Here is a 57,671-nt window from a genome sequence, read left to right as displayed (position 1 = left end):
ATCCAGCAACATTACCTTGAATAATCCTGAGGAATTTCCCCGTTTTAGGATATTCCCGGCATTTCAAAATATATAAAACCAAAAGCAAATACTATGCCCATAATTAACCATATAAGTATTTGATTGTAAAGGCGTTAGGATTTGATTCAGCGCTGTAATGCACTTTTTTTTCCTCCCGGAGGGAACTCTTTTTCCAGAATAAGAAACAATGAAGAATGTAAACAAGACTTGTTCTTTTTGATGTTTATTCCGGTTTGTGATATTTTATGGATTAATTGTTTTTGAGGAGGGGTTATGAAAAATGTCCTTGGTATCATTGTCTGCGCAGTCTTCCTTTTTTCCTGTAATGCTCCCGGCACATATAAGAAAGTAACCGATGACAATGAATTCACCATCCTGTCATACAATGTCGCCGGATTGCCGCAGGGCATTTCTTCAAGCAATCCCATAGTCAACATGCCCCAGATAGGACAGAAGCTGAACCTTTTTGATATCGCCCTTGTTCAGGAGGATTTTTCGTATCACTGTAATCTCAGGTATGGAGACGGTCATCCGTACGAATCCGAGTTTGATTCTTTCCACGGAACAGTGGGCGATGGGTTGAATTCGTTCTCTTATTGCAGTTTCACCAACCTCCAGAGGGTTACTTGGGAGGCATGCCATGGAGTTTTCGGCTATGCCAATGACTGTCTGACGCCCAAAGGTTTCATGTTCGCCCGTTATGAAATATCCAGCGGCGTATTCGTGGATATTTACGACCTGCACATGGATGCCGGCGGAGCGGATGGTGACAATAAAGCCAGAATCGTTCAGGTTGAACAGCTTATCGATAAAATAAATACCTTCTCAGCAGGCCGGGCGGTAATAGTCTGCGGGGATTTCAACATGAGCTACTCAAATGTTAACGATAACATCAACCTGACAAGACTTATTTCAAGCACAGGGCTCAGCGATGCGCGAATAGAACTCGGTATTGCGGGTGATAGGATTGACAAGGTCCTCTATCGGAGCAACAGCACGGTTTTCCTGACACCACTCGCTTCTTCGGATGAATCCGACACATTCGTTGACAGCAAAGGAAACCAGCTGTCGGATCATCAAGCCTTGAGTGTGCTGTTCAGGTGGGAAAATATATAATAAACAAGCATCCGCGCGTATTGATCTGAATAACTCCGGATATGGGATCATATGTCGAGGACAGGTCAGAAGTTCATATCGATATACATGAAAACAGCAGTCACTCTCTTTGCGCGCAACGACCTGTCCGACAGCTCATACGGTAAGGAATTGAAAACTTCATTCAGGCAAGGATAAATACCCTGAACCAGGTTTTATCTATTGCAAATACGGTGACATTAAAATCTAATGCTTGATTTATTCGCCGTAAAACTTATAATTTTTTTGAAACCATTTTCTTTTTTATAATTCATGTTCAATGACTATTTTCAAAATATATCAAGTGTCTTTATCGGTGCTTCTCTCAGGTTTCTAAAAAATGAAAGAGGAGGCGGTCATGGCAAAATTCTTTAATCTTTTTCCAATCCTGGTTGCCAGCGTTATTTTATTGTTTCCAGATAGAGCTTCTGCCCTGAATATTTCCGATCTTCCGGGTCCGGGACAAACGCTGGTAATCGAAAATGACGATGGCCTTGTCATAAAAGAAGGTGAAACGGCCATTCTCGGCGGAACTCTTTCGGTAAAAGGAAGCGTTGATGTCAAGCCTGCATTTTCTATAGAAAACAGCGGCAAGCTTTTGATGGATGACGCAACAATAACTTGCGAATACGGCTCAGTTGAAATCAAAAATAAAAGCCAGGGTATAATCATGAACAGCCTTGACTTAAGCCAGACCTTCATTGCCGGTGAGGCAGGCAGAATAACGATTGATAATTACGGCGAGATAACCTTTGTTTTTCTTGCCGGAGGGGGAAAAACCTTCTTTGAAGCTGATTCGGAAAATTCCGAAATAAGCCTGAACAACTCGGGAACAATAGATATCCCGACCGGACAACTCAAGGTCAACTGCATCAAAGACGGGGCGTTTTCATTTTCACAGCGGGCAGGGAATTTTAACATATGTAATCTTTCCGCTTCTGTATCGGGAACGAATCCTGACAAGAATACCCTTGTTTTTTATCTTTCCGGCGGTACTTTCAATGCTGGTGATGTCTCGTATGAGCTTGTCAAATCTTCCCTTATATTCTCAAGCAGCGCAGAAACCATTATCGGCAATGCACACTTTGTTCAGACCGGAACTTTCAAGGGTTCCAAACTCATAAACAACGGTTCACTCATGATTTCAAATCTTAATGTTGAATCATATATTGCAGGATTTCTTCTTGAAAACGATTCGATTCTAGAAATTTCCAATAGTTATATAAAATCTCAAGTCGATGCTTCAGGAGTTTATCCATCCGCTACGATCGAAAATAGAAAAAAATCCAGTTTCAAGAATCTTTCAGCAATAGCCAATGGATTGTCGGGAATCGTCAGACTTATTAATCATGACAATATGTTCATCGGAAATTTCAACATCAATGCAAATTACGGCGGTATGGTTCAGACGTGTTTCTCCGGCGGCGAAGCATCTACCAACAACATGAGCATTAATTCCAGCGGATATTCTCATGGGTCCCCCAGCAAGGCGGAATTAACTATCTCAGAAGGTACATTTTACAGCAACAACGTTTCAATTAATGTAACCAATGCCTTTGTGACAGTTTTAAATATGGCTGACGTTTCGATAAATAATCTTTTCATTAAAGCTTTGGGAAAAGCCGTGGCGAGAATGGGCTCGCTTGAAGGCGAAATGGTGATAACGAATTTCGACGTCGAACTGAAGGGTGACACCGAGAATGTATCCGGGCTCAACATTTGGAGTAAGGCGGTTCTGAGTTTAGAGAACATCAATGCCAGATGTGGAGATGAGGTGCCCTTTGAAATACCGATTCTTGAAAACGGTACCATTTACTCCTTCAGGTCAGACTGTTCATCGTCGACATCTGCGCTTGCTGCCGGGCCGGCGAATCCCTCGCCTGTTTCAGGATCGGTCGGCATCGATCCGGCAATGATAAGACTTTCCTGGCAGGGTGCTGTCTCGCAAGGGGGCTCGGGGACATATGATCTGTATATCTTTTACGGCAAAGAACATTCGTGTGTCATATGTTCAAGTGCAACAGCAACAGGCCTGCGTGTGGAATCATTCGTACCGGCCGGCCTTGAATACGGGACAGTATACAACTGGCTGGTCGTGTATAATGACGCCGAAGCCGGATATATTGCATCTCCTATATGGTCTTTCACGACCATGAACGATCCCTCGACAAGTTCTGAAGATGATTCCGCATCGGCCGAAGAAAGTGACGGTGGCGGCGGCGGATGTTCGTGCTTTATTACTACGGCGGTGGTCTTTGATAGTTAAAGTCCAGTTCAAATTTTAAACGGCATAAAGCTTGATTGTTTTGCCGCCTCAGGGATGCCTGTTTGTTCCGCACAGTTGTAATGTGCGGCAAAAAACGGACCCAATATCCCTGCGGAAATTGCGTTAGTTAGTAAATGGGCTTTTAGTCGATATCGCCGTAGTTTTCCGTTATCTCTCTGATAACCCTGCACGGGTTGCCTGCTGCAAAGACGTTTGGCGGAATGTCCCTTGTAACGACGCTGCCTGCGCCGATCACGGCTTTCGAGCCTATCTTCACGCCCGGGCAGATTATCGCGCCGCCGCCCACCCAGACGTCGTCGCCTATCTCAATGCCCTTTCCGAACTCCAGGCCTTTCCTGCGAATGGCCGCGCTCATGGGGTGCGTTGCGGCATATATCTGCACAGCAGGGCCGAACATCACATTGGAGCCTATTATCACTGGCGGGCCGCTGTCCAGTATTACGCAGTTGAAATTAAAGAATACCGTCTCGCCCAGCCTGATGTTGTTTCCGTAGTCACAGAAAAAAGGCGGCTCAATGAAAACGCCCTTTCCGGATTCCGGTATGAGTTCCTTTATGATCCTTGCACGCTCTTCCCACTGTTCGTCCGACGTGGCGTTGAACTTATCGATCAGGAGCCTCGCCCGCCTGCGCCCTGCAATAAGTTCTGGATCGCTTGAAATATAAAGCTCTCCGCTCACCATCTTTTCCCGTTCTCTTTTCATATCCATATCAGTTCATAATCAATTTTCAGAATAAGTTGTTACCAGCTCAATTTTGGTTATCACCGTTCACAACCTTTTTTATTTCCAGAGCCAGTTTTTCACCTGCCGTTGAACCCTTTTTATAGAATACAGGAGGTTCGCCGATCGGTGACTCGACAAAACATTCCCCGCCCGACATAATCGAGCCATAGACCTTGCCTGTCCACAGATGAACCCAGAAGCCTTCCGGCAGATATACCTTTTTGAGCGTTATTCCTTTATCCATCACAGGGGCGATAAGAAAATCAGAACCCAGCATGAACTCGCTGTCTATATCAACTGCCTTCGGGTCATCAGGAAATTCCAGCATGAGGTGCCTCACAAGAGGTTTGCCGGTTTTACCGGCTTCATCCATGAGCGTTTCCCTGTACGGTGCAAGCGCCCTGTAAACTCTAGCAAATTTTGCAAAATGGGCCATTGTTTCACCGTCGCTGTAAAACTGGATATTGTTGTCAGGCTGATTTCCTTCATGGGTCCGGTACACAGCGGTGAAGGCGTTCATTTCCATCCATCTCAGAAGCAGCTCTTTTGACCGCTTGTAGAGCGGGCCCAATGTAGTGTAGCCGCCAATGTCGCTGTGGTTGAGGCTGTAGCCGGAGATTCCGCCCGAAAGCATGCCCTTGAGTGATGAATACATCCCGTCATCACCGTCAAAGCTTACTAGCTGGTCTCCCAGCCAGAACAGCGTGCTGTACATGGGACTCTTTGTGGCCCCGCTCCTGCTGAAGAAAACTGTATCTCCTTCAAGCCCAGCTTCCCTGATCACTTCCCTGTTCAGCCTGGCCCACTCTTCTGGGTACATATTGTGATAACTCATGGCAGACACACCTGAAAGCAGTTTTGCATCAAACGGCAGTGCCTCGCCGAAATCCGCCATCCATCCCGATGCACCCGCACCGATTACCTGATCCCTGATTATGCCCTTCAACCAGTTTCTTGCTTCGGGATTCGTGATATCAACAAGTCCGGCGTCGAAACTGGTATTTTTTATCATGTAAGCTCCGCCTGAGCTGTTTCTGACCAGATAGCCTTTAAGGGCCGCTTCCTTGAAGAGATTCCTTTTATACAATGCCATTCCGGAGGCATCCTTTTTTGCTTCGACATCGGCCAGAAAGGGATTGATGTATGTGAGCACCCTTATGCCCCTGCCGTCACCGCTCAGGTCTTTTTCAGCCATAAGGGCGGCACGCATTTTATCCCAATCGGGATATTGAACCGTATCAAGCTCCCAGTTCCACCAGAGTTGTGAGCCGAAAGATGTCTTCCTTTTGCCGACCCAGTCCTGCAGCCAGAATCCGCCCATCGGAGTACCGGATTTTTTAAGGGCCTCGAACTTTTCCAGTACAGCTTTAGTCCCGCCCTGCATCCCTATTATGGCGCCTCCATTCATCCAGTCTGGAAGCTTCGGCATGCGGCCTGCATATTCAGTGAATTCCTCTATTAGCTTATAATAAGAATCACCGTTTATTATCTGGCCTGAAAAGCAGGTGCCCCAGTTTTCGATTGTAACTTCATCGTTATCTGTGAGATCGAATATTGTGATTTCATGGTTTTCAAGAAAGAGGCCCCTTAATTTCGTAGTCAGGTAAAACGGAACAGCCGTATAGGTAGAAAACCATGAGCCGCCCGAACCCGGGGCTACATAGTTTACAATAGACGTCAAAGGAAAGGCTCCTCTGCCTATCCCCTGCTCCTGAGAAACGACAGGAAATTTTCTGCCCTTGAGATTAAGGTATGTGAACTGCTCCCCGAAACCATAGAACTTTTCATCAGAACTTGATGCATAATGCAGAAAGAGCCTGTTGCACTGGCTAGCTTCGTCGCTGATCTTAACTTCGAAACCCAGCCGGTTTTGAGAGACAGGCCTTAATGAAAACTCAAAGGGGGCTTCAATTCCGTCTCCTTTCAGATGCCCACTGATTGTAAGCACACTACCGTCATATGCCGCTTTTTCGTCTCCTGCAGGTTTGAGCCTTTTCAATATCTTTTCATCAAGCCTGACCGAGCCTCTTGATTCTGTAATCTTCTCGCTAGCAACAGCCGCGGAAATGAACCCGCCGGAAGCGCTTTCCCACAGAATTTTTTGCGGATTCGCGGCATGCATTATTTTAAGTGTGTTATTTTCACTCGGATAAACCGCAATAAAATTACCCAGGGTATAGCTTTCGGCTTCATTGTGCTGAACCTGACTTTTTTTTGCCTGGGCATCAGAGATAATGATCAGAAAAAATACTATCGTAAGAAAAATAATTGTCTTTCTCATATGATCTCCTTTAGATCAGAAAGTGATTTTGTTACACAATTCTGCAGGATTCTTTACAATAAGTTCCTCCGATAGTTTTTCCAATCGGTTGCTGCTACTCCAGAAAAGAATGTTCGTCATCCGGGAAGGTACCAGCCCGGACTTCCGCTGAATAGGTGTTTACGGCGTCCGCTATGGTATCGCAAAGTTCCATATATCTTTTTACGAACTTGGGTTTGAACTCCTTGTTCATGCCGAGCATGTCCTGTATCACCAGCACCTGGCCGTCGCAGGCAACGCCTGCCCCTATGCCGATTGTCGGGATGGAAAGCTTTTCCGTGACCTTTTTCGCAACAGGCGCAGGCACGCATTCGAGCACTATGGCAAATGCGCCTGCGTCCTCAAGCGCAAGGGCGTCGTCCATAAGCCTTTGTACGGCGGAAACCCCTCGGCCCTGAACCCTGTGGCCGCCGAATGCATAGACTGACTGCGGCGTCAGCCCCAGATGCCCCATGACCGGTATGTCGGCCCTGATGATTGCCTTGACCTGCTCGATCACACGGATGCCGCCCTCGAGCTTTATTGCGCCGGCGCCGCCTTCCTTAAGGAACCTCCCGGCGTTTCTGAGGGCCTCTTCGACGCTTACCTGATAAGACATGAAAGGCATGTCGCCCACAATGAGCGCCTTGGGTTTTGCAGCCGCAACGCACTTCGTATGATATATCATCTGATCCATGGTGACAGGGATTGTGTTGTCATAGCCCGCAATGACGCCCCCTGCCGAATCGCCCACAAGGATTATATCGACATCGGTCGAATTAAGAATGCGCGCCATAGTGAAGTCATAGCATGTCACCACGACAATGCGTTTTTTACCTTTGCTCTGGACAACATCGAGTACGCTGACTGTCTTTTTCATAAGACCCTCCTTTAGAGGCATTCTTCCAGATTATACTATCACAATAAGACAAAAGAGCACAGATGATAAGAATGGGAATCAGGCCTGAAAGCCCCGGCACACCGATGATGCGCCGGGAATTAAGGCCTTTGTATGACGAACTTTATGACGCAAAGCTTTCTTCAGGGATCTCCAGGTTGGACATGTCTTCTTTCTTGATGCCTTTCACAATGCCTTCGATTTCAGGCAGAACATTCCTGATGAAGAATTTGGCGGCGTTTATCTTGCCGATATAAAATGCCGCATCCTTGCTTATTTTGGCAAGCTGCGCCGTATCTGTAACGCCCTTCTCGGCGGCGATAGCAGAGAGCTTCTTCTCTGCAATGCCCGCCTGCCAGAATATGAACCATGCAGAGACAACCTTGCCCATGAGCATAAGGAACGGGTATGCATTATTGACGGGAATGAGGAATTTGCCTTCTTTGCCGCACTTTGCAAAGAACATCGCCATCTCGGCCAGAGTGTTTACACCCGCCTGAACGTCATCGGCCAGGTCCTTAAGGCCTTCCGTATCCTTGAATTTTGCAATTGTGGCGTTCATCTCGCCCAGAAGCCCCATGAAATACGTGCCTTTTTTCATGCCGAGCTTGCGGCCGATCAGGTCGAGCGCCTGTATGCCGTTTGCTCCTTCATAGATGGAGGCGATCTTTTCGTCTCTGAGGAACTGCTCCACAGGGTATTCGGCGCAGTATCCGTATCCGCCATAGACCTGCATGGCGGTCTCGGTGACCTTGAATGCCACATCCGAACAGTAGGCCTTGCAGATCGGCGTAAGGACCTCGGCCAGCCCAAGCCACTTATCCATTTCCTCGGCGTTTTCGGCCACAAGGCACCTGTCGAAACAGTATGCGATGAAATAGCCAAGTGCCCTCATGCTCTCGACATTCGATTTCATCCATAAGAGGTTGCGCCTGACATCGGCATGCTGGATGATCGGAACCCTGGGGGCTTCAGGATTTTTCATTTCCAGCAGGGAAGAGCCCTGGAGCCTGTCCTTGGCATACTGAAGCGCATGGAGATATGCGATGGACGCGCTTGCAATGCCCTGCATGCCGACAGCAAGGCGTGCCTCGTTCATCATCTGGAACATGATCTTCATGCCTTCCCTTTCTTCGCCCAGAAGTTCGGCATAGCATTCGTTGTTGTCGCCGAAATTTATTAGGCATGTGGCGCTGCCGTGGATACCCATTTTCTCTTCGATATTGGCGATCTGGTAGTCGTTGCGTTTGCCTGGGGTACCGTCTTCGTTCAGTATGTATTTCGGCACTATGAATATCGAGATGCCCTTTGTGCCCGCCGGGTCGCCTTCGATCCTTGCAAGCACAGGGTGGATGATGTTTTCCGTAAGGTTCTGATCGCCAGCGGTTATGAATATTTTCGTTCCCTGAATCCTGAAAGTCCCGTCAGGCTGGCGGATGGCCTTTGTGGTCATATTGCCGAGGTCGGTTCCCGCACCGGGCTCGGTCAGAACCATGGTACCGCCCCACTGGCCTGCAAGCATCTTGGGGATATATTTATGCTTCTGCTCCTCGGTTCCGTAGGTCATGATCAGATGGGCCGCACCTTCGCAGGCGAACGGATAGCAGATAAATGCAAAGTTGTGGAAAAACCATTCCGTTGCCGCAGTCCTTACCGTTACCGGTACGCCCTGTCCGCCTTCTTCCGGCGGAAAGCTCATTCCTATCCAGCCGCCTTCGCAGAAGAGCTTGAACACCCTTTCAAAGCATTTGGGGACATAAACCTGCCCGTTCTCAAGCCTGCATCCTTCCTTGTCGCTTTCCGCAAGCGTCGGAAAAATCTCCTCGACAGCCATCTTCTGGGCCTCTGCAAGCATCATGTCGAACATGTCCTTTGAAAAGTCGGCGAACCTGGGCTTTTCACAAAGCTTCTCCACATCGAGCATTTCATAGAGTATGAACTGCTGATCCCTTTCATCAAGAATCATTTGTGCCATAGAATACCTCCCTTATAAGTATATGAAGGTGCATTATTATAAATTCAGGCAGGCATCGTCAATCAGGATGTGCTAAATAAAATACATGCATCTGAAAAAACTGACATTGAGACCTCAAGATTATCCGGTAAAGGATATCTATCCCTTCAACCTGGATGTTTTCAAGATGTCGCCTGCGCTCGAATTCGATACGAAGATCACGTTTTTCTGCGGTGAAAACGGCTCGGGAAAGTCCACTTTATTGAAGGCCGTCACAAAAAGATGCGGTATCTATATATGGAAGGAATACGGCAAGACGCGGTTCGACTATAATCCATACGAAGATGAGCTTTACCGCTATATAGATATCGAATGGGCTGACGGTAAAAAACCTGGCGCCTATTTTTCGGCGGAATCCTATGAGCATCTTGCAACAATCATCGACGACTGGGCAAGCTGCGACCCAGACCTGCTTGATTATTTCGGCGGCAAATCTCTCATCACACAGTCTCACGGCGAATCCTTCATGTCGTTTTTCAAATCCCGCTACAGGATCGAAGGTGTTTATTTCCTCGATGAGCCGGAGACGGCTCTTTCGCCCAAAAGACAGATAGAATTCCTTAGGCTGCTTACCCTGATGAGCGCCGACGGCCATGCCCAGTTCGTAATAGCAACTCATTCTCCGATCCTTTTAAGCTGTCCCGGTGCTAAGATCATAAGCTTCGACGGCGAGAAACTTGAGCCCATTCATTACGAGGAAACCGATTATTACAGAATTTACAGGGACTTCCTTCTGGACAGGGAAAAATATCTTAAAGACCTTGACGGGTAGGGAAGGAAAATTATTTTTTGCAGTTCAGGCAGCTGTTGACTATTGAACAAAGCCTTTCTACCTGTTCGGCGGATACAGTATGGATGACTTTTGTCTTTTTTGAGAGTGTGACCGTGATATTATATGTCCTGAAAGCCTTCCAGCATGCTTCACATGATTCGATATGTCTTTTGAAATCCTCGTGAAGGTCTTCGGAAAGTTCGGAATCGACATATTCACAGAGTAGTTTCAAATAGTGTTCGCATTTCTTTATTCCGTCCTTCACGAATACCTCCTCAGATGCCTTGAAAGCTTATCCCTCAACATAAGCCTTCCCCTGTGGAGCCGCGATTTGACCGCAGGTAGTGAAAGTTTCATGGCCTCTGCGATCTCTTCGTTCTGAAGCCCTTCCACGTCCTTCATGATCACGATCGTGCGAAGCGTCTCGGGCAGCCTGTCTATTGCCTGCCTCACTATCTCCCTGCTCTCGTCGGATAAAAGTATGTCATCGGGCAGGTCTGCCAGATCCTGCAAAACACCTGAGCCGGCCTCGACATCGTCAACCGGCACAAGGTCCTTGTGTTTTTTTTCTTTTCTGAGATATCCGTATGCCGCGTTCGCCGTCACCCTGTAAAGCCAGGTCGAGAAATAACTCTCGTTCTCAAGGGTCGCTATCTTTGAGATCACGGTAATGAAGACCTCCTGCATGATCTCTTCCGCAGCGCTGCTGCTCCGTGTAAGCTGATAGGCAAGGCTGTATACCCTGGATGAGTATTGCCTGACAAAATCCTCCACTGCGGTATTGTCACCGCTCTTTATCCTCCTTACGAGTTCTGCTTCGTTTATCTTGTTTTTTGCCTTACCCATTTAGATAATTTTTATAAGGAATTGGATTTAATTTCATTCCATGAAAGTATCAGGCTGCGGGCGGCCTTCACCTCGTCAACCCTTGCAACAGGCGTCATAAGTGGTCTTGCATGGAACGATTCCGGATCGGTCTTTGCGAGTTCCGCTATTTCCTTCATGGCTTCCGCAAACCTGTCGAGTTCGGCAAGAGACTCGGTCTCGGTAGGCTCGATCATTATCGCCCCGGGAACGACGAGCGGGAAATATACGGTAGGCGGGTGGAACCCGTAATCCATAAGAGCCTTCGCCATATCCATTGTGCTTACATGTGCGTCCTTCTGATTCTTGTCGGAGAGTACGAATTCATGCAGCGTGGGCGTTTCGTAGGGCAGATCGAATATTTCTGAAAGCTTCTTTTTAAGATAATTCGCATTGAGCACCGCCGTTCTCGAAGCCTCGCATATGCCGCCGGGGCCTATGCTGACGATATAAACAAGCGCCTTTATCAGCACGCTTACATTTCCCAGAAACGAATGGACCCTGCCGATTGATTCGGGTGCGTCATAGCTCAGGACAAAAGGCTTATGCGGTTCATGCACGATTCTCGGCACAGGGAGAAATTTCTCCAGTTCCTCGTTTACAAGCACTGGCCCCGCTCCGGGACCTCCGCCTCCGTGCGGCGTTGAAAAGGTCTTGTGAAGGTTGACATGCATGCAGTCCACACCCATGTCTCCGGGTCTGGCCATACCCATTATGGCGTTCAGGTTCGCACCGTCCATATAAAGATATGAACCGTTGGCATGCAGGAGGTCTGCTATCTCTCTTATCTCCTGCTCGAATATTCCCAGCGTGTTAGGGTTGGTGATCATCAGCGCCGCGACTTCGGGAGTAAGGTGCTCTTTGAGCGTTTTCGCTTCAAGATAACCTTTTGGCCCGGAAGGAATGTTTTTTATCTGAAAACCTGCAATGGCGCATGATGCCGGGTTTGTTCCATGCGCCGTATCGGGGATGAGGACAAGAGATCTCTTTTCACCCTTTGACGAAATTGCCTTTTTTATAATGAGCATCCCGGTAAGCTCGCCGTGTGCGCCGGCCGCAGGCCAGAGGCTGCAGCCTTCCATCCCGCATATATCTGTAAGATAGCGCTTGAGCGCGGCAAGCGCCCTGAGCACATTGCTCATGGCAAACCTGTCGGCAGGGTGCTTTTCTGCAATGCTTTGTGCGATTGCCTCGGATATCTTGGGGTTGTATTTCATGGTGCAGGAGCCTAGAGGATACATGCCCTGGTCGACCCCGAAATTCCTGCGGGAGAGCCTTGTAAAATGCCTCACCGCCTCAACCTCGGAAACATCAGGTATTTCGGGCTGTTCCGGTGCAATGAGACCTGAAAGGTCATCCGGTACCCCCTGACCAAAAGGCTGCGGTGTGACACGTTTGTTTTTTCCACGGGCACTGATAAATTTCAGGACCGGTTCCGTTATTTCCGGAAAAGTGCTTACAGATTTTCTATCAGGCATCGCAATTCCTCTTTTGAATTTGCTTCGGTCACCGTTACAAGAACCGCTTCAGGCATTTCCGGATAACAGCTCTGTATTTGTATGCCGGGTGTTATCTCTGCATTTTCGAGCTCAATCACCTTTTCCTCGCTCATTTTTATAACAAACTCGTTGAAATACGGAGCGCTGAACAAAGCACCATAGCCTTTACTGGCAAAAATTTCCGCCAGGAGCCTTGCCCCCCTTGCGCTTTGAACTGCTACGGTCCTGAGTCCGGCAGGCCCCATGGCTGCCAGGTATATGGCTGAGCGCGTTGCACACAATGCCTGATTGCTGCATATGTTGGATGTGGCCTTTTCCCTCCGGATATGCTGCTCCCTGGTTGAAAGGGTGAGACAGAATGCTGGGTTTCCCGCAGCATCCTCAGTAAGCCCCACAATCCTTCCGGGCATTCGCCGGACATTGTCCTTTTTCACGCACATAAATCCCAGCATCGGCCCGCCGCCGCTTGTCGGATTGCCGAAGGATTGGGCATCTCCCGATACAACGTCGCAACCCCAGATGCCCGGTTTTTTCAAAAGTCCAAGGGAAACGGCATCTCCCGTCACAATGCCCCAGAATGCCGTATGTTTTGCAACTGATGAAACCTCATCCATCGGCTCTATTATTCCGAAATAATTCGGATTCTGAATGAAAAAAGCCGAGTCGTTACCCGACATATCCTTAAGGGCCTGAAGGTCAATCTGACCTGATCCGGCATCGTATGGGACTTCTTCAATAACGACCTCGAAGTTTGCCATGTATGTTTTCAGTACGGCCCGGTATGAAGGATTTACAGTCCTTGCAACAAGTATGCGTTTGACATCTTTTGCCCTGACAGCCATCATTACTGCCTCGGCAAGGGCGGTAGCACCGTCGTACATGGAGGCGTTCGCCACATCCATTCCCGTGAGGGAGGCCATCATGCTCTGGTATTCAAAGATTATCTGGAGCGTTCCCTGGCTTATCTCGGGCTGATAAGGCGTATATGCGGTATATATCTCCTGCCTGGAGGCGATCATATCGACGATTGCAGGAATATGATGCCGGTATATGCCCCCTCCGGCAAACAAGGCCTTTGAGAAATTTCCCTGCGGAATCCGTTTTATCGTTTCCTCATCCAGCGGCCCCGGTATTTTCAGCCTTTGCCTGAGACGCAATTCTTCAGGTATCATGGAGAAAAGCTCTTCCTCATCGCTGATTCCGATTGCTTTGAGCATCAGGGCTCTTTCTTCAATACTGTGCGGTATGAATGACATTATTTTGCCTCTGATTTGACATATTCTCCGTAAGCCGCTGCATCCATAAGCGTCCCCGCCTTCTCAGGTTCATCCATCAAGATTACGGCCATCCATGCTGACCCGTAGCAGTCCTGGTTAACAAGTTCGGGCGTATCGGACAGGGCTGTGTTTATTTCAACTATCTCGCCCGAAACCGGCGTGTATATGTCGGATACGGCCTTCACCGATTCTATGGTACCTATCGTATCGCCTGATTTAAGTTTCGTGCCAACGGCCTTGACCTCGACAAATACAATGTCCCCAAGTTCTTTCTGAGCATAATCCGTTATTCCGACCCTCAACCTGCCGTTTTCTATTTTCCCCCACTCATGGTCTTTTGTGTATTTGAGATTATCCGGAATATTCATATTGTTCCCCCTGCCGGTAATTATTTTGTCAGATTTGTTTTTACAAAAGGCGGCTTTTTGATTCTTGCTGCCAGTTTCTTGTCCCTGATAACAACATATGCGGCATCTCCGTAATTTACGGATGCATCCATATACGCAAGTGCAATGCCCGTATCCAGTACGGGTGAAATACTGCCCGAAGTAATGCTGCCGGTGACTCCTTCCGACCCGCATGAATAGCCCTGCCTCGGGATACCTTTTTCCTCCATGACTAGTCCCACAAGCCTTTTCTTTAAACCCGAGGCCAGCTGTTTTTCAAGGACCGGCCTGCCGATGAATTCCGGCTTGTTCATATCAACGGCAAATTTTAGACCAGCTTCCAGTGGCGTGGTAGTCTCATCAAGGTCGTTTCCGTGAAGGGGATAGCCCATTTCAAGCCTCAGCGTATCCCTTGCCCCCAGCCCGCATGGTGTTGCGCCTTTATCTATAAGGGCAGCCCAGAGCCCGGGTGAATATTCCGCATTCATGAATATCTCGACGCCGTCAGAACCGGTATATCCTGTACGGGAGATTATGAGATTGCCGAAGGAAGTATGTGCAGTCTGGAAATAAAACCTTTTCAGGCCGTCATAGTCAAAGCTGATGACCCTTTCCAGCACTTCTCCTGCAAGAGGTCCCTGAAGTGCTATCATAGCTGTGGCCGGGCTTTTGTCCACAATTTCCACACCCTCTTTCCTGTGCGCCTTAAGCCATGCGAAATCTTTCTCGATATTCGATGAGTTCACGCACAACATGTATTCCTCTTTTGGTCTGGTGCAGTACACTATTATGTCATCTATTATCCCGGCCTCTTCATTGAGGAAGAAGGTGTATTTGACCTTGCCTTCTTCCAGAACCGCAACATCAACCGTTAAGATCCTGTTGAGAAATCCGGCGCAGTCCGGACCGCTCACCCATATCTCCCCCATGTGGCTTGCATCGAAAATGCCTGCTCCGCCCCTGGTGGCCATGTGCTCTTCCTTAATGCCTGAATACCATACAGGCATATCCCATCCATGGAAGTCGATGACTCGCGCACCCATTTTTACATGACTGTCATAAAGGGGGGTCCGCATTATATGGCCCCCATATGCGCGTACGCCGCTGTCACAGTATTCTCCAGCAGCATAGCAACAGTCATGAGGCCTACCCCTCCTGGAACAGGGGTTATAAGGCTTGCCTTTTTTACTGCCTCTGCAAATTCAACATCACCCTTCAGTCCCGCTTCCGTCCTGTTCATCCCCACGTCAATTACCACGGCGCCCTCTTTAATCCATGAACCCCTGATCATTTCGGCTTTACCGATTGCTGCAACCAGCACATCGGCGGCACCCACTTTCTTGTCGAGGTCTCTGGTCCTTGAATGGCAGATGGTTACCGTCGCATGCTCGGCCATGAGCAAGAGCGCCTGCGGCTTTCCCACCATGTTGCTCCGGCCCACTACCACTGCATCCTTTCCCTTGAGCTCAACGCCGCACTCTTTGAGCATGTACATGACGCCTGCGGGCGTGCATGAAACCAGCGCCGGATCACCTGTCAGGAGCCTGCCCTGATTATACGGGTGGAGGCCGTCGACATCCTTTGCCGGATCGATGCTTAAAAGAATCTCCTGAGAATTGAACCCTTGCGGCAGGGGAAGCTGTACGAGAAGCCCGTCAACCTCCCTGTCCTCATTAAGTTTTTTGACTAGTTCCAGTATTTCCTGCTGTGAAGCGCTCTCATCAAGGGCATATGAAAATGACCGGATGCCGGCCTTTTCACAGGCAAGCTTCTTGTTCCTGACATAGATCGCCGATGCAGGATCGTTTCCTACAAGGACTACCGCCAGTCCGGGCTGCCTGTTAAATCTAGCGGTGAATCGAGCAGCCTTTAAGGCTACTTCTGCTCTTTTCTTCTCTGACAACTCCTTCCCGTTTATTATATTGGACAAAACAAAACCTCCCCTTAAAAATTATTTGTAGACCAGCTTTACATTGACAGGACGCGCGCTGAGCGCGTTGGAAAGAGGCAGTATCAGCTCCCTGTCAACACCTATCCAGCTGTAGTCGGGCTTGACCATTCTGAGCTTGCCGTCGGCTGGTGGCATACCCCACTCGGTGTGTTTGTACGTTACAAAAAGGATCACATCGTAAAATTTTTCGCTCTCGCCAAGGACATATGATTTTTTGAACGTTTCGGAATTGATGCGGTTAGCATCTTTGATCTGCGAGGCGTATTCCTTTTCGAGCTGTATGATTGCATATCTGGCAACTCCCTTTTCCGAATAGCGGGTAAGAGTGCGGGACTCCTCGCTTGCAACATATACAGTCGAAAGGCCCGGCAGCATCTTAAGGTATTGAGCGGCAATAAGCGCCGCAGTCCGCCTGCCGCCTACTGACTGATGGTGGCAGCCGTAATATTCAAAGAGCTTCTGCTGCAGCATCTCGGCATAGCGTTCGCCCTGCTCATAGAGGCTTTTAGAAACGAATCTCAGCTCCTTTGCAAGGCTCTCGGCTGCTTCGGCGATAGGCCAGTCGATCTTTACATGAAAATGCGTGAGTGCATAGCTGTTGTTTTTCCTGTAGCGCTCGTCCCTCTGGATAAGAAGACAATAATCGACATCAATGAGATTTTCCAGCAATTCGAAAAATTCCTCTTTTTCAAAAAATTTGATCCCGGATGTAAATGATTTTTTCAGGTTTACACTGGGCACCATTGAAATTGTGTCCTTAAGTACCCGGTTGTCGTCATTGAATCTTATATATTTCATGTGCTGGGAATCTATGGATTCTTCACAGAAGAGTATAATAAAGGGTCTTATCACCGTGGATTCGGCCATGAATTCCTTTTTCTTGGGTCTCATGTCCCCGGGGTCGACATAAGGATATGCAAGGCACATCTTGTCCCGGCAGGCCCTGTAGGGATTTTCAAGAGCTATCGCCCTCAGTTTTCTTTCCAGTTCATCGCGCAGAAAAACATATATGGAACGCCTGACCGTTTCAATGTGACTCAGCTCGAATCTGGATTTCTTCATTAACCCCCCTGACACCTGAGATGGAATCAAAAATGGGCCGAAGCAGTTCATAAGCCGGGTTCTGTTTCCGCCTGCGGTTACCCGACGGCGGATAGTGGCCATTCATCTAGGACGCCGGTTGCCCGGCGCCTCGAGCAACCTACCCAGGAACGGAACGGGCAGCCCCTTATGTCCCTCTATTGGTTTTGCTCCGGGTGGGGTTTACCTGGCTTCCCCGGTCACCCGGGGAACCGGTGAGCTCTTACCTCGCCGTTTCACCCTTACCCGCCATATAGACGGGCGGTTTGTTTTCTGTGGCACTTTCCCTGGGGTCACCCCCGGTCGCCGTTAACGACCACCCTTGCCCTGTGGAGCCCGGACTTTCCTCCCGCGCGTAAAGCGCCGGCGGCCACCTGTTCTGCTTCGACCCGGTAATATTTGCATACCGTAAGGGGCTCTTAGTTTCAAGAAGGATTATAGGCCGGCGTTTCAGCAAAGGTTTCAGACTAGGAATCCTTTTCTGACTTAATTTTGCCCAGCCTTTTAACAGTCGGGTGGTTTTGCGTGGACCATTCATGGCACAGATCGGCAAGCCAGCGCTCAATCTCAGATTCTTTTGCAGTTGGTGGAATCATTATGTCATCGGCTGGCAGTCTTTTCCCATCCATTCCAACATAAAAGACGGACCACTTATCATCCTTCCTCACTGCGAGAACCTCCCTGCCGAAAACATCAAATTTCAACTGACTCATGATTTTTCATGACGCCACGGTCAGTCATCCTGCTCAATATCTGTATTTTTGCCCTTGCTTTTACTTTTCTTCACCAGAACCGTTATTTCGAAGTCTTCAGGGACATCACCGTTTTTTTCCCAGGGTCGTTTGTATTCCATATTAAGGTCCGTCCGGCCTGTCCCAACAGCAGTAAAGGTAAATATTGCAGTCCCTCCGGCACCAACTCTATCGGTTTTTTCCGGCTTGTATTCACCTTTTCCTTCCTGTCTTATGATATCATCATCGTAACCCTTAATCACTTCCCACTGATAACCCGTCGTGTAATTGCCGGGCAGCTTTATCACAAGCTTATCGCCTATGTTCAGGGTCACCAGCTTTTCATCGTCTTTTGATGTTATTGTTTTCTGTGCTGCCTGAAGGGGCATTGAAACCATGAATATTGCCAGGACAACAACCATGCCTGAAAACACCTTCATCATATACCTCCCTTACCCCCGCCAAAGCATATAAAAGGCAAATGCCGCAACTACCAGTCCGTGAGTAATGTCACCTGTTTTAATCATTTCAAGAACTTTTTCGGAATTAATAAGTTCTAGCATAATTGATTCGGTCGGGTCAAAGTTCTGCGGACTCTTCAGATATGCATCTTTTGCCAGAAACGTATGGCAGCGGTTTGTCTGTATTGCCGGGTTCGGTTCGACGGTGCCGATATGAATCATATGCTCTGAAAAATACCCAGTTTCCTCTTCCATCTCCCTTAATGCAGCAACCGAAGGGTCACTGTCCGTTTTTTCAATAAGTCCGCCAGGGATTTCAAGCGTAACCGAATCCGTTCCGTGCCGGAACTGTTTTATCATCACTATATCGCCGCTTGCAGTAAGCGGTATTACATTGACCCAGTCGCTGAACTCGAAGACTGTAAAATCCTTTCTGATATCGTTCGGTATAAAATGATATGTGTCCTCTCTCAGACCGACTATCCTGTTCTGATATATCTTCCGGGAGCCTAGTTTAATCCATTCGGATTTCATTTTTCAGTTTCTTACGATAACAGTAACCTGGAATGCCATGACATCGCTGACACCCGCGCCGCTGGTATCATTGTATCTTAAAAGGAGATCGGTTGTTCCTGTCCCTGTAACCCTGAACCGTGTGACCGCGGTTCCATTGGAGGGGATTGCAGTGGGACCGCTTATTCTCTCAAGAATATCGTCATCATATCTGCCGACTGTCCAGTCATAGCCGTCATCAGGGTTGTCATTGAGAATGACGGTCAGGATATCCCCGACATTCATTTCTACGTCTATCCAGTCATCGCTGTCTGTAATGGTTCTGTCGGCCGCAAAAGACGCTTCCGCACAAAAAAGAAATGCGGCTGCTATAAGGATAATGCCAGTCTTTTTCATGGTAAGACTCCTTCAAGAAATATTGGCTGTTATTGGATATTTCGTCATTTTGGACAAAACGCTTTAGCCAAATAATATCTTCAGGTAATCGGGACGGACATGATGCCCGCCCCGGAATTATTTTAGATCCTTGCGGTGTTTATAAAGCAGAAGGTGGTGCCTGATGAATCACTGTCAGATACGGCATTCTCGGTGTTTGCCTTCTGGGTATCGTCAGAATCATCATTATCCGACTCGTCTCCTTGTTCAGGCCCCATCAAATAGGCATTTGCCGCCTGATTGGCGTTCCACCCGTCACTGTACTTTGCAAGATACTTGCTTTTAGAACCGATCCACTTCCAGGTTTTGCCTTCATTGTCTGATTTGACCACATCAAATTCAATATTTGCAGGGTGTGCTGCATCTATTACAAACGTATTGTCAGAGGGCCTGAGAACTGGCAGGAAATGGGGGAAATCGCTCCCTGAAATGCTTAACCGTATCCGGTGGCCTTTCTTGAAAACATTGCAGGTGGGCCACAGTTCGATGACATAGGGATAAAGAATGTTTTCTTCAATCATATCAGGATGCAGATCCGGATAACAGTAAAATGGATCAAAGGGCTTGTAAGACTTATCCAGTTTCTTCGTGTCGTCCGGGTCATAGGGTCTGTGAGATGCCGCAAGCCAGCCTGAAGTAATGTTCTTTGCGCGTCCGTCTTCAAAGACATCGTTAAGTTCCGTGACCCACTGGACGTCCTTTCGGTTCATCAGATTAAACAGGAGATTGGGTTCATCAATATTAAAATATTTCTTTATGAGTTCAAGAACATTATCCCATGCATCTGATCCTATCGTATCAAAAGTTGTGCTTGCCCAGAATGTAAGCTTGAGTGGCCCTGTAATCTCAACATCTTTTTCCAGAGGTTCTGTCGTGAATGTAAGCACGCCCTTTTCATCGTCACGCTCATCTTCCCAGGGTGCATTGTCTCCTGCCCCAGGTTTTCCGCTGATCGCTCGTGCAATGATGTTTGCTATGTCTGGCACGCCTATATAGAACCTTACCATTGACCTGGACAATGCCCCATGCAGTTTAGCCGGTCTGTGCTTGAGCACAGGTGTGCTGCTGTTAGTGGTATAATCAAGAGAATCCACTTGCCATGTGAGGCTGTAATTATTCCTTGCGTTTGAAAAAGCCCCTATCGTGAAAGAATCCCCGCTGATTCCGGAGGCCTTTTTGCCCGAAAGCCAGAGCCTCTTCCTTTCAACCCTCGAAGCAGGCAGCGGCCAGGTCTTTTCAGCCCTCCACCTGTCTTCTCCCATTACGTAAAGTAGCACCGGAAACTTGGTCATGAAGGAATCGACCTTGCCCTTTATCTTCCAGTCAAACCAGCGGGCGGCAATGGCCTGGGTTTTGTAAAGGTCCGGCAGGCCGAGGCCCATGCTCCCGTCCATATGATACCACGGGCCCATTAGAAGAGCCTTGTCGCCTGTATTATGCCGGGACAGCCCGTATTCATAATGATTCAGCGTCCCTTTTGTGAATATGCAGAACCATCCGCCAAGCACGAACACGGGCAGCTTGCTGGGGATAACTCGCTCTCCTTCCGGAATCGGCTGGCCTTTGAACTTCTCCGTTTCCACGGTATTGCCGAGATACATCCATCCGCCTTCAGGTTTAACCGGCCAGTACTGCATGCTCGAACGCTGGTTTATAAAATCGCCGTCATATTCCAGTGTTGGATCCTGAGCCAGATCGATATGCGTTTGTATGTTGGCCATGTGGTCTTTCCATGCGGATACCGCATCGTTAAGCTCATCCATTGTCGGGACAAATTCCTTTTCGCCCAGGATACTCAAGGGAGGCAATATCGCTAGGATATCGGTCATGGGCAGCCAGAGTCCCACCATGAACCATACGTCAAGATTTCCGTTCTGCATGAGCGTTTCCTTATAAGGATCGCTCTGGGGAACATATGTGAAAAGTGCCTTAAGGTGTTCAGGCTCTCCGTTTTTGTCCCGCCGGCAAAGGCCAGCCGTATTCAGCTGCGTAATGGCCATATATGAGGCCCCGATCATGCCGGAAGTACCGTCAGACCATGGCTGGCCGTTTTCGATGCCTCCTTCCTCCTTATCACCCGGCAGCCAGTGGTCGACTATATATGCTACGTCATACTGCTCTTCAAAGGTGAATATGTCCCACTTTCCTTCCGACGAAGCAGAACCCCTCAGGTCTATTCCCAGCACGTTGTAGCCGTGCTTTACCAGAGGAACTCCCCAGGGAATGATACAGAACTCACGGCGGTAGCATGTTGCAACGATGATTGTTGGCCTTTTCGTAATGCGGCCTGCAGCAACATCCGCAGGGTCGTCCTTAGGCCTTACCAGAGTGCCCCAAAGCGTGACCCCCTTGAGCTTGCCAATACTCTGATCGCCTATGTACTCAACCGGACTTTCATCGGCATGCCTCCGGTACTGATCAGGGATATCAATCCTGACATTCAAATCTATTACATAATCCGTCGCTCCTGTTGAATTGACTGCCGAAGCAAGACTGTTCTGGCTGGTACTGCCAAGTACACCGGCCGCATTGAGCTGAGATGAAAAGAAGGTTACTGCACAAATACAAATACACAAAGCAAATTTGTTAAACATTTTTTCCTCCAAAAATATTGCAACTGTTGAATATATTACTAAATGATTCATTAACATAATACTATAATGACTATAATAAAATACTATAACTAGCAGGCAAGTGCCATTTAAAAAATTATTTTAATCTCAGAAATCAAACTATTATGCCGATAAGTGGCCATATAAGGTATCTTTCGAGAGGGGGGGGGAATTGAATGGTCAAGGTCACATGTCTCGGAGCGGCAGGAACCGTAACAGGATCAAATTACCTGATAGAGACCGGTGCCGGCAGAAAATATATTGTTGACTGCGGGATGTTCCAGGGCGGTGTGGATATGGAGTTTAGAAACTGGCTGTCCTGGGATTTCGACCCGAGTGAAATTGACGCCCTCATCCTTACGCATGCCCATATAGACCACAGCGGCCGGATACCCAAACTTGTTAAAGACGGCTTCAGGGGCCGTATTATGGCAACGCCTGCAACAATAGATCTTTGTCAGGTAATGCTGCTGGATTCAGCCCATGTACAGGAAACGGATACCGAATGGCAGAACAGGAAGAACAACCGCAAAGGCAGAAAGACAGTCGAACCTCTTTATACGATCGAAAACGCGGAAAACTGCTTTAAATATTTCGAACCTGTTCAGAGAGAGATAATTACCAATCTTGATGATTCCATAAGGTTCAGGTTCAGGAATGCTGGCCATATCCTGGGATCGTGCATTATAGAAATGTGGATAAAAGATGACGGCAGAGAGTTAAAGATCGTATTTTCAGGCGATATCGGACAGAGAAATCAGCTCATCATGCGCGAACCGCAGGAGCTTTATAAAGCCGACTTTCTCTTTGTCGAATCCACTTACGGAAACCGGCTTCACCGTTCAATTGACGCAAGCAAGGATGAACTGCTGGATGCCGTCAGATATGCATACGGCAACGGTGAAAAAGTACTCATCCCGGCATTTGCGGTTGAGCGGACACAGGAGATTTTATATATTTTATCAGAGTTAAACCGCTCCGGTAAGCTACCGGACATCCCCGTATTCCTTGACAGCCCTCTGGCCATAAAAGCAACCAATATTTTCAGAAAATACAAAAAAGAATACGACGAAGAAGCACTCGCCATAGTCAATAGCGGTATTGACCCCCTTGACCTGCCTAATCTTAAGTTCACCAATGACATGAAGGAATCCATGGCGATCAACACAATGAAGGGCCCGGCCATAGTGATTGCCGGAAACGGCATGTGCACGGCAGGCCGCATAAAGCATCACCTGAAGCACAATCTATGGAGGCCCGGCGCCAGCATAGTAATTGTGGGCTTCCAGGCACAGGGCTCAACCGGCAGGATGCTTGTCGAAGGCAGGCGTTCGGTAAGGGTTTTGAGGGAAAACATCTCTGTCAGGGCGCGCATCTTCAGCATCAACGGCTTTTCAAGCCATGCCGACCAGAAGGGCCTCATGGAGTGGGTGGGACATTTCAAGTCTTCGGCACCGCAGGTCTTTGTCGTTCACGGTGAACCTGTTGCCAGTGATACGCTGGCAAGGCTTATCAGAGATGAACTGGGGCTCGATGCACAGGTGCCTGCCTGGAGGGAAAAGCTGATTCTTGCAGCAGGAGAACGGGCAGGTAAAATTACGGCTGTTCCGTCCTCTGAGCCCGCCGATATAACACCTGTAATGATGAAGGCTATAAGCAGTGTGGAAACAGAACTTTCAAGACTGAAGGCAGCCATTGTCGAGGGCGAGGCATCAGGCCGCATAACACCCGAAGATATAGACAGACTCAAGGCTATCCGCGAAGACATGGAGGCTATCCTGGCAGGATAAGAGTTTACAATATCTCTCTTGCAAGCGGCAGCCGCCTCAGGACTGCCGTGAAAGCAAACGTTACAACTGTTGCTATAACGGATACGCCGGCGAATTTGACAAGCGGCCCGGCATGCACACCGGCAAACATGTACTGGAAGATTACCAGAACAGGTACATGGAAAAGATAGACCCCGTATGTGCACAGCCCCATTTCAACACTAAGCCTGTTCGAACCGTTAATTTTTTCCCTGAAAAGGACCATAAACCCTATGCAGAAACCTGTGCATAGGAAAGTCTCCCACAATACGAATAACGGATAGGGAAACACCTTGAACCATGCCGTTACGCTGTAGAGAATGGAAAGGCCAATGCCCACGCAAAGCCATGCAAAACCGGACCTTGCCGGAAAACGTTCTATCCAGTTGTTCCTGTATGCCAGCACGCCAATGATGAACCAGCCGAGGTCGCGCGGGACATCGGCAAAGGCCACCTGAATGAATCCCAGGAAGCCAATCCATTTATCTATGGGGTAGGGGATCCTGACAACGGCGCATACGGCCATGACTATAAGCGAGAATGTAACTATCTGCCATGTTTTGGGAATTGGCGCATCCATCTTGCGGCCTGGCGAACTGTTTCTTATCATACGCCAGAGTGTATACACGCACGTAAATATAAGGAGGTGTTCAATGAACCAGAGCTGGGCAAAATTGAACTCGGGCCATGCGGGACCAGACCAGTCCGCAGGTTTTACACCGAGACCCAACCAGAAATTTCTGTAATACTCGAAAAACCCGATATAGCCGTAATGCCTGAAGTTGAGGAAATAGCAGTAGTGTAATACGGGAATTATCGCCAGGCAAAAGACAAGAAGTGGTATGCCAAGACGTTTGAACCTGTCCGCGAGGAATTTAGCAGGGCCTTTCCTGTCATAGGCACCGGGCATGAAATATCCCGAAATAAAGAAAAAAAGGCTCATGAAGAAAGAGCGGTTTACTGCGAAAAATATGTTCAGTATCCTAGTCCGTTCAGGCTCCTGGTATGCCCACCATCCTCCGGTGGGCCCGTACGCCTGGCCGACATGATGCATAAGGACAAGGATTATGAGGGCTATTCTGATATTATCGAAATAAGCAGTCCTGCCAAGATTAGTATTCATTCCAAAAGCATAAGTACTTTTGTGAAAACATTGCAAGACCGAATAAGAAAAAAGGGTCGGCTGCTCACCTGACCCTCTATATCGTTTTGGCGTCCCCAAGGGGATTCGAACCCCTGTTGCCGGCGTGAAAGGCCAACTATAACATCCTTTTTCACATTTACCTATAAATACCTCACCTCCCCATAGAAAGGCTAAATGCTGACATTGACCGGTTTCGCATTAAATTATGGAGGACTCACAAACCACAAAAGGTCAGGCATGTGCTTAACCTGATAAGAAGGATAACCAGTAAGAAAGGCCTGTGTGTGGGCCTTGGTCTTTCCGTACAGAAGCCCCGTGTTGATAATGTTGTTACAGAAGACCTTTCACCTGATGAATTGAGAAGGCTATTAATAGCGATAGAAGCAGACTCGAACAGGATTGTAGCAAACATGATGCTCATGGCATTGAACACAGGCATGAGGCGCGGCGAACTTCTTAAGTTGCAATGTGATGATGTAAATTTCAACACAGGCTTCATAAAGATTAAAGCCCCAGGGGCGGGCGTGCCGAAGAACCTTAGGCCCATGCATGGTTTAAGGCATGCCTATGCTTCAATGCTTGCTTCATCGGAACAAGTGGATGTTTATACCCTTCAGAAGCTTATGACGCATAAGGATTTCAGAATGACACAGCGTTATGCACATCTGCGAGATGAGGCGTTAAAGAAGGCTTCAGGTATAGTGGGGGAAATTATAGACAAGGCATTCTCATCAAAGAGCGCATGAAGAAGAACCTCCAAAAAAGACAGCCACAAAAATTTAACTTTCTTGTCAAATCTTAACAAATATGTTAATAACCTTCCTATGTCTTGGACGATAGAATATTATAGCGGGAAGGTACAGGAAGATATTTATTCCCTTCCTGCAAGCCTTCAGGCTCGCTATATTCATCTATCCGAAAGGATGCTCGTGTATGGCGCGAACCTGAAAGAGCCACATACAAAAGCACTGGAAGATGGTCTATTTGAGCTAAGGCTAAAAGGCAAAGAGGGGATTGCACGTGTTCTTTATTGTACGGTCATTGGAAACAAGATTGTCATGCTTCATTGTTTTATAAAGAAAACGGATAAAATTCCCAAGAAAGAACTGGAGACAGCAAAACGCCGCATGATGGAGGTGAAGCAGAATGCTAACTCATGATAAATTTGTTAAAAAGATGTTGAGCAATCCGGCTGTTAAGGCCGAATATGCAGCGCTTGAAGAGGAATTCATATTTCTTGATGAGTGCCTTAAAGCACGAACTAAAGCAGGGCTTACTCAAGCGGATGTTGCAGAACGCATGGGGACTAAAGCCCCGGCTGTAGCAAGGATAGAATCAGGCGGTGGAAGCAAGAAACATTCACCGTCCATAGCCACACTGAGAAAGTATGCAGAAGCCGTGGGATGTAAGTTGAAAATTGAATTAATACCGAAAAATAAAGCCGCATGACACGAGCATTCAGGGTATAGGTTCTGCAGACCGACAAGGCGGGATATTCTGGCCCGCTTTCGCCTGGACAAAATCAGTCATGACATGAAGTGCAGTGGAGAATAGTGTGGGGACAGCATGTCTTAAAATGTAAATGGGTTAGACCTTTTGATCTAACCCATTGTTATTACTTGGCGTCCCCAAGGGGATTCGAACCCCTGTTGCCGGCGTGAAAGGCCGGTGTCCTAGGCCGGGCTAGACGATAGGGACACAATGTCCAAGTGAGCCAGGAGGGATTCGAACCCTCGACCACCGGATTAAAAGTCAGGTGCTCTACCAACTGAGCTACTGGCTCGATGAAGACTCCCTATGTCATGGTTAATATAAAATTTCAAGTTTAAAATACCCTCAATTTTATAGGGGAAATACCTGCTTTCTCATAGTTGTTTTATGTGTTATCCTCATATCCATCATGTGGTGGATAATAATATTAATACCTCTGTGCGTATGGTTCAGCTACAGCACCCTGATGTATCTTAATATCCTTTCTCTTGTTTTCAGCCTGCTTATATTACTGGGCTATTTTATTTACGAGGCCATAATGATCAGGAAATCCAGGGAAAGATCCCGTCTTCCATTTTTAGTGATGATTGAATTGATTATAACCGTTTCAGCAAATATCGTCATCAGTCTTATAAATTGAAAAAGGGGCATCAAGCCCCTTACTGCCATGTTTGACCGGTTCGTAACCCGGATGCTTTATTCAGGGTGATCGTCCTGCATATAAAAATCATACACCTTGGAAACCTTGATGCCCTGAATCGAGAAAAAGAATTCTTCCCCTCGCTCCACACCTGTTATTTCAGCCATGCCAGATTCCTGAGCCTGGAATATCTTTGTTGTCCTGAAATCGAATATCGGGATGCTGACGGTTGTAAATGTCCAGATCGTTCCATCCTCCGATATAGTGGAAATGATGTATTCCCCCTTCTTGAGCCATTTGCGCATACCCTGGAACTCAACTTTCGGCCTTTCAGTCTGCATCATTTTCTTAGCAACCCCCCTTTTTATCCAGTTCTTTTAACAAACATATCGGACAAAACTCAGGAATGATTAGACTTTAGTTTTGGCAAATCAGCTTTTCATATCCTTGAACAGCTTATAATCCATGCTGTCCACCAGGGCCATCCATGACGCCTCAATGATATTGCTTGACACTCCAACAGTATTCCAGTTGCCGCTTTTATCACCGGATTCAATAAGCACTCGTACTACGGACTCCGTACCCTGCTTGGAAGAGACGACCCTGACCTTGTAATCGAGGAGTTTCACTTCCTTTATCTTCGGGTAGAAGTTCTTGAGCGCCTTTCTCAGCGCATTGTCGAGGGCGTTGACCGGACCGTTACCCAATGCAGCCGTATGTTCAATATTGCCATCGACATCAATCATTATTGTAGCCTCGGACAGCGGCTCGGTTCCTTCCATGCGCTTGTCGGTTATCACCCTGAACCCTTTGAGCTTGAAGTATCTCGTATGCATTCCCATAGCCCTTTTCATAAGCAGTTCAAGCGATGCATCCGCACCTTCAAACTGGAATCCGGAATCCTCGAGGTCTTTGATTATTTTCACTATCTCCTGTGCAGCGGTCTTGTCGCTGGACAAATCAAGATTAAACTCCCTGGCCTTAAACAGAATATTGCTTTTTCCGGAGAGCTCCGATACAAGAACCTTCCTCTGATTCCCGATAGAAAGAGGATCGATGTGCTCATAACTTTCCGGTTCATTAAGTATCGCGCTCACATGCATTCCGCCCTTGTGGGCAAATGCTGATTTCCCCACATAAGGCTGATGTTTGTTGTGGGAAAGGTTGGCAATATCTTCAAAGAAGCGTGATACTTCCGTTATCAGTACAAGGTTTTCCCCCGGAATTGTTTCATATCCCATTTTGAGAGAAAGTGCGGGTATAAGCGAGCAGAGATTTGCATTTCCACACCTTTCACCAATGCCGTTGATAGTGCCATGTACCTGTGACGCGCCTGCATTTATGGCTGCTATCGAGTTGGCTACTGCGAGGTCTCCATCATTATGGCAATGAATTCCAATACCGGCTGTCATATGCTTTTTTACTTCTCCAATCACATCGGAAACATAAAAAGGCAGAGATCCGCCATTGGTATCGCAAAGCACAATCCTGTCCGCCCCGCCATCGACTGCCGCCTTGAGCGTTGCAAGCGAAAACTCCCTGTTTGCTTTAAAACCGTCAAAGAAATGTTCCGCATCAAAAAATACAAGGGGACACTTACTCTTTAAATAAGCAATTGATTCTTTGATGATCCTGAGATTCTCCTTCAATGAGCACCTCAGGCCTTTCCTTACATGAAAATCCCATGATTTACCGAAAATGGTCACGCCGTCAGGGTGTGAATTGAGAAGGGCGTTGAGTATCGAATCATTTTCTGGGATACCGCCGGGCCTGCAGGTGCTGCCAAATGCCAGGACTCTGGCGTTTCGTATTCCAAGTTTTTTTACTGCCTTAAAAAGTCTTTCGTCTTTCGGATTCGCACCGGGCCATCCTGCCTCGATAAAATCTACACCCAGCTGGTCCAATTTTTGAAGGATAGCGCATTTATCGTCAAATGAAAACGCAATGTCTTCCGACTGGGCGCCATCCCTCAATGTCGTATCGTATATCTCGATCTTACTCAACTACTCCCCCCGGTTTATCAAGAGAGAATTCTTCGTGAAGCTGCCTTACACCAAGTTCGATGAATTTTTCATCAATAACACATGATACCTTTATTTCTGATGTGGATATCATCTGTATATTTATACCGACCTTTGAGAGCGCATTGAACATGCGTGCGGCGACACCTGCATGAGAACGCATCCCGACCCCTACGATCGAGATCTTGGCAATGGATGTGTCTCCTATGATATCTTTTGCCTTTAGTTTTTTGCTTTCATTCTTGACTATTTCCATGGCGGTCTGGAAATCACTCTTGGTCACCGTAAAACTCAAGTCCGCACTCTTGCCGTCAACCGAGATGTTCTGAATGATCATATCAACATTGATATTCTTCTCAGCAAGGGCCGTAAATATCTCGGCAGCAACACCAGGCCTGTCCGGAATTGCAAGAAGAGATATTTTGGCTTCGTTTCTGTCATAGGTTATTCCCGATACTACTTCCCTTTCCATTTCGCTGTCCTCCTTGGTTACAAGTGTGCCGCCTTCGTTTGTGAAGGTACTTTTTACAACTACAGGTACGTTATATTTTTTGGCAAATTCAACAGACCTGGTCTGCAGGACTTTCGCACCTAAAGATGCCATCTCAAGCATTTCGTCATAGGATACCCTATCCAGCCTTCTCGCTTTTTCACATATATTGGGATCGCTCGTATAAACACCGTCCACATCTGTATATATTTCGCAGATATCCGCCTTCAGTGCGGCAGCCAAGGCAACCGCAGAGGTGTCCGATCCTCCACGGCCAAGTGTCGTTATATCTCCTTCATCCGTTATTCCCTGGAACCCGGCCACTACCGCCACTTCGCCAGCATCGAAAATCTTCCTGAAATACTTGTCCGTTATGGATTCGATCCTTGCCTTCGTATAGGCATTGTCCGTGATGATGGGTATCTGAAAACCCAGCACCGAACGTGCAGGCACTCCTATATCCTTGAGCGCCATGGCCAGCAGGGCTATGCTTACCTGTTCGCCTGTCGAGACAATGACATCAAGTTCTCTCGGATCAGGCCTGGGTGAAAGCTCCCTGGCCAAGTTAATGAGTTTGTCCGTCTGCCCCGACATGGCCGAAACAACAACTGCTACGCTGTTTCCTTCACGATAAGACTTTGCAACCTTTGAGGCCACATTCTTTATCTTTTCAATGCTGCCGACCGATGTTCCGCCATACTTCTGTACTACCAGTGCCATATGTACCCTACCTCCAGTTCTCCTCTTTGATGATATCCCCGCTGAGGATTATCTTTCTTCTGTTTTCCTCAAGATATTCAATTTTAACCCTGAGAAGGTTCCCTTTGAAGTATCCCTCCGAAATATCAGCCCATTCTACCATGATGACATGAGAATTGTCCATGTACTCTTCAATCCCCAGATCTAAAATTCCTTCAGGTTCAAGTCTGTATAAATCGGCATGAACAATATCAATCCTTGCCTTATACATATTGATAAGCGTGAATGTCGGACTCACCACTGGTGTCGAAGGATCTATCCCGAGCCCCATTGCAACGCCTTTTGCAAACATGGTCTTGCCGGCGCCCAAATCACCTGTAAGAAGGATCGTCTCGCCGCCTTTTAAAGACACAGCCACTTTTTCCCCGACGTTGAATGTCTCCCGGGGGCTAGCGGTTATTATTTCCTTTGTCATCTTGAAGCCTTAAGGATTTGCGGAATCCTAACCAGCAGGTCCGATGCTATCTGGCCTCTGGCCATTGTCTCAGAGACCATATCGGACGCCATACCGTGAATATACACACCGAGACAAGCGGCATTAAACCCTGAGAGCCCCTGCGCAAGGAAAGCACCGATAATCCCGGACAGGATATCTCCCATCCCGCCCGATGCCATGCTGTTTGATCCCGTAGGATTTATCGCAACACCCCCATCCGGAGACGCAATTATCGACCTGAATCCCTTCATGACAACAACGGCTCTGTATTTCGATGCACATTCAAGAGCGGCTCCTATACGGTCGCGATTGATAGACTGGACATCCCAGCCTATAAGCCGGGACATCTCTCCCGGATGAGGCGTGAGCACACCGGAAATTTTAAGCACCATCGGCTTTGCCGCCAGAATTGAAAGCGCATCTGCATCAATCACCACAGGTTTGTCACAATTCCTGACAAGTTCATATACGAATTCGGATACCTGTTCCGAAGTGCCAATGCCCGGACCGACAACAACTGCATCGGATTTGTTCATACAGTCTATCGCTTCAACAATCATTGAGGGCGAAAAATGAAAATCAGTAGCTATGCCTAAAGGCCTTGTCATCGCCTCTGTAAGTTTTATTTCCATTATCGGATTAATCCCTGCCGGCACGCATAAAGTTACAAGACCCGCCCCTGTCCTCAGCGCAGCCTCACTGGAAAGACAGGCCGCCCCGGTAAAACCAGGCGAACCAGCATAAACAGCGACTCTGCCGAAATCACCCTTGTGGGCTTCCGGACCTCTGATGGGAATATTCTCAAGGATATCGGGTTTCATGAGCTTAACCTTCCATGAGTCGTCCTCGACAATTCTCGGGATCGATATATCCTTGACAATTAGTTCTCCAGTATACGGCACGCCGTTTGCCAGGACCAGTCCGACCTTGGGATAGCCAAATGTTACAGTCAACGTCGCCCTGACGGCAATCCCGAGAGGCAGACCGGAATCGGCGTCCAGACCCGACGGTATATCAACGGATATAACAGGCATTTTGCTGTCGTTTATGCATTCGATGACAGCACGGTTAATGCCTTTAACCTCTTTTGAAAGCCCTGTTCCGAAAACGGCATCCATGCATAGATAAGGCTTCCTGCAGCTGAGTTCAGCCCTTAACAATTCCAGATCTGTGCCATCCAGCACAACCTTTATAGGCAATCCCATTGCTATAATGATATCGAGGTTCACCCTTGCATGGTCCTTTACCTCGGATGTCCTGCCGATAAGATAGACGCTGACATCATAGCCTGCATTCCAGAGGTGTCTGGCTGCTACAAATCCGTCGCCGCCGTTGTTGCCCTTCCCGGCAATGACTATAACCCTATCAACATCCTTTCTGGACCATCTTCCGGCAATCTCGTCAAAAACAGACCTCCCGGCATTTTCCATGAGAACTATGGCGGGAATTCCCATTTCGATCGCCGCCGCATCCGCACTTCTCATCTGTGAAGCAAAGAGACATTTCATATCACACCTCCAGGATTACTATGGCTATCGCATAACCTTTTTCATGGGAAATGCTTGCATGCATCGAAGCTATTCCTTTTGATTCTGCGATTGAGCGGGCAATGCCGTTCAATTTTATTTCCGGCCTGTCAGAACTTTCGAGAAAGACATCACTGAATTTCATACCGCTCACCATTCCGGTTCCCAGTGCCTTGACAAAGGCCTCCTTCACGGCAAACCTAGCGGCAAAATTCGCGGCCGGATCATTTTTACTCCGGCAATATGATATTTCACACGGGGCAAAAACCCTCTCAACGAACCTGTCACCATATCTTTTGATAAGGCTCCTGATTCTGTCTATTTCGACAATGTCTATACCGATTCCCGATATCATTCGCTCCTCAGAATTGAATTGATCATCCTGATTGTTCTTTTTGCCCTCATTACGTTATGGACCCTTACGATATCGACATTCTGCATTGCAGCCCAGGAGGTCACGGCATCCGTGCCTTCTTCTCTATCCTGAACCTCTGAATCAAGTACTTTTCCTATAAACGACTTCCTTGAATGTCCCAGCATCACGGGCAGCCCAAGCGATGAAAATTCCCTGATGTGTTTTATCAGACTCAAGTTCCCCTCAAGTTTTTTCCCGAAACCTATGCCCGGATCAATAATTATACTCAGCGGATCAATGCCCGCCTCAAGACAGACCTCGACCCTTTTCTCTATGTAATCATATATCTCTGAAACTATATCCGCATATATGGTGTCACTCTGCATATCAGCCGGTGAGCCTCTCATATGCATCAGGACAATACCCGCCCCTGTTTTTTTTGCCACAGTTATCATATCCTTATCATGCGTCATCGAGCTCACATCATTTATGATGGAGGCGCCTGAATCCATTGCAGCCTCGGCAACAGAGGCATTCCTCGTATCTATGCTTACAGGCACCTCCGTTTTTAACGCAATCCCCTTCACTACAGGGAGAATCCTTTTAATCTCCGTCTTTTCATCTATCGTAGATGCACCTGGCCTAGTAGATTCTCCTCCTACATCTATAATATCCGCACCCTGGCCGATCAATTCGAGGGCATGTTCAATGGCCGTTTCAGGTTCGTCGTACATGCCGCCGTCCGAAAAGGAATCCGGCGTCACATTCACGATCCCCATCACAAGAGGGCGTGTTTCCCATTCAAGCTTTCGGGAGCAGAGATTGAGCCTTAAATTCCTTTCTTCCAGATTCAGCTGCTGACTGATAATACAGGCAATATCAGACATATTCGGCTGGATCTTGAGCTTATCGACAAGATTCTTATAATGCCTGAGATCCCCCATGATAATGCAGTCGGAATACTCAACTTTACCCGATATGACCGAACGGTGTACAGCGGCATCTCCTCCGATGGAAAGCATGGTTTGCTTGATTATGTTTGCTGCAAAAAGCCTTACATCCTTCAGGAGAACAACCCTGTGGTATAGCTTGGGTTCAAGATAGGGAAGCGCTCCCGGATCGATTCCGCAAGAAATGAGGTCTTTATAATCAGGAAAAGAAAGCAGCCTTGCCTTAGGCTGCCGCCTTTCCGAGGATGCTGTCGAGTTCGACACTGTCAACAACCTCCTTTTCAAGCAGCCTCTGGGCAAGATTTTCAAGTTTGTCCCTGTTCTGTTCCACTATATTTCTGGCCCTGGTGTAGCCATCCATGACGATGTTCTTGACTTCAGCATCGATTTTCTGGGCTGTCATCTCGCTGTAATCGACCTTCTTGGAAATTTCACGCCCGAGGAACATCTCCTGTTCTACGCTTCCAAGGCTTAACGGCCCGAGCGAACTCATACCCCATTCGGTAACCATATGCCTGGCCATCTCGGTTGCACGCTCGATATCATTACCTGCACCTGTAGTCATGCTGTTCAAAGCTATTTCCTCCGCTACACGGCCGCCCATAAAAACCGCAATCGTGTCATGCAGGAATTCCTTCTTGTATGTATGCCTGTCATCCATAGGCAATTGCTGCGTAACACCCAAAGCCCTTCCCCTGGGAATAATGCTGACCTTGTAGACTGGATCCGCATTCGGCAGCATCCTGGCCACCAATGCGTGACCCGCCTCGTGATATGCGGTGGTCCTTTTCTCCTCATCGGATATTACGAGGCTTTTTCTCTCTACCCCCATCAAAACCTTGTCCTTGGCTTTTTCCAGGTCAGACATTTCCACCTTGGTCTTTTTCTGTCTTGCGGCCAGAAGTGCCGCCTCGTTAACCAGATTGGCAAGGTCCGCCCCTGAGAAACCGGGGGTGGATTTGGCAAGAATCTTGATATCCACATTTTCGGAAAGGGGTATCTTCCTCGAATGAACTGCAAGTATGCCTTCGCGGCCTTTGACATCAGGACTTGCGACTACGACCTGCCTGTCAAATCTTCCAGGCCTTAAAAGCGCAGGATCAAGTACGTCAGGCCTGTTCGTGGCAGCCATAAGTATGACCCCTTCGTTCGATTCGAATCCGTCCATTTCAACCAGGAGCTGATTGAGAGTCTGTTCTCTTTCGTCGTGTCCGCCCCCGAGACCGGCACCCCTATGTCTGCCGACGGCATCAATTTCATCGATGAATATGATGCATGGCGCATGTTGTTTGCCCTGGGCAAAAAGGTCCCTCACACGTGAAGCACCTACACCAACGAACATCTCTACGAAGTCGGAGCCTGACATGCTGAAGAACGGCCTTCCCGCTTCACCTGCAACGGCCTTAGCCAGCAATGTCTTTCCTGTTCCCGGAGGACCTAAAAGCAACACACCTTTAGGAATTCTTCCACCGAGTGTTGTAAACTGTTTGGGGTCCTTCAGAAAGTCAATTATTTCGGAGAGTTCCTCCTTGGCCTCGTCGACTCCGGCGACATCGGCAAAGGTTACTTTCATTTTATCCTGAGTCATGAGCCGGGCTTTGCTCCTGCCGAAACTCATCGCCTTATTCCCGCCAGTCTGCATCTGTCTCATGAATAGGATCCAGATACCTATTAGAAGCAGCATGGGTATCCATGAAATGAGGACTGACATGTACCACGGGTCAGAGGATTTGTTCTCAACAGAAACCCTTACATTCTTGGTCAGGAGTCTGTCCACAAGTTTGGGGTCGTCCGGTATGAATGTTTCGAAGGTAGCATCATTTGTCAGTTTCCCCTCTATATTCTGCCCCTGTATCTTAACCTCTTTTACTTTCCCGCTGTCGAGGATATGGATAAAGTCGCTGTAGGCATATTTTGTTGTTTTCGTTTTGGTCTGATTAAACAGCTGATAAAGCATTACCATTATTAGAATTATTACAATCCATAAAGCGGCAGTCTTCAGAAAGCCGCTGGCTCCTGATTTATTTTGCATTGACACCGGCTCCCCCGGAAAAAACGATATCCGATATAGCAACTTTTGCCAGATCCCTGTAATTTGAAGTGCCTTTTTCCTGTGATATTATATCAGCCTTTTTCTCTCCGGTAGCCTTCGGCTGTTCTGTCGATATTGTCTTCAGCAAATTGATTGCCTCACTTTTTTTCCCTGATGCATTCAATTCCACTGCCTTTAGGAATACCGCTTGATCTTTGATTGAACCGGAGGCGCCTTTTTCGCATTTATCCAGCGACTCCAAGGCCTTGGGCATATCCTTCAACTCAATATATGACATGGCACGTATCATCATCGCCTGATAAAAAAGAACATCCTGAGTTCCCCAATTATCTATGAATTCATCTGCATTCTTGATAGCATCCTTAAAATCTGATTTGTCATATGCAAGCCCTGCAAGCTTCAGCTTTGATATTTTACCTGCCTTGGTGTCAGTGTATTTGGACGCAATTTCGCCTATCTGCTTAGGGTCATTCCCTGCAGTAACAAGATAGCTCAGCGCCTTGTCCTCACGGGATGTTTTCCAGTAGAGAAAGCCGGAAATTCCACCGGCGATAAAAACCACTATAAGTATGGCAGAGCCAAATCTGAACGGATTGTTTTTTATCCATTGTACAACAGCACCGGTACCGGTAATGAAGGAATCCTGTGTTTTTAAAAGCTCTTTACGATCTATATTAGCCATCTTTCTTCTATCCTCCTGAGTTGTACCTGTAGCTTATATTAATTATACACCACAACTGTCAATGTGGATTATCTTTACCGAGAAAAAAGAGGATAAGTCATAACAAAAAACCCCGGTTCTTATTCAACCGGGGTCCCCTTTCAATATTATCTTAATGAAGTTTAATTTGAAGCAATATCCTGCAAAACATGAGGACTTATGAATATAAGCAGTTCCTTCTTTGTTTTTGTATTCTTCTTGGCCTTGAAGAGCCATCCAACTACTGGAATATCGCCCAGGAATGGCACCTTCTGTACATCTTTGTGTATCTCTTCTTCAATTATGCCTCCTATGACCGCCGTTTCTCCATCCCTTACGATTACCTCGGTCTGGACTTCTCTCGAAGCAATGCTCGGGTCACCAAGTGAATTTTTTGTTGCGCCGATGGAGTTTCTCTTGACTGAAACTTCCATGTTTATGCTTCCGTCAAATGCTATCCTCGGAGTTACCTCAAGTACCAGCTCTATATCTTTAAGTTCAGTTGAAAGCTGTCCTTCCTGGTTTCGAACTACATAAGGATATTTTTCACCCTGCTTTATGGTGGCTTTCTTGTTGTCAAGTGTAACAACTTTAGGCCTTGCAATGACCTTGGCGTCTCCTGTCGTTTCGCCGATATCAAGCCTTAGATCGAGATCGAACATGCTTCCTGCCAGTCTGCCCAGCGTGATTCCAAGCCCTGCCGCCTGTCCCTGAGGGAAATTAACCAGCATTGAAGAAGCAGGAAGTGTAGTGGATGACCAGTTAGGATTCCCGCCGGGAACTGTCGTCGAATCAAAAAGGGTTGTTGCTGAAGAGCTGCTGTTCACTCCCGACAACCCGAAGAACGACTTGCCTGACTGTGATCTGTACTGGCCGCCCCATGCAACTCCAAGGGCTTTTGTAAAGTCATCGTCCGCCTGTACTATCCTTGAAGCGATAAGGACCTGTGGTGTCGGCTTATCAAGTCTTTTAATCATTACTGAAATTGCATCCACACTTTTTTGTATGTCCTTGACGATAAGAACATTGGTTCTGGCATCGGCAACTATACTGCCCCTCTCAGTCAGAATTCCAATTTCTTTACCTTTCAGCAGATTAATCATTTCTGTAGCCTTGGAGAAATTTACCGGGATTACACTTGTAAAGAGAGGCTCCAACTGTTCTTCCGTTTTCTGAGAGGCTATCAGCCTATCCTGGGCTGCCTTTATTTTATCAGCCGGGGCAATCCTTACAACATTGCCCAGCTGCATTTTTGAGAGGTCTTTACTCTCAAGAATAACGTCAAGCGCCTGATCCCAGGGGATGTCTTTCAAACGAATAGTAATCTGTCCCTTGACTTCATCAGAAGTAACAATATTCATCCCGCTTACATCCGCTATTATCCTCAACACATTTTGAATATCTGCATTCTGGAAATCCAGTGTTATAGGCTGACCCTTATATTTAGGCTTGAATGTGTCCAGAACCGCCGCCTGTTTGGGGCCGGGCGAGAGGTCATCCACATCAGCCTTGGAAACAGCTGTAGCCTTAGTACCGGAAGCTTTTTTCTTGGATTGACCAGAGGCAACCTCGGGAACATCCTTGCGGCTGATTTTCTTAGTTTCCTTCATATCCGCCGGGATATCAAAATCCATAAGGATCTGGTTCTTGTCCTGAGTAATGAAATATGGAGACATTTTTTTCATCGTTATCTCAAAAATGACATCCTTGCCTTCCTGCCTGGGTAGAAATCTATCTACAGGTGTGACAAAATCGAAAGTTAAAAAAGGTCTTGCCAGATCAGATGGGATATTGGCCCCGTCAATTTTTAGGGTTACCAAATCACCATTTTTTGAAACATCATAAGTTGCCTTACCATCCAACCCTATCTGTATACGTGACTTGTTTTTAACATTCATAAAGTCAACACTTTTTACAGTTAATGCATATGAGTAAGCAGGTAAGGCTATAATGCCTATTACAAGTAGCTGTATGATTTTATTCTTCATACTACTTTTCCCCCTCTTCTTTCTTAAGCGTCAATACAACTTCTCTGGTGTTGACTTTTCCCATGTAGTCTTTGAAGTGCTGTTTTACAGTGACACCATCACTGCTTATTTTTGTTACTATACCTGAATTCTCTCCGATGTGCATGCCTTCCTTGATAATATAACCCGTATTGCTTGCATCCTGGACAAGGGCTTTGGGATCCTTATCAAGAATAACGCCTACCAGAGTAATTTGACCGAGCGTTATATTCTGCAATATGTCTGCGGCAGTCATTTTCTTAGACATATCATCCAGTTTGATAATCTCATACGGCTGGAAGGGGTCTCTTACACCCTGAACCGTATATTCCGTTTTCGGTTCCTGTGCCTGAGTGATTACGGGTTTCAGTTTTTGAACGCTCTTGGGTTTTGCCGACAACAGGTTGTCAGCTGATGTAGTATCCTTTTTCCCTGAACAGCCCGAAAACACCAGCACTATCCCGATCAATACCGCTATCAGTATATCCCTGTTCATTGCGTGCTCACCCCTTCAATAAACTTGTATGTGGTTGCAACGCATGATGTATCAACAATGGTAGAACCACCATATCCTCTCTTTGGGGTACCAATAGTTATATCGGATATGTTAACAATTCTTGGCATTTTTGATACCTTATCAAAGAAATCGACAATGTCTTTAAAGGTTCCTTCAACCCTTATATCAACGGGGATCTCCGCATAAAAGTTTTTCTGAGACTCAACCCTCGGTTTGAATAACAGGAATTCAAGTCCTGAAGATTTGCCCAGTGACGAAATATTTTCAAGTAGTGATGGTATCTCACTTTTATCAGGGAGCTGCCTCAGTGCAATCAAAAGATCCATTTTTGTCTGCTCGAGCATCGCATCATACTTAGGCTTTTCAGCAACAATTGCCTGAACTTTCATAAGTTCGCTTTTCAGCCTGGCCTGTTCCGGTTGAAGGACTTTGATTTCATCACTGATCGGTCTATATAAAAAGTACCAGTACAGACCCACTATTACAATAATGAACGCCAGAAGAGAAAGCATCTTTACTGCCGGCTTCTGATGCAACAGAATATCTATTATTTTATTGATATTCATGCCCACCTCAATTCTGAATCTTTTGAATTTTACACTGAATTACAAATTTATGGTTTAGCCCTTCCTGTTCAGAAAGAACGAGTTCCACATCAGTGTAATGTTTCGACCCCTGCAGTCTTTTCATAAATTCGGCAATAACCGTATTATCAACCGCAGTACCATCCAGCACAACCTTTTCACCGGTATTTGTAAATGAACTTATCCATGCCTTTTCAGGAATAAGCATGCTCAATTCATCCAGTACCTCAACAGGGCCCGTTTTCTGAATGCTCAAATCATTGATGACCTGAAGTTTCTTCTCAAGTTCCAACCTGCGTTTTTTAACCTTTTCAATTTCTTCAGCCTTGACTTTCAGATCTGCAATCTGGACCTGCGTTTTTTGAATATCATTCTCAATCGATGTCTTTTCTCTTTTCATGGTTCCCTGAAGAATCCCCAGGCCAACAACAATTATCCCGACACATACTGCGAATACAATGACATGCTGTATGATCGCATTCAGCCTTAACTCAGCTTTTACTGGAAGCAGATTGATCGTTACCATTTGTAATCCGCCCTCCTTAACGCAAGGCCTACAGCAACTGCCATCTGTGGAGCAATATAGGCCATATATGCTGGATCGAAGTTCTTTTCATTCCATGTAATATTATTGAAAGGATTTATAATCTCCACTGGTACTTCATTCTGTTTCTGCAGCAAAGATATCAATCCCGGTATTCTTGCACCACCGCCGCTTATGTAAATCTTTTCTATATTTTCATTAACCATCGTGGAGAGGAAGAAATCCAGTGTCCTTTTGATTTCCTGAGCGAATGTTTCTGAAGCCATTTTGAAAATATAATTTACACGCTCGAGATCAATTCCATCAATACTTGCTCCGCATTTTATATTTTCCGCCCGTTCAAAGCTGACCCCGAATTCCCTTTGTATGCGCTCGGTCATCTGACGGCCGCCCATTGAAATGTCTCTTGCGAAAATCGACGTCCCTTCTCTCATCACATTTATATTAATCATTGATGCGCCGACATCCACAAGGGCAACAATGGTTTCCGGGGCATCCGGATAATTGGAATGGTACATATTTTCGATTGCAAAGACATCTACATCAACTATCAATGGCTTGAGACCGGCATTTTTGATAATGGAAGAATAATCATCCACAAGTTCTTTTTTCGATGCAACAAAAAGGACATCCATCATGTCCTGTCTTTCAAGGCTTTCTCCCAGTATGTGAAAATCCAGATACACATCATTGATATCAAAAGGAATGTACTGCTCTGCCTCAATCATCAACGTCTGCTCAAGTTCCGCCCTAGACATTGTTGAAATTTCGGCTTTCTTGACAATTACAGAATGACCGGAAACCGCTGTCGCTGTGCCTTTCGGAATAATTTTCAGATTATCCCTCAGGTTCCGTATTGTCTCAACGACCGTTTCCGAATCCATTATATCTTTGTCAACAATACATTCCGATGGCACGATAGCAATTCCCATTGATTTTAATTCATATCCGGACCGGGTTTTCTCGAGATCTATCATCTTGATGCTTTGTGATCCGATGTCCAATCCTAACAAGGTTTTTTTGCCGAAAAGCATTCATTCACCCCGCAAATATTACTTTTTCTTTTTTATTATTACGATGGTGTCCCCCGGCCTTACCATATTCATTTCTCTTGTGATGATATGTTCTATGTAGGGAAGGCTTTCCTTCAGCAGGCTTGCCTCCTGAGCAAGCATCTGATTTTCCTGTTTCAGGGCTGCATTCTGAGATTGCAGAATAAAAAGCTCCTTTTTCAATCTGTAAGTCTGAATAAGGCCTTTTTCGCCCGGTACTGTAAAAATCAGCGTTAGCGCCGCCATCATTATAAAGCCTGTTATAATGAGTCGCCGTATATTCATTAAGTATATTATAAACCAATATTAGGCAGTTATCATTATAAATCGACTCCGAATGAACTAATTCTTCATCTTTCATGTCAAGCCTATCGGGATTCAAAAAAATAAACTTTACATTATTTTTTATAATATTGATGAAAAATTATATTTTTTCAAATAGTTTATTTTCATAAAAACATGATGAAAGAACGTAAATATTCACCGGACAAATACCTGGACAGCCTTTACAGACAGATATACCGTTCCCCCTACAAGGACGTAAGAGGCAGGGAAGAATGTCTGAAGGTCTCCAAGGCCCTGCGCGGACAGCTTGCGGAGATTCTTGCAATAGAAAGGATCCCCGCACAGATCAAGAACCTCAGACCCGAGATCGTAAAGACTGAAGACAGAGAAGGTTTCATTCAGGAAACCATTTCCCTTGAGTTATGTGATGGCTGGAATACGCTCTGTTACCTGCTTACTCCCAAACTGCCATCAGGAAGCGCAGTTGTGGCGGTCTGCGGACATGGCTACGGATGCCGTCAGATAATAAGTCAAGGCAAACGCGGCAGTCGACGCAGAATCAATTTTCTGGATAATTACCAGAAGAATTTCGCCATAGAACTCGTAAAAAGAGGCAACACCGTAATTGCTTACGAGCCGATAGGCTTCGGTGAAGCGCGTAAGCGCAAAGACGGATTCAAGCCTTTCTACAGCAATTCCTGCAGGGATATCTCGCTGCATACACTTATGTACGGCTTAACCACCGCCTCACTCAGGATATACCAGGCTATGAGGTGTACGGATATGCTGGAGGCAAAGGGCTTCAAGGATATCGGCTGCATGGGCATTTCCGGCGGCGGGCTCGTCGCGCTGTATTTCGCATGTCTTGACGAGCGCATCAAGCGCACCGTGGTCAGCGGCTATATCAATACTTTCCGAGACAGTGTGATGTCAGTATGGCATTGTCCCGATAATTACATCCCCGGAATCCTGGCTGCCGGTGAGATATTCGACTTCGCGTCAGCGATTGCACCCCGAAAGCTGCTTGTCGAATCGGGCTCAAGGGACATGATATTCCCGAGAAAGGGCGTACAGACAGCCATAGAACATATATCGAGGATATACCGCGAGGTTGGCGCGGAAGATAATTTCAGCGTGGATCTATTCGAGGGCCGTCATGAGATATCAGGCAGGAAATCATACACCTTTTTCAATGAGGAGAAGCCGTAATCGATACAGAAAGGCTCATCTACTTGTTCAGCCTGTAAACTGCCCCATACACAAAACCCATAACAAAACCGCCTATATGGGAAAACCATGCTATAGAAGTCTGTTCGCCAAGAGTAAAGTATCCGTTCAATCCCTGCAGGGCAAACCATATCAATATAAAAATAAATGCCGGGATATGGACGATTTTGATAACAAAGAAGACTGGTATTATCGATGTTATTTTAGCCCGGGGTTTCAGGACGATAAAAATACCCATTACTGCTGCAATTGCACCTGATGCACCTACGACAATAATGTCTGAATTATGAAAAAACAGAGCGTGAGTATAAAACGAGACAAAAATTGATACTGCATAAAACACCACATACCTCATCCAGCCAAGCTCTTTTTCGACTGACGGCCCGAATACGTACAGAAAAAGCATGTTGCTCATAAGATGCAGATATCCTCCATGCATAAAGCCGGATACGAATATCGACAGATTCAATCTGAGAAGGTTGCCTCTTCCGTTTGTCAGGTAGAGCCAGATGTCATGCGGACTTATACCATATAAATCAAACAGGGCGCTGCCTGTCCTGACTTCTTCAAAAAACATGGCAATATTAGCGCATATAATCAATATTGTAACCGCAGCAAATCCTTTTGAAGAAGTGTCCTTAACCGGTATCACGGCCTGTAAGGCCCTCCATTGAATTATTTTAGACACTCCGTAACACGAAATCACTGTTCAACCAATATGATATGCAATTTGCAAATGAGCTGATGTTAAGTATGGACACATAAACCCTTAAAGAAATAATATGTGCGGCATGACAATCGATGCATTTATTTCCAGGTTCATGCGGTTTAAAACAAAGGATTATCTGGCGTTCAGCGAATTGGGCCATTGCGAACCACCTGATGCTCCAGCACGGGATATTCAGTTATATATGCATATTCCATTCTGCAGGGTGTTGTGCCCTTATTGTTCATTCCACAGGGTTGTGTTCAGAGAAGACCTGACAAGATCGTATTTCCAGGCGCTCAGAAAAGAGCTCGATATATACCATCAAAAAGGTTTCAGGTTTTCAGAAATTTATATCGGCGGCGGAACCCCGACTATATTGATGGATGAACTGGTTAAAACACTGAAACACTTGAACAGCCTGTTTAAACCAAAAGACATTTCTGTTGAAACCAACCCTGATTCGCTTAACAGAGAGACCCTTTCCGTTTTGTCCGACCTGGGAGCAGGGAGGGTGTCGGTAGGAGTCCAGACTTTTGATGATAAAATACTCAAACTGATCGGAAGATATGAAAAATACGGCAGTGGTAATGAACTGATAGAAAAAATATCAAAAGCGAAGAATATTGTCAGAACCTTGAATATTGACATGATCTACAATTTCCCGGTTCAAAACAGAGACCAGTTGCTTAATGATGTATATACACTTAATAATATAAAGCCCGATCAGGTAACGTTTTATCCCCTGATGGTATCTGATGAAACCATACGAGAAATGAAGAAAATCATGGGGGCTCACAGTTTCAGGAAAGAGCGCCTCTTTAATGAACTGATATCGAAAAACCTTTCGACCGATTATCATCCGCAATCCGCATGGTGTTTTTCCCTTTCTGATGCAATGATAGACGAATATGTCACATCAAACGAAGACTATGCCGGCGCAGGAAGCGGGGCTTTCGGTCTGTCAGGCGGTTATATATATGCAAACACATTTTCGATAGGACGATATATGAAAGACATCCGGGAAGGGAGGCTCCCGGTTTATGCAAAAAAGAAATTCTCCAGAAAAGAACTAGCCCGATACGCGTTTCTGATGGGTCTTTTCGGATTAAAGGTGCCAAGAAGCATGTTCGTTCAAAGGTTTGGCAAAGACCCATGGACGCTTTTGCCTCTTGAATGCCTGTTTTTTACCCTCATCGGGGCTTTGAATACCACTCACGACAGCCTTCAGCTTACTGAAAAAGGGCGTTATTACTGGGTAATAATGATGAGGGAATTCTTTACCGGAGTTGATAATTTCAGGGATATGAGCAGACTGGAGGCAGGAAGCGAATACGAATGATATCCTGGGATATTGCCCCAAAACGCAAGCGCAGCGGATACATTAAAGACTCCTGCACAACTGCCCAGGCTGCCCTTTCGAAATGACAAAAACCTAAGTCGTGCAGGAGTCTCAAAAAAATCTTGTTTTTATTTTTAAATAGTGTTAACCAACCGGTTAGTTTAACCTACTATTTAGTTAACAAGCAGAAAAGGTGATAAATATGCCTGAAAAAAAAGGCGTGGCCATTGAAAATATTCTTGCTGCAGCCAGAAAGGAGTTTGCGGATAAGGGCTTTGAGGGTGCTCGTGTCGACGAAATCGCCCGCAAGGCTTGCGTAAACAAGGCTATGCTTTACTACCATATAGGAGACAAACACGAATTGTATGCCCAAGTGTTGCATTCGATAATTGGAAATGTCGTCGAGCAGATAGAAAAGGAGCTCGAGAAGGTGGACAAACCAGAGGATAAATTGAGAACATATATAGCGGTTTTCAACAAGGCAATCGCAAGCAATCCCGAAATGCCCCGGATAATGATGCGGGAAATCGCCTCAGGCGGTAACAATCTCCCGGATATATTCTTTAAAGACATCTTGAGGATTATTTCTATTATTACAGGTGTGATCAAAGCCGGAACAAAATCGGGAGTATTTATCGAAACCATTCCGGAGCTTGTCCATGTTATGGTCATGGGAGGCATAATATCGACAAACACTATTTTCCCGCTCCTTTACTCGAAGAATAATGCACCCGGAGAAATCAGGAATATCTGTAAAAAGACATCTTCACATATTGCATCGGAAATTGAACGGCTCGTAATGAGGTCAGTGCTTGTTTATGCAAAACGGGGGTGAAAAATGAAAACACTCAAGATTAGTTTATCATTAATGCTTATATTCATAATTATTCAACCTCAGCCGGTTTCCGCCGATAACGACGGCAAGCCATTAAGCCTTGCAGATTCAATAAATATCGCTCTCGAAAACAGCCTCCTCATCAAATCTGCAGACGAAGGTGTTTCTTATGCCAGGGCTAAAAAGAAAGAGGCGGGAACCGGTTTCCTACCCATGTTCAGCGCTTCCTACAACTATACCAGACTCAGCGATGACCCCTATGTCGATTTTCCGGGAAATCCTCCGTTCATGCCGGCTACAACAATTACAACGGGTACAAAAGACAATTACACACTCGCATTTGAAGTCAAGCAGCCCATCTTTACCGGCGGGGCTATATACTACAATTATCTTGCAAACAAAACCGGCGAAGATGTAGCGAGTCAGGAAAAACGTCAAAACGTGCTCATCGTGATCGAAGAGGTCAAAACTGCTTATTATTCAATATTAAAGGCTGTAAAAGTCAAGGACGCCGCCGTCAAATCTGTTGAGATGCTTAAGGGGCACAGAGACATGGCAAAGGCCTATTATGATGTCCATCTGGTACCGCTTAATGACCTTTTAAGGGCGGAAGTGGAAGTTGCAAACGCCCAGCGAAATCTCCTTGCCGCTGAAAATGCCATAGAGATAGCAAATGCAAATTTTAATACAATCCTCAGAAGAGGAATAAATACCCCTGTGGATATTATCGACAGCTTTGAGGTCGTGCCTTTTGACAGAGGGATTGATGAATGCATCAACATGGCAATCAATATGAGGCCGGAAATGAAGGCTGCAGTTGCACGCCAGAAACAATCGGAAAGTTTGCTCAAGGTTGAAAAAGCAGGCTTTGTCCCAGTCATCGGGGCAACCGGACGATTGGAGCGATACGGCGATCATCCGGAACTCCAGGGCAGCCCCTACAGACAGCAGGACGACTGGTATATATCCGCGGCAGCTACATGGAATTTCTGGGAATGGGGAAAGACCAAGAACAGGGTTGATGCAGGAAGGGCACGTGTAAACCAGGCCGATAATGCTATACTTCAGACAGGAGACCGTATAGCGCTTGAAGTAAAAAGGGCATGGCTTGACCTCAAGGAGGCTGAAAAACAGGTGAGCGTAACCAAATCCATGATCAAGAGTGCAGAGGAAAACTTCAGGGTGAGTTCTGAAAGATATAAGGAACAGCTGGGTACCGCTGTTGACGTGCTTGACGCCCAGTCCCTACTGACAAAGGCCCGGGCCGATTATGCAAGGGCTGTCGGTGACTACAACATTCTTATGGCAAGGATTGAGAGGGTAATCGGAATTACAGGTAATGAATCGGGAGGCATAAAATGAAGAAGAGCGTAATAGTCGCAGTCTTGCTTGTTCTTGTTCTGGCGGTAGGATTCACCGTATGGCGTGAGCAGCAAAAAAACAAACACGTTGAACAATGGTATTCGGGAACGATAGATGCGCACCAGTCCAACATATCATTTCAGACCTCCGGCAGGGTTAACAGGATTAATTATGATGAAGGACAAAGCGTAAAAGAAGGTGAAGTGATTGCCGAACTTGACACCGAGGAATACCGGGCACGGATTCAGCAGGCGAAATCCAACCTTGAACGCGCTCAAAAAAACAGGGAACAGCTAGTTGACGTTCTTAACATATACAAAAAATCCCTTCCTGCCGATGTAAGACAGGCGCAGGCGGCACTCTCCATCGCAAAGGACGTGACGGAAAACGCCAGAAAGAATTATGTCAGATATTCTGAACTTTATAAAAGAGGTGTGGTCACGGAAAAAGAACGTGATGACGTAAGACTGGCCTTTGACAACGCCAGCAGCAGGTATTTACAGGCGGAAGCAGCACTGACGGCTGCAAACAGCAACCTCGGAAAGATTGATGCAACGGAAAAAGACATCGCCCAGGCAGGCGCCCAGGTTCTTGTCGCAAAGGCGGCTCTGGACGAAGCAACCATAAGACTTGGTTATACCAGGCTCCTGTCGCCAGTTGATGGCATAATCACCAGCCGCAATATAGAACTCGGAGAAGTGGTAAACCCGGGCCGGGAGGTTATGACGATTTCGGATCTCACAAGGGTATATCTCAAGATATATGTCAGAGAGACGGACATCGGCAACGTAAGGCCGGGACAGCCTGCGGAGGTAAAGATTGATTCCATGCCCGGCAGGGTCTTCAAAGGCAATGTTTCCTATATTTCTCAGGTGGCCGAGTTCACGCCCAAGATTATCCAGACCAAGGAAGAGCGGGTGAAATACGTATATCTTGTTAAGATATCCATCTTTAATCCCGACCTTGCATTAAAACCGGGGCTTCCGGCAGATGCGTGGCTGAAATAATAAGGAATAACAAACAGGCAGAAATGGCAGATATCATGGATGATTCCTATATCAAGATCGAGCATGTAACGATGAGCTTCGGGGAGGTCAAGGCCGTGGATGATGCATGCCTTGAAGCCGCAAGGGGTTCGGTATTCGGTCTTGTTGGATCGGACGGCGCCGGCAAATCGACCCTGCTCCGCATGCTTGCAACAATGATAAAACCATCTGAAGGCAGGATGAAAATAGCCGGCCTCGATGTTGTTGCTGACAAGCGTAAAGTAAAGGAGATAATCGGTTATATGCCCCAGCGTTTCGGTCTTTATCAGGACCTGACCGTCCTTGAAAACATTAATTTCTTCATGAACATTTTCGGGATCAGAGGTCAGGAAAGAAAATCCCGGATGGAAAAATATCTGGGCTTTTCCAATCTCCTGCCATATCTAGACAGGCAGGCAGGCAATCTATCCGGCGGGATGAAGCAGAAACTGGGCCTTGCATGCGTGCTTGTACACGAACCTGATGTGCTGATCCTCGATGAACCTACAAACGGTGTCGATCCGGTATCGAGACAGGAATTCTGGGACATTCTCAATGAAATGAAAAGGCAGGGTAAAACCATAATTATTTCAACCGCATACCTCGATGAAGGTGAAAAATGCGACACGCTTGCAATGATGCATAAGTCAAAAGTCCTTCAAGTTGCAACGCCTGCGGATATCCAGGCCCGATATGCCAGTCTGGAAGATGCCATGATAATGCGTATAGCGGAAATCGACGGGGAGATAGCCGGTGACGACATCGGAAGATAATTCAATTGTCGTGAACAGCCTTGAAAAGCGTTTCGGCAAGTTCATTGCCGTAAACCGCATAAGTTTTTCAGTCAGAAAGGGGGAAATTTTCGGTTTCCTGGGCTCGAACGGTTCGGGCAAATCGACAACTATACGCATGCTCTGCGGAATTCTGAAACCCACGTCCGGAGGCGGCAGTGTAGCAGGATATGATGTGATAAAGGAACCGGATGAAATCAAAAGCTCGATAGGCTACATGTCGCAGAAGTTTTCACTTTATGAAAATATGACCCCTTTTGAAAACATCAGGTTTTACCTCGGCGTCTATAATGTTCCCGAAAGCCTCTGGAAGGAAAGAACTCAATGGGTCCTCGACATGGCCAGGATTTCAGAGTTCAGAAACAGACTGACAAAAGACCTGCCTCAAGGCTTCAAACAGAGACTCGCACTGGGGTGCGCCATGCTCCACAAACCGGGCATAATATTTCTGGACGAGCCCACATCGGGGGTTGATCCGATCACAAGAAGGCATTTCTGGGAATTCATCCGCAAGCTTTCTGGAGAAGGCATCACCGTATTCGTAACCACTCATTATATGGACGAGGCCCTCAACTGCGAGCGGATCGCCATGATAAACCTGGGCAATATTGTTGCGGAGGGCTCTCCGGAAGAGATAATAGAAAGGACATGCCCTAAAAAGCCGGGGGCCACGCTTAACGACGCATTCATAAGGCTTATGGCAGGTGGCCCTTCATGAACATCAGAAAGATCAATGCCGTAATGATGAATGAATTCCTGCATCTTGCAAGAGATTACAGGAGTCTGGCAATGGCATTCGCCATCCCTGTTCTTCTGATACTTCTCTTCGGCTATGCCCTGAGTCTCGATGTCGAGCATATAAAAACAATAGTGATCGACCAGGACAGGACTGACATCAGTCGCGATTTCATCAGGGAACTGGGGGCCTCACGATATTTCACCATAACAGCATCGATCGATTCCTCCGGTGAAATCGACGATTATCTCGATCATGGCAGGGCATCTCTTGCCTTCGTCATTCCGCCCGGTTTCACGAAAAACCTGAGGTCTGACAGACCGGCGCCAATGCAGGTTATACTCGACGGCAGCGATCCCAATTTTGCCAACATCTCCAAGGGATACGTGAATGGTTTTATCAATGCCTACAACCAGGTTATCCTGGCGGACTTCCTTAACAGGTCTGGTTTGGAGGCTATGGACCCGCCTGTAAACGGATGTCTGAGAGTATGGTTCAATGAGAACCTCCTGAGTAGAAATTTCATAATCCCGGGTATTATAGCCATAATAATTATCATCGCAGGGACCCTGCTGACATCCCTGGTGGTTGCAAGGGAATACGAAAACGGCACGATGGAAACGTTAAAGTCCATTCCTCTTGGAGCAATGGAGTTCATGATCGGAAAGGCTGTCCCGTATTATCTCATAGCCATTATCGACGTCCTGGTTTCGATATTCATGGGTCAGATCCTGTTCAACGTGGTCATGAAGGAAAGTTTCTGGATCATGATGTTTGCATCAACCCTTTATGTCTTTGTAGCTATATCGATAGGACTGCTGCTTTCCACCTCCATCAAGAACCAGCTTGTTGCAAACCAGGCGGCCATACTTATCACCTACCTCCCCTCGTTCCTGCTTTCAAATTTTGTATTTCCGATCACCAATATGCCGAAAGCCCTTCAGCTGATAACATATTTTGTGCCTGCAAAATATTACATCAGCATTCTGAGTGACATCTTCCTAAGGGATGTTGGCTTTTCTGCAGTCTGGACCGATTATGCAGTCCTTGCTGCAATCCCTGTAATATTAACCTCGATCAATTATCTGCTTCTCAAAAAGGAGGGGTTGTGAACTGGCTCAGGATAAGGGAGCTTGTAAGGAAGGAGTTCATAGAGCTCTTCCGTGACAGAAAGAACAGGCCGCTTCTGATAATAGCTCCGCTCGTTCAGATCCTTGTATTCGGTTATGTCGTCAATTTCGACATCAACAATATTCAGGTAGCCGTATTCGACCAGGCCCGTACAAATGAAAGCAGGGAATTCATCGAGGCATTCAGCAGCAATAAAATATTCAGGATCACTCACTTTCCCGAGAGTGAAAAGGCTCTCGGGAGGCTGGTTATGGACAACAAGGTGGACATAGGGATTAATATCGCGCCTGATATGAGCGAAAAGATGAAAAAGGGGAATACCGCAGACGTCCAGATAATCGCCGACGGGTGCATGAGCAACATGGCATTTATCAGAATATCCTATACGGTAATGGTCCTTGACCAGTACAACCGCATGATGATGAAGCGCATATATCCACAGAATATGCAGTTCGCGCAGGTGGATATGCGCCTGAGGCAATGGTACAACCCCAATATCAACAGCCGCCATTTCTTCGTGCCCGGGATTGTGGCCTTTCTTATCATGCTACTGAGTCTTCTGTTTACATCCATTGCCATCATCCGCGAAAAAGAATCCGGGACGATGGAGCAGGTGATAGTAACTCCGATAAAATCCTCCGAATTTATCATGGGAAAGACCATACCCTTTATAATTATCTCGCTCATACAGATGTGGATAGTCATTGCCTTTGCAAAATACTGGTTCGACGTCCCCATGGCGGGAAGCGCATGGCTTCTTTTCGCGGCATCGATCCTGTTCCTTCTGAGTTCGCTCGGAATGGGTCTTTTTATTTCAACGGTCAGCAGGACGCAGCAGCAGGCCATGATGTCTACATTTTTCGTGGTGCTGCCGGTGTTCATGCTTTCCGGTTTTGTATTTCCCATAAGCAACATGCCGGAACCCGTTCAATGGCTCACGTATCTCAATCCTCTACGGTATTTCCTGGTCATTATCAGGGGGATATTTTTAAAGGGTGTAGGAATTGAGGTGCTATGGAAGCAGTTTCTGGCACTCGGCATACTGGGTCTGATCCTTTTTGCAAGCGCCACTCTCAGGTTCCATAAACGACTGGACTGATAATCGAAACTGGCGCGCTCGACAGGGATCGAACCTGCGACCTTAGGCTCCGGAGGCCTACGCTCTATCCAACTGAGCTACGAGCGCATATCCGTCATTTCTTCATCAGATGGCCTACGGCATCGTCGAGACCGTCAAGCGTCAGTTCGTACATCGGGAATATCTCGGAAATCGCCATTATGGTCTCAGTGCCGGGCCAGGTGTATTCGTGCTTGGGGTTAAGCCATACACTATGTCTGAAGGTTTTTGCAAGAAATACGAGGCTGTCGATACTTGGTCGCTGCATCTGGGAACCGTAATAGATGCTGCCGTAGCGGCTGTAAAGTTCGTATGGCGCCATTGACGCATCTCCAACCATGATTAGCCTGGTCTCAGGGTCCATCCGTGCAAAGTCCTCGATAGCAAATGCCTTGCTCATTCGCTGGGGATCCGCCCAGACACGTGAATACACGGTGTTGTGGAAGAAATAAAACTTCACGTCCTTGAACTGTGATTTGGCGTGATTGAACAGTACCTGCACCACGTTTACATAGGGGTCCATAGAGTAGCCGCCGTTGTCTATCATAAGAATGACCTTGAGTTTGTCCTTGAGTCTCCTATCAAATACTATCTCTATTTCGCCTGCATTCTTCATGGTTTCCTTTATCGTTTTTTCAACATTAAGGCTGTCCTTGGGACCCGCAGGCACCATATATCTCAGGCGTTTCAATGCATCTGAAATCTGTGCGGGCCCGAGGCGCTGATCCTGGGTATAATCACGATATCGCCTTTCAAGCGCTACCTTTACCGCGGAATGGTTTCGTGATGCACCGCCCACGCGCATGCCGCCCGGATGAAATCCCGAATGGCCCACAGGTGATGTCCCGCCCGTGCCTATCCAGCGGTTACCTCCGTCATGGCGCTCCTTCTGGTCTTCAAGTCTTTTCCTGAAGTATTCCTCAAGTTCCTGAGGCGTAAGCTTCTTGACGTCTTCCACGCTCATTCCCAGAAATTCCGCCATTTTGACCGGGTCTTTCAGCCATTCTTCGAGCATCGCGGCTATTGCCTTTTCTATCTCGTCGGCAAGGTCTTCCGGGAGATCTGCCCCTTTGAAGTGGTGTGCAAACACCCTGTCATACATGTCGAAATAGCGTTCGCTCTTGATCATGACCGCGCGGCTGATGCAGTACAGGTCGTCAAGGCTCAGTATAAGACCTTTGTCAAGGGCCTCCTGAAGCCTCAGAAACCCTGTTGGACCGACCGGTATGCCCCGGTCTCTGAGCGTATAGAAAAATTCCGAGAACACGTTATCTAGTACCCGCCCGTGTACCTCTGGGCAAGTTTCAGGTCTTCGCTTTTCTTGAACAGAACGCCAAGGTACGGGACATCCCTTTTTGCAAGGTACTGTGTATCGAATTCCTTATCCATGAGAAGGATGCGTATCCAGTTTATGAGTTCGCGCGTGGCGGGCTTTTTCTCGATGCCTTTTACCTCCCTCAGCCTGTAAAAAGCCTCTATGCATGCCTCGCTTATCTTTTTTTCGATTGAAGGGAAGTGTGCGAGCACTATCTTTCTCATCATATCTGCATCTGGAAACGCTATATGATGGAAGATGCATCGCCCGAGAAACGGATCCGAAAGATCTTTCTTGGCGTTGGATGTAATGATAATGATAGGCCGGTTTTTCGCTTTAATAGTCCTGTCGATTTCGATTATATCAAAACTCATCTGGTCAAGCACATCCAGCAGGTCATCCTGAAAGTCTGTATCGGCCTTGTCGATCTCGTCTATTAGCAGGACGACGCGGCTGTCGGCTGTAAAGGCCTGTCCTATCTTTCCCATTTTTATATAGTCCTCAATGCTGCTTACATCACGTGACGAATCACCAAAACGGCTGTCATTGAGGCGCGTCAGGGTATCGTACTGATAAAGCGCCTCGACCGCCTTCATACTCGACTTAACGTTCAGGATGATAAGCGGCATGCCCAGATTTTCCGCAATGGCATATGCAAGCAGTGTTTTGCCGGTACCGGGTTCACCTTTGAGGAGTAGCGGCATCTCAAGCCTGATTGATGCATTGACTATGCGTGCAAGTTCTGGATCAAGGACATATGATTTTGTTCCGGTAAATGAGTCTTTTCCCATCGTTGTCTCCATACAGAACTTTGATTTCATGCGGCATAACACACATAAGGGGGTGTTTCAATATCATGGTTTTCCGCCTATTGATGTCCCTTTTTTCATATGTATGAGGAAGTATTCCCTGTTCTGCCAGAGGACTTCTGCGGCGGGAGACTTCTCTTTCAGGATGTCAACCTTGTATATGTCGTCAGTAACGCACCATTCTTCGCCTGATTTTTTATACTGTTCGAAGAAATCCCGGCTTGACGGAAAGCGTCTTATCTTCTCCTCATTCGAAAGCTTGGCTACACCATAATCAAGCTCGCCATAATCATCGACTACAGGCGTTTTCATGCGCGTATAAAAGTCGATGCCGTAATTGCTCATCTTGAACTGAACGGGAACGCTGCCTTCGGGTACATGCTCCCTGATGGCCTCGACAATAGGCAAGGCGGATTTGTACGGCGTAACATATTTTGCCGCAGGCACAAGCAGCGAGAGAAAGAACACTGCCGAGAAAATATAAATGCTGAAAAACCATCCCTGCCGCAGTCTTTTCCTTACCATTGAGGGCAGGAAAGTCAGGCACAGGAGCATGATGACAGGGACAATTACATATGGCAGCCACCGGCTCATCGATATAAGGCTTCCCTTATCGAAGAGCGGCAGGAATACTATCCCCGTCCCTATGGCCGCTGACTGCAGCCAGACCGCAGACGATGCTATTATGCCCGTAGTAACATGACTGCCTTGCCTCAGGGCATCGTCCCCCTGTCTGAATATATGCCCGAGCATAACCGAAAGCGGTATGAAAACAGGTGCAATGTATGGCACAAGCTTGGATGAGGAGGCTGAAAAGAACAGGAAAACAAATCCGGCCCATGTAAGGAGAAAAGCTGTTTCATCCTTTTTAAAGATAAAACCGATTCTGGGCCTCATATATTTGATCGCCTGGGGCAGATAACCCAGCCAGGGTATGAAGCCGCCAATCAGGACAGGAATAAAGAACCAGAAAGGTTCATACCTGTTGTGAATCTTTGTTGTAAATCTCTGCAGGTGCTCATGAATAAAAAAGAAGTTGAAAAAATCAGGATTAGCCTTCTGTACAAGGTAAAGCCACGGGCCGGTCACCAGCAACAGTATGATCAATCCTGCCGGAGAAATCAGCCTGAATATATCCCTGAATCGTTTTCTGAAGACAAGCCAGAAAAAGGCTATTGTAAAAGGAAAAACAACACCGATGAGGCCTTTTGACAAAAAGGCCAGTCCTGCAAAAAAATACGCGAGATAAAGCCATATCCGTTTGCGGCGTTCGTCCTCAAAAAACCTGTAGCATGACCATATGCCCATTGAGACAAAGAATGTAAGCGGCATGTCAAGGACATGGGCTCTGCCCATTACAAAATGATATATAGTCGTGGAAAGCAGAGCCGCAGCAAAAATCCCGGTCTTTTCGTCATGGAAACGTCTGCCGATCCTATAGGCAAGCATGATGCAGCCCCAGGCGCAAAGGGCCACGAATAGCCTGGAGGCAAAGGCATTTTCCCCGAATATTTTAAATGAAACAGCTGTCGCCCAGTAATCGAGGACCGGTTTTTCAAAGTAATCGACACCCTTCAGTCTCGGAGTTACATAGTCTCCGGTCTGAATCATCTCCTGAGGAATCAGGCTGTAACGACCTTCATCAGGCTCAATAAGCGGAATCGCGGGCAACGAGGCAATATATATCAGAAGCGGGATTATAAACAGAACAAGCCATTTTAAGATTTTTGAAGCACCTTCTGTCATTTCACACCCAATCACACTGCAAGCCTGTTTTGTCAATATATTCCTGAGGATCCTGTGTCATCTTTGCAATAATACACACAAACCTGTTGAATACTTACAACATGCCCGAATAGTCAATGGCCTTCGAACTGCCATGAAAACCTGTCTTCTGAAATTATTGAAGCCTCTGCAGAGCATACATTATTATTTTATCATATTGATTATACTTGGTTTCTTAATTTCAGCATATATCACAGCCCGATACCTGCCATCATTACAAAATGCTAATTATGGCAATTTATTTACAAAATGGCATGTATGTTGTATTGACATTGGGTAGGGATATGTCTAAATAATGGGCATATAAAAAGAGATTGCATAAACAACTAGAGAACCGCACCCAGAGCACTCATCCAAGAACCACAACCTTATTTGGGGAAATAAAAAACAAAGCATAAGGAGGAAAGGGTATGGGTAAATGGGGAAAATGGGTACTGCTCTTAGTTGTTGCAATGGCCTTTGCAATGCCGGCATGGGCTGTTGATTTTAAACTGGGGGGCAAATACGAAATTCAGGGCCGGTATTATGCATATCCGATGATAATGGACATTCCGGATAATCTGACATTTCCTGTCACGGACATGTATTTGAAGCATTATTTCAATCTTTATCCGCAGATTATTGTAAATGACAAGATCAAAATTGTTGGTGACCTTGAAGTTTTCGACAACAAGATATCAAGGGATGACGAAGTCAACTGGGACGGTATTTATCAGGCTTACAGTGAATTCGTACCGACCGGCGCTATTGTGGATCCGTCAGACACCGGGTCAAAACTCAATACTCGTAATTACAAGCCGTACAGCCAGTACAACACATTCACGGTTGACCAGCTCTATGCCGATGTCACAACAGGCATAGGCAAGTTCATTGCCGGTAAAACAAAAGACTTCACGGGTATCGGCTGGTTCATCCAGGTTCCGGCCGCAAAAGATTGGGTCTTTGGTGTTGTCTGGAACAAGAAGCAGGAACTTGGCACTGCAATGGGAACAAAGAATAGCCACAACACTGGTGACCAGGATGAATTTGAAGGTATCGCCAAACTGGAAAATGCAAATACCCTGTTCGACTTCAGGCTTGCCTATAAATATTCAGGTCCAGGCCATGCACAGACCAGGATCATCTATCCTCACCTCTGGTTCAACCAGAAGTTCAACGACCTTGTAAAAATGAATATGAAACTTGCATATGGAAACGGTCCTCTCCTGCAGACCGGCTCTCCGGTTGGATCATATATCGGTACAGAAACTGACTGGAAAGCCGATAACGTATGGGGTGCATGGCTGGGCTTTGGAATCACACCTGGCAATGCTGCGATACAGATAGACGGCGCATATCTTCCTGGCGCAAAGAAACCTCAGTTCGTATCTGCATATCTTGATGACGGCGAAAACCTTGATACATGGCTCATGAACGATGTCCATGATATTTACGCATATGCATTTGAAACCTATGCTACACAGGCAGCACTTGGCGATCCTCGCGTTGACGGCAATTACAGCTTCACAAACGCCATACTGGGCCGCCTTAACCTTGCATACAAATTCACAGACAAACTGAAAGCTGATGTAAACTTTGTTATTGGTCAGAAAGAAAATACAAAGTATCTCGAAAACTGGTATGCTGCAAACAGTGCTATTACAAGCGTTAATGAAGATGGTAGCTATAATTTTTCAACTTACGGACTTGCCAATGCTGTTGCACCTACAAGCCTTGAAAGTAAGATCGTTAGATATTATTCAGATGATGATAATAATCTTTATTTAGAATACGCCGGGCCAAGCATGCCAAGCATGATGCCGGGAGTGCTCCCTGATACTTCCTATCAATCAAGCGTATCAAAGGACCTCGGCTGGGAAGTGAGAGGCCGCCTGAACTATCAGTGGATGGACAACCTTTCATTCGGAATAGACCTTGCCTACTACAAGCCTGGAAACTTTTACAAAGAGCTTGTTGAAAACGCCTTCAGGGAAGTAGGGTCAAAGTATCTTACAATGCAGATAAATCCGATAACAGGACGGCCAATTCCTGAAACTATCAAGGTGAACACTTGGAATGGAACCGGTAAAGAGCTCAAAGACACTTACGCAGCGCGCTGGATTGCGAAAGTTACATTCTAATCTGAACTGAATCACAAGGTAAAAAAGAAGAGGCGCCGGAAACCCCGGCGC

General features: G+C 46.7%; 55 protein-coding genes, 4 tRNA genes and 1 other RNA gene. 18 read left to right on the top strand and 42 right to left on the bottom strand.

Going from position 1 to position 57,671, the window contains the following annotated elements:
• Positions 1 to 294 precede the first annotated feature (294 nt).
• The 3 genes from VIS94_04620 to VIS94_04610 all read left to right on the top strand — a co-directional run bounded on the left by VIS94_04620 (position 295) and on the right by VIS94_04610 (position 3,421).
• Positions 295 to 1,137, top strand: a complete 843-nt coding sequence (locus tag VIS94_04620; GenBank protein ID HEY9160351.1) for an endonuclease — start codon at positions 295 to 297, stop codon at positions 1,135 to 1,137.
• A 51-nt stretch (positions 1,138 to 1,188) separates the two neighbouring features.
• Positions 1,189 to 1,314, top strand: a complete 126-nt coding sequence (locus VIS94_04615; GenBank protein ID HEY9160350.1) for a hypothetical protein — start codon at positions 1,189 to 1,191, stop codon at positions 1,312 to 1,314.
• 199 nt (positions 1,315 to 1,513) lie between these two features.
• A complete protein-coding gene (locus VIS94_04610; protein HEY9160349.1) occupies positions 1,514 to 3,421 on the top strand; it encodes a hypothetical protein in 1,908 nt (635 codons plus the stop codon).
• Between the two features lie 142 nt (positions 3,422 to 3,563).
• On the opposite strand, the gene VIS94_04605 is transcribed toward VIS94_04610, so the two are convergent.
• The 4 genes from VIS94_04605 to VIS94_04590 form a co-directional block, all read right to left on the bottom strand.
• Positions 3,564 to 4,145 (bottom strand): sugar O-acetyltransferase, encoded by a 582-nt coding sequence (locus tag VIS94_04605; GenBank protein HEY9160348.1) that lies wholly within the window; start codon positions 4,143 to 4,145, stop codon positions 3,564 to 3,566.
• A gap of 46 nt (positions 4,146 to 4,191) precedes the next feature.
• Positions 4,192 to 6,447 (bottom strand): alpha-glucosidase, encoded by a 2,256-nt coding sequence (locus tag VIS94_04600; GenBank protein HEY9160347.1) that lies wholly within the window; start codon positions 6,445 to 6,447, stop codon positions 4,192 to 4,194.
• 94 nt (positions 6,448 to 6,541) lie between these two features.
• Complete coding sequence (panB, locus tag VIS94_04595; protein ID HEY9160346.1) at positions 6,542 to 7,345, bottom strand: 3-methyl-2-oxobutanoate hydroxymethyltransferase; 804 nt, start codon at positions 7,343 to 7,345, stop codon at positions 6,542 to 6,544.
• 142 nt (positions 7,346 to 7,487) lie between these two features.
• Positions 7,488 to 9,338, bottom strand: a complete 1,851-nt coding sequence (locus tag VIS94_04590) for an acyl-CoA dehydrogenase (GenBank protein HEY9160345.1) — start codon at positions 9,336 to 9,338, stop codon at positions 7,488 to 7,490.
• An 85-nt stretch (positions 9,339 to 9,423) separates the two neighbouring features.
• On the opposite strand from VIS94_04590, the gene VIS94_04585 reads away from it, so the two are divergent.
• A complete protein-coding gene (locus VIS94_04585; GenBank protein ID HEY9160344.1) occupies positions 9,424 to 10,149 on the top strand; it encodes an AAA family ATPase in 726 nt (241 codons plus the stop codon).
• Positions 10,150 to 10,159: 10 nt separating this feature from the next.
• Here VIS94_04585 and VIS94_04580 read toward each other — a convergent pair whose 3' ends face one another.
• The 14 genes from VIS94_04580 to VIS94_04515 form a co-directional block, all read right to left on the bottom strand.
• Entirely contained in the window at positions 10,160 to 10,414 is a 255-nt protein-coding gene (locus VIS94_04580; protein HEY9160343.1) for a zf-HC2 domain-containing protein, read from the bottom strand.
• The gene (locus VIS94_04575; GenBank protein HEY9160342.1) at positions 10,411 to 10,995 is read right to left on the bottom strand and encodes a sigma-70 family RNA polymerase sigma factor; all 585 of its coding nucleotides are present in this window, start codon (positions 10,993 to 10,995) and stop codon (positions 10,411 to 10,413) included. Before VIS94_04575 ends, VIS94_04580 begins: the two co-directional genes overlap by 4 nt.
• An 11-nt stretch (positions 10,996 to 11,006) precedes the next feature.
• Positions 11,007 to 12,491 carry an aminomethyl-transferring glycine dehydrogenase subunit GcvPB gene (gene gcvPB, locus VIS94_04570; protein ID HEY9160341.1) on the bottom strand — a complete coding sequence of 495 codons (1,485 nt, stop codon included), beginning with the start codon at positions 12,489 to 12,491 and terminating at the stop codon, positions 11,007 to 11,009.
• The gene (gene gcvPA / locus VIS94_04565) at positions 12,470 to 13,768 is read right to left on the bottom strand and encodes an aminomethyl-transferring glycine dehydrogenase subunit GcvPA (protein HEY9160340.1); all 1,299 of its coding nucleotides are present in this window, start codon (positions 13,766 to 13,768) and stop codon (positions 12,470 to 12,472) included. The genes gcvPB and gcvPA overlap by 22 nt, the downstream gene beginning before the upstream one ends.
• Positions 13,768 to 14,157, bottom strand: coding sequence for a glycine cleavage system protein GcvH (gene gcvH, locus VIS94_04560; GenBank protein ID HEY9160339.1), 390 nt, complete (start codon positions 14,155 to 14,157; stop codon positions 13,768 to 13,770). Before gcvH ends, gcvPA begins: the two co-directional genes overlap by 1 nt.
• Positions 14,158 to 14,177: 20 nt before the next feature.
• Entirely contained in the window at positions 14,178 to 15,251 is a 1,074-nt protein-coding gene (gene gcvT / locus VIS94_04555) for a glycine cleavage system aminomethyltransferase GcvT (protein ID HEY9160338.1), read from the bottom strand.
• On the bottom strand, positions 15,251 to 16,105 hold the full coding sequence (folD, locus tag VIS94_04550) for a bifunctional methylenetetrahydrofolate dehydrogenase/methenyltetrahydrofolate cyclohydrolase FolD (GenBank protein HEY9160337.1): 855 nt from the start codon (positions 16,103 to 16,105) through the stop codon (positions 15,251 to 15,253). The genes gcvT and folD overlap by 1 nt, the downstream gene beginning before the upstream one ends.
• A 21-nt stretch (positions 16,106 to 16,126) precedes the next feature.
• Complete coding sequence (locus VIS94_04545; GenBank protein ID HEY9160336.1) at positions 16,127 to 17,188, bottom strand: hypothetical protein; 1,062 nt, start codon at positions 17,186 to 17,188, stop codon at positions 16,127 to 16,129.
• Between the two features lie 35 nt (positions 17,189 to 17,223).
• An RNA gene (rnpB, locus tag VIS94_04540) (RNase P RNA component class A) lies at positions 17,224 to 17,592 on the bottom strand.
• Positions 17,593 to 17,673: 81 nt separating this feature from the next.
• A complete protein-coding gene (locus VIS94_04535) occupies positions 17,674 to 17,874 on the bottom strand; it encodes a hypothetical protein (GenBank protein HEY9160335.1) in 201 nt (66 codons plus the stop codon).
• A 65-nt stretch (positions 17,875 to 17,939) separates the two neighbouring features.
• The gene (locus VIS94_04530; protein ID HEY9160334.1) at positions 17,940 to 18,380 is read right to left on the bottom strand and encodes a protease inhibitor I42 family protein; all 441 of its coding nucleotides are present in this window, start codon (positions 18,378 to 18,380) and stop codon (positions 17,940 to 17,942) included.
• Between the two features lie 9 nt (positions 18,381 to 18,389).
• Positions 18,390 to 18,932, bottom strand: a complete 543-nt coding sequence (locus VIS94_04525; protein ID HEY9160333.1) for an NUDIX hydrolase — start codon at positions 18,930 to 18,932, stop codon at positions 18,390 to 18,392.
• Between the two features lie 3 nt (positions 18,933 to 18,935).
• Positions 18,936 to 19,307, bottom strand: a complete 372-nt coding sequence (locus VIS94_04520) for a protease inhibitor I42 family protein (protein ID HEY9160332.1) — start codon at positions 19,305 to 19,307, stop codon at positions 18,936 to 18,938.
• Positions 19,308 to 19,429: 122 nt separating this feature from the next.
• The gene (locus tag VIS94_04515) at positions 19,430 to 21,940 is read right to left on the bottom strand and encodes a CocE/NonD family hydrolase (GenBank protein ID HEY9160331.1); all 2,511 of its coding nucleotides are present in this window, start codon (positions 21,938 to 21,940) and stop codon (positions 19,430 to 19,432) included.
• A gap of 194 nt (positions 21,941 to 22,134) precedes the next feature.
• Between VIS94_04515 and VIS94_04510 the strand changes: the two genes are divergently transcribed.
• Positions 22,135 to 23,748: an MBL fold metallo-hydrolase gene (locus VIS94_04510; GenBank protein HEY9160330.1), complete on the top strand. Its 1,614-nt coding sequence runs from the start codon at positions 22,135 to 22,137 to the stop codon at positions 23,746 to 23,748.
• Positions 23,749 to 23,752: 4 nt separating this feature from the next.
• Here the strand turns inward: VIS94_04510 and VIS94_04505 are convergent, their stop codons facing one another.
• Together VIS94_04505 and VIS94_04500 are read right to left on the bottom strand one after the other, a co-directional pair.
• Positions 23,753 to 24,889 (bottom strand): acyltransferase, encoded by a 1,137-nt coding sequence (locus tag VIS94_04505; GenBank protein ID HEY9160329.1) that lies wholly within the window; start codon positions 24,887 to 24,889, stop codon positions 23,753 to 23,755.
• Between the two features lie 87 nt (positions 24,890 to 24,976).
• A tRNA-Ser gene (locus tag VIS94_04500) sits at positions 24,977 to 25,060 on the bottom strand.
• An 89-nt stretch (positions 25,061 to 25,149) separates the two neighbouring features.
• On the opposite strand from VIS94_04500, the gene VIS94_04495 reads away from it, so the two are divergent.
• From VIS94_04495 to VIS94_04485, 3 genes are all read left to right on the top strand, one after another.
• Positions 25,150 to 25,656: a site-specific integrase gene (locus VIS94_04495; GenBank protein HEY9160328.1), complete on the top strand. Its 507-nt coding sequence runs from the start codon at positions 25,150 to 25,152 to the stop codon at positions 25,654 to 25,656.
• Between the two features lie 78 nt (positions 25,657 to 25,734).
• Positions 25,735 to 26,070: a type II toxin-antitoxin system RelE/ParE family toxin gene (locus tag VIS94_04490; protein HEY9160327.1), complete on the top strand. Its 336-nt coding sequence runs from the start codon at positions 25,735 to 25,737 to the stop codon at positions 26,068 to 26,070.
• A complete protein-coding gene (locus tag VIS94_04485) occupies positions 26,057 to 26,359 on the top strand; it encodes a helix-turn-helix transcriptional regulator (GenBank protein ID HEY9160326.1) in 303 nt (100 codons plus the stop codon). Before VIS94_04490 ends, VIS94_04485 begins: the two co-directional genes overlap by 14 nt.
• A gap of 171 nt (positions 26,360 to 26,530) precedes the next feature.
• Here the strand turns inward: VIS94_04485 and VIS94_04480 are convergent.
• From VIS94_04480 to VIS94_04400, 17 genes are all read right to left on the bottom strand, one after another.
• A tRNA-Glu gene (locus tag VIS94_04480) sits at positions 26,531 to 26,608 on the bottom strand.
• A gap of 12 nt (positions 26,609 to 26,620) precedes the next feature.
• Positions 26,621 to 26,693 (bottom strand) — tRNA-Lys (locus VIS94_04475).
• Positions 26,694 to 27,097: 404 nt separating this feature from the next.
• Positions 27,098 to 27,385, bottom strand: coding sequence for a hypothetical protein (locus VIS94_04470; GenBank protein HEY9160325.1), 288 nt, complete (start codon positions 27,383 to 27,385; stop codon positions 27,098 to 27,100).
• A gap of 87 nt (positions 27,386 to 27,472) precedes the next feature.
• On the bottom strand, positions 27,473 to 29,044 hold the full coding sequence (gene cimA, locus VIS94_04465; GenBank protein ID HEY9160324.1) for a citramalate synthase: 1,572 nt from the start codon (positions 29,042 to 29,044) through the stop codon (positions 27,473 to 27,475).
• Positions 29,037 to 30,272: an aspartate kinase gene (locus VIS94_04460; protein ID HEY9160323.1), complete on the bottom strand. Its 1,236-nt coding sequence runs from the start codon at positions 30,270 to 30,272 to the stop codon at positions 29,037 to 29,039. Before VIS94_04460 ends, cimA begins: the two co-directional genes overlap by 8 nt.
• Before the next feature lie 7 nt (positions 30,273 to 30,279).
• Positions 30,280 to 30,726 (bottom strand): tRNA (adenosine(37)-N6)-threonylcarbamoyltransferase complex ATPase subunit type 1 TsaE, encoded by a 447-nt coding sequence (gene tsaE / locus VIS94_04455; protein HEY9160322.1) that lies wholly within the window; start codon positions 30,724 to 30,726, stop codon positions 30,280 to 30,282.
• Complete coding sequence (locus VIS94_04450; GenBank protein HEY9160321.1) at positions 30,723 to 32,255, bottom strand: NAD(P)H-hydrate dehydratase; 1,533 nt, start codon at positions 32,253 to 32,255, stop codon at positions 30,723 to 30,725. Before VIS94_04450 ends, tsaE begins: the two co-directional genes overlap by 4 nt.
• A gap of 1 nt (position 32,256) precedes the next feature.
• On the bottom strand, positions 32,257 to 32,628 hold the full coding sequence (gene acpS / locus VIS94_04445) for a holo-ACP synthase (protein ID HEY9160320.1): 372 nt from the start codon (positions 32,626 to 32,628) through the stop codon (positions 32,257 to 32,259).
• Positions 32,625 to 33,842 carry a dihydropteroate synthase gene (folP, locus tag VIS94_04440; GenBank protein HEY9160319.1) on the bottom strand — a complete coding sequence of 406 codons (1,218 nt, stop codon included), beginning with the start codon at positions 33,840 to 33,842 and terminating at the stop codon, positions 32,625 to 32,627. Before folP ends, acpS begins: the two co-directional genes overlap by 4 nt.
• On the bottom strand, positions 33,802 to 35,610 hold the full coding sequence (gene ftsH, locus VIS94_04435; GenBank protein HEY9160318.1) for an ATP-dependent zinc metalloprotease FtsH: 1,809 nt from the start codon (positions 35,608 to 35,610) through the stop codon (positions 33,802 to 33,804). The genes folP and ftsH overlap by 41 nt, the downstream gene beginning before the upstream one ends.
• Positions 35,600 to 36,313 (bottom strand): hypothetical protein, encoded by a 714-nt coding sequence (locus VIS94_04430; GenBank protein HEY9160317.1) that lies wholly within the window; start codon positions 36,311 to 36,313, stop codon positions 35,600 to 35,602. Before VIS94_04430 ends, ftsH begins: the two co-directional genes overlap by 11 nt.
• A gap of 161 nt (positions 36,314 to 36,474) precedes the next feature.
• On the bottom strand, positions 36,475 to 38,319 hold the full coding sequence (gene pilQ, locus VIS94_04425; protein ID HEY9160316.1) for a type IV pilus secretin PilQ: 1,845 nt from the start codon (positions 38,317 to 38,319) through the stop codon (positions 36,475 to 36,477).
• 1 nt (position 38,320) lies between these two features.
• Complete coding sequence (locus VIS94_04420) at positions 38,321 to 38,833, bottom strand: pilus assembly protein PilP (GenBank protein HEY9160315.1); 513 nt, start codon at positions 38,831 to 38,833, stop codon at positions 38,321 to 38,323.
• On the bottom strand, positions 38,830 to 39,420 hold the full coding sequence (locus VIS94_04415) for a type 4a pilus biogenesis protein PilO (GenBank protein ID HEY9160314.1): 591 nt from the start codon (positions 39,418 to 39,420) through the stop codon (positions 38,830 to 38,832). The genes VIS94_04420 and VIS94_04415 overlap by 4 nt, the downstream gene beginning before the upstream one ends.
• Before the next feature lie 7 nt (positions 39,421 to 39,427).
• Positions 39,428 to 39,964: a PilN domain-containing protein gene (locus tag VIS94_04410; protein HEY9160313.1), complete on the bottom strand. Its 537-nt coding sequence runs from the start codon at positions 39,962 to 39,964 to the stop codon at positions 39,428 to 39,430.
• On the bottom strand, positions 39,958 to 41,016 hold the full coding sequence (pilM, locus tag VIS94_04405; GenBank protein ID HEY9160312.1) for a type IV pilus assembly protein PilM: 1,059 nt from the start codon (positions 41,014 to 41,016) through the stop codon (positions 39,958 to 39,960). Before pilM ends, VIS94_04410 begins: the two co-directional genes overlap by 7 nt.
• Positions 41,017 to 41,020: 4 nt before the next feature.
• Positions 41,021 to 41,395, bottom strand: coding sequence for a hypothetical protein (locus VIS94_04400; protein ID HEY9160311.1), 375 nt, complete (start codon positions 41,393 to 41,395; stop codon positions 41,021 to 41,023).
• A gap of 98 nt (positions 41,396 to 41,493) precedes the next feature.
• Between VIS94_04400 and VIS94_04395 the strand changes: the two genes are divergently transcribed.
• The gene (locus VIS94_04395; protein HEY9160310.1) at positions 41,494 to 42,528 is read left to right on the top strand and encodes an acetylxylan esterase; all 1,035 of its coding nucleotides are present in this window, start codon (positions 41,494 to 41,496) and stop codon (positions 42,526 to 42,528) included.
• Between the two features lie 19 nt (positions 42,529 to 42,547).
• Here the strand turns inward: VIS94_04395 and VIS94_04390 are convergent, their stop codons facing one another.
• Entirely contained in the window at positions 42,548 to 43,198 is a 651-nt protein-coding gene (locus VIS94_04390) for a rhomboid family intramembrane serine protease (protein ID HEY9160309.1), read from the bottom strand.
• A 130-nt stretch (positions 43,199 to 43,328) separates the two neighbouring features.
• Between VIS94_04390 and VIS94_04385 the strand changes: the two genes are divergently transcribed.
• From VIS94_04385 to VIS94_04350, 8 genes are all read left to right on the top strand, one after another.
• Entirely contained in the window at positions 43,329 to 44,594 is a 1,266-nt protein-coding gene (locus VIS94_04385; protein ID HEY9160308.1) for a coproporphyrinogen III oxidase family protein, read from the top strand.
• Positions 44,595 to 44,796: 202 nt separating this feature from the next.
• Complete coding sequence (locus VIS94_04380; GenBank protein HEY9160307.1) at positions 44,797 to 45,429, top strand: TetR/AcrR family transcriptional regulator; 633 nt, start codon at positions 44,797 to 44,799, stop codon at positions 45,427 to 45,429.
• Between the two features lie 3 nt (positions 45,430 to 45,432).
• The gene (locus tag VIS94_04375; GenBank protein HEY9160306.1) at positions 45,433 to 46,791 is read left to right on the top strand and encodes a TolC family protein; all 1,359 of its coding nucleotides are present in this window, start codon (positions 45,433 to 45,435) and stop codon (positions 46,789 to 46,791) included.
• Positions 46,788 to 47,798 carry an efflux RND transporter periplasmic adaptor subunit gene (locus VIS94_04370; GenBank protein ID HEY9160305.1) on the top strand — a complete coding sequence of 337 codons (1,011 nt, stop codon included), beginning with the start codon at positions 46,788 to 46,790 and terminating at the stop codon, positions 47,796 to 47,798. The genes VIS94_04375 and VIS94_04370 overlap by 4 nt, the downstream gene beginning before the upstream one ends.
• 23 nt (positions 47,799 to 47,821) lie before the next feature.
• Positions 47,822 to 48,589 carry an ABC transporter ATP-binding protein gene (locus VIS94_04365; GenBank protein HEY9160304.1) on the top strand — a complete coding sequence of 256 codons (768 nt, stop codon included), beginning with the start codon at positions 47,822 to 47,824 and terminating at the stop codon, positions 48,587 to 48,589.
• A complete protein-coding gene (locus VIS94_04360; GenBank protein HEY9160303.1) occupies positions 48,570 to 49,325 on the top strand; it encodes an ABC transporter ATP-binding protein in 756 nt (251 codons plus the stop codon). The genes VIS94_04365 and VIS94_04360 overlap by 20 nt, the downstream gene beginning before the upstream one ends.
• Positions 49,322 to 50,455, top strand: a complete 1,134-nt coding sequence (locus VIS94_04355) for an ABC transporter permease (protein ID HEY9160302.1) — start codon at positions 49,322 to 49,324, stop codon at positions 50,453 to 50,455. Before VIS94_04360 ends, VIS94_04355 begins: the two co-directional genes overlap by 4 nt.
• Positions 50,452 to 51,573, top strand: a complete 1,122-nt coding sequence (locus VIS94_04350) for an ABC transporter permease (protein HEY9160301.1) — start codon at positions 50,452 to 50,454, stop codon at positions 51,571 to 51,573. The genes VIS94_04355 and VIS94_04350 overlap by 4 nt, the downstream gene beginning before the upstream one ends.
• A gap of 10 nt (positions 51,574 to 51,583) precedes the next feature.
• Here the strand turns inward: VIS94_04350 and VIS94_04345 are convergent.
• From VIS94_04345 to VIS94_04330, 4 genes are all read right to left on the bottom strand, one after another.
• A tRNA-Arg gene (locus VIS94_04345) sits at positions 51,584 to 51,660 on the bottom strand.
• Between the two features lie 7 nt (positions 51,661 to 51,667).
• Positions 51,668 to 52,858: a hypothetical protein gene (locus VIS94_04340; GenBank protein ID HEY9160300.1), complete on the bottom strand. Its 1,191-nt coding sequence runs from the start codon at positions 52,856 to 52,858 to the stop codon at positions 51,668 to 51,670.
• Positions 52,859 to 52,863: 5 nt separating this feature from the next.
• Positions 52,864 to 53,697 carry a MoxR family ATPase gene (locus VIS94_04335; protein ID HEY9160299.1) on the bottom strand — a complete coding sequence of 278 codons (834 nt, stop codon included), beginning with the start codon at positions 53,695 to 53,697 and terminating at the stop codon, positions 52,864 to 52,866.
• 63 nt (positions 53,698 to 53,760) lie between these two features.
• Positions 53,761 to 55,461: a glycosyltransferase family 39 protein gene (locus VIS94_04330; protein ID HEY9160298.1), complete on the bottom strand. Its 1,701-nt coding sequence runs from the start codon at positions 55,459 to 55,461 to the stop codon at positions 53,761 to 53,763.
• Positions 55,462 to 55,910: 449 nt separating this feature from the next.
• On the opposite strand from VIS94_04330, the gene VIS94_04325 reads away from it, so the two are divergent.
• Positions 55,911 to 57,620: a hypothetical protein gene (locus VIS94_04325; GenBank protein ID HEY9160297.1), complete on the top strand. Its 1,710-nt coding sequence runs from the start codon at positions 55,911 to 55,913 to the stop codon at positions 57,618 to 57,620.
• The last annotated feature ends 51 nt before the right edge of the window (positions 57,621 to 57,671 follow it).

The sequence above is a fragment of the Desulfomonilia bacterium genome (assembly GCA_036567785.1).
GTDB lineage: Bacteria > Desulfobacterota > Desulfomonilia > UBA1062 > UBA1062 > DATCTV01.
Note: the sequence above shows the minus strand (reverse complement) of the source record. Positions and strands in the feature narration are given on the sequence as shown.

Bases quoted from the DNA above. Each gene is read 5' to 3' on its own strand.
- VIS94_04600 (HEY9160347.1), bottom strand. From the start codon at position 6,447: ATGAGAAAGACAATTATTTTTCTTACGATAGTATTTTTTCTGATCATT.
- VIS94_04430 (HEY9160317.1), bottom strand. From the start codon at position 36,313: ATGGCTAATATAGATCGTAAAGAGCTTTTAAAAACACAGGATTCCTTC.
- VIS94_04410 (HEY9160313.1), bottom strand. From the start codon at position 39,964: ATGGTAACGATCAATCTGCTTCCAGTAAAAGCTGAGTTAAGGCTGAAT.
- VIS94_04330 (HEY9160298.1), bottom strand. From the start codon at position 55,461: ATGACAGAAGGTGCTTCAAAAATCTTAAAATGGCTTGTTCTGTTTATA.
- VIS94_04395 (HEY9160310.1), top strand. From the start codon at position 41,494: ATGATGAAAGAACGTAAATATTCACCGGACAAATACCTGGACAGCCTT.
- tsaE (HEY9160322.1), bottom strand. From the start codon at position 30,726: ATGACAAAGGAAATAATAACCGCTAGCCCCCGGGAGACATTCAACGTC.
- VIS94_04400 (HEY9160311.1), bottom strand. From the start codon at position 41,395: ATGAAAGATGAAGAATTAGTTCATTCGGAGTCGATTTATAATGATAAC.
- gcvT (HEY9160338.1), bottom strand. From the start codon at position 15,251: ATGCGGACCCCCCTTTATGACAGTCATGTAAAAATGGGTGCGCGAGTC.
- VIS94_04420 (HEY9160315.1), bottom strand. From the start codon at position 38,833: ATGAACAGGGATATACTGATAGCGGTATTGATCGGGATAGTGCTGGTG.
- VIS94_04520 (HEY9160332.1), bottom strand. From the start codon at position 19,307: ATGAAAAAGACTGGCATTATCCTTATAGCAGCCGCATTTCTTTTTTGT.
- ftsH (HEY9160318.1), bottom strand. From the start codon at position 35,610: ATGCAAAATAAATCAGGAGCCAGCGGCTTTCTGAAGACTGCCGCTTTA.
- VIS94_04370 (HEY9160305.1), top strand. From the start codon at position 46,788: ATGAAGAAGAGCGTAATAGTCGCAGTCTTGCTTGTTCTTGTTCTGGCG.
- acpS (HEY9160320.1), bottom strand. From the start codon at position 32,628: ATGATATCGGGAATCGGTATAGACATTGTCGAAATAGACAGAATCAGG.
- VIS94_04325 (HEY9160297.1), top strand. From the start codon at position 55,911: ATGGGTAAATGGGGAAAATGGGTACTGCTCTTAGTTGTTGCAATGGCC.
- VIS94_04575 (HEY9160342.1), bottom strand. From the start codon at position 10,995: ATGGGTAAGGCAAAAAACAAGATAAACGAAGCAGAACTCGTAAGGAGG.
- VIS94_04530 (HEY9160334.1), bottom strand. From the start codon at position 18,380: ATGATGAAGGTGTTTTCAGGCATGGTTGTTGTCCTGGCAATATTCATG.
- VIS94_04605 (HEY9160348.1), bottom strand. From the start codon at position 4,145: ATGAAAAGAGAACGGGAAAAGATGGTGAGCGGAGAGCTTTATATTTCA.
- pilQ (HEY9160316.1), bottom strand. From the start codon at position 38,319: ATGAAGAATAAAATCATACAGCTACTTGTAATAGGCATTATAGCCTTA.
- VIS94_04335 (HEY9160299.1), bottom strand. From the start codon at position 53,697: ATGGGAAAAGACTCATTTACCGGAACAAAATCATATGTCCTTGATCCA.
- VIS94_04545 (HEY9160336.1), bottom strand. From the start codon at position 17,188: ATGAAGAAATCCAGATTCGAGCTGAGTCACATTGAAACGGTCAGGCGT.
- VIS94_04375 (HEY9160306.1), top strand. From the start codon at position 45,433: ATGAAAACACTCAAGATTAGTTTATCATTAATGCTTATATTCATAATT.
- VIS94_04470 (HEY9160325.1), bottom strand. From the start codon at position 27,385: ATGATGCAGACTGAAAGGCCGAAAGTTGAGTTCCAGGGTATGCGCAAA.
- VIS94_04365 (HEY9160304.1), top strand. From the start codon at position 47,822: ATGGCAGATATCATGGATGATTCCTATATCAAGATCGAGCATGTAACG.
- VIS94_04460 (HEY9160323.1), bottom strand. From the start codon at position 30,272: ATGGCACTGGTAGTACAGAAGTATGGCGGAACATCGGTCGGCAGCATT.
- pilM (HEY9160312.1), bottom strand. From the start codon at position 41,016: ATGCTTTTCGGCAAAAAAACCTTGTTAGGATTGGACATCGGATCACAA.
- VIS94_04515 (HEY9160331.1), bottom strand. From the start codon at position 21,940: ATGTTTAACAAATTTGCTTTGTGTATTTGTATTTGTGCAGTAACCTTC.
- VIS94_04585 (HEY9160344.1), top strand. From the start codon at position 9,424: ATGCATCTGAAAAAACTGACATTGAGACCTCAAGATTATCCGGTAAAG.
- VIS94_04355 (HEY9160302.1), top strand. From the start codon at position 49,322: ATGAACATCAGAAAGATCAATGCCGTAATGATGAATGAATTCCTGCAT.
- panB (HEY9160346.1), bottom strand. From the start codon at position 7,345: ATGAAAAAGACAGTCAGCGTACTCGATGTTGTCCAGAGCAAAGGTAAA.
- VIS94_04450 (HEY9160321.1), bottom strand. From the start codon at position 32,255: ATGAAATGTCTCTTTGCTTCACAGATGAGAAGTGCGGATGCGGCGGCG.
- gcvPA (HEY9160340.1), bottom strand. From the start codon at position 13,768: ATGTCATTCATACCGCACAGTATTGAAGAAAGAGCCCTGATGCTCAAA.
- VIS94_04380 (HEY9160307.1), top strand. From the start codon at position 44,797: ATGCCTGAAAAAAAAGGCGTGGCCATTGAAAATATTCTTGCTGCAGCC.
- VIS94_04415 (HEY9160314.1), bottom strand. From the start codon at position 39,420: ATGAATATCAATAAAATAATAGATATTCTGTTGCATCAGAAGCCGGCA.
- VIS94_04385 (HEY9160308.1), top strand. From the start codon at position 43,329: ATGTGCGGCATGACAATCGATGCATTTATTTCCAGGTTCATGCGGTTT.
- VIS94_04590 (HEY9160345.1), bottom strand. From the start codon at position 9,338: ATGGCACAAATGATTCTTGATGAAAGGGATCAGCAGTTCATACTCTAT.
- VIS94_04510 (HEY9160330.1), top strand. From the start codon at position 22,135: ATGGTCAAGGTCACATGTCTCGGAGCGGCAGGAACCGTAACAGGATCA.
- VIS94_04505 (HEY9160329.1), bottom strand. From the start codon at position 24,889: ATGAATACTAATCTTGGCAGGACTGCTTATTTCGATAATATCAGAATA.
- VIS94_04525 (HEY9160333.1), bottom strand. From the start codon at position 18,932: ATGAAATCCGAATGGATTAAACTAGGCTCCCGGAAGATATATCAGAAC.
- VIS94_04620 (HEY9160351.1), top strand. From the start codon at position 295: ATGAAAAATGTCCTTGGTATCATTGTCTGCGCAGTCTTCCTTTTTTCC.
- VIS94_04615 (HEY9160350.1), top strand. From the start codon at position 1,189: ATGTCGAGGACAGGTCAGAAGTTCATATCGATATACATGAAAACAGCA.
- VIS94_04610 (HEY9160349.1), top strand. From the start codon at position 1,514: ATGGCAAAATTCTTTAATCTTTTTCCAATCCTGGTTGCCAGCGTTATT.
- VIS94_04485 (HEY9160326.1), top strand. From the start codon at position 26,057: ATGCTAACTCATGATAAATTTGTTAAAAAGATGTTGAGCAATCCGGCT.
- gcvPB (HEY9160341.1), bottom strand. From the start codon at position 12,491: ATGCCTGATAGAAAATCTGTAAGCACTTTTCCGGAAATAACGGAACCG.
- gcvH (HEY9160339.1), bottom strand. From the start codon at position 14,157: ATGAATATTCCGGATAATCTCAAATACACAAAAGACCATGAGTGGGGG.
- VIS94_04490 (HEY9160327.1), top strand. From the start codon at position 25,735: ATGTCTTGGACGATAGAATATTATAGCGGGAAGGTACAGGAAGATATT.